Below are 54,559 nucleotides of genomic sequence, written 5' to 3' on the forward strand. Positions count from 1 at the left end.
TCGAGGCCGTCGCCGGGGCCGGGCCCGGGGCGGGGGTGCGGGAGGCGGTCGGGGCGCTCGCGCGGCGGGTCGGGGGCGGGGGTGCCGCGACCGCGACCGACGCCCTCGGCGGTACCCAGCTCGCCGCGTACGCCGTCGGCGGGGGCCGCGTGCTCGCGCTGGCCACGCCCTCCCGCACCCCGGGCGACCACACGATCGCCTCCGCCGCGGCGGTGCTGCTGAGCCTGCTCACCACGCACCGCCCGGCGAGGGCGGGCGCGGAGGCGGCCCTGACCCGGCTGCTGCTCGACGGCTCCCCGGCGGCGGCCCTGCCCCCGGGCCCCTGGTACGCCGTGCACGCCCGGGGCGCCGGGGACCCGGGGGCCCTCGCGGCCGCGCTGGGCACCGTACTGCTGGACCCGCGCGGGCCGGCCGTACGGCTGCTCACCGACCGGGAGCCCACGGCGCAGCCGGGCTGGCGGCTCGGGGTGAGCGCGGCGGCCGCGCCCGGGGCCCTGACCGCCGCCGACGCGCAGGCCGGCCGGGCCCTGGAGCGCGCCGAGGCGGCCCGTACCCCCCTGGCCCGGCACACGGACCCCGGCCTCGCGGGTCTGGTCGGCGAGGCGGAGGCCCGGGCCCACGCCGAGGCCCTGCTCGGGCCGCTGCCCCCGGCCCTGCGGGACACCCTGCGCGGCTGGCTGGCCCACCACGGCAGCTGGGACCGCAGCGCGGCCGCGCTGGGCGTCCACCGCAACACCGTCCGCCAGCGCGTCGCCCGCTGCGCCGAGCTCCTGGACCGGGACCTCGACGACCCGGACACCCGGATGGAGCTGTGGTTCGCCCTGCGCCGGCTGCCCTAGTTCGGGTTGGTGGTCACCTCGGTCACGGGTTGGTGGTCACCTCGAAGCCCGCGCCGAAGACGTCGGCGGGGTCCGCGGTGTCGCGGGCGCGCAGGTCGGCCAGGATGTTCGCCGAGCTGGTGTAGAGGTACGGGGGGATCCCGAGGGCGATCGCCTTGGTGATGCCCGCCCAGGGCCCCTCGGCCTTGAACCCGTTGGCCTCGGAGGGGTACGCGGACCCCGGGGTGTGCCAGATCGTGGGCCCGCCCGAGTCACCGGCCTTGTGCTTGGGGTGCGCCTGGTAGACGCCCCGGTCGTTGTTGGTGATCCGGCCGTACCAGACGCCCAGCTGGCCGGAGACCACGAGCTCGTTGTTGTTGAACCAGGCCGCGCCGAGCAGGCGTTCGTTGTTCAGCGCGGGGCTGAGGGCGTTGGGGCTGGCCGTCCCGCCGGGGACCTCCAGCACCCCGGTCTGCTTCAGGTGCGGTCCCTGCGAGGACAGCGTCACGCTCGGCACGAGCTCGATGACCATGTAGTCCTTGGTCAGGTGCCCGGTCATGGACCCTTCCGGGTCCTTGAACCAGCGGACGTACCCGATGGGCCCGTAGCCGAGGTCCTGCCGGTGGTAGACGGGGGCGATGTTCTCGGGGATCTCGCGGTCGGCGTACTTCCCCGTGGGGTCGGAGAGGCAGTGCCCGGCCGATATCGCGATCTTCCGCCCGTAGTCGTCGTTGCCCACGGCGCCGATGGTGCAGAAGGCCTCGGGCCGTGCGGGGTCGAAGGCGATCTGCATCGCGTTGTGGACGCGCTTCTCCTGGGGTTCCTGCGCGGCGGCGCGGGCCGTGCCCGCGCCGAGGGTCACGGTGACCGCCACGGCCGCCGCGAGACTCGACAGCCTCCTGAACATGCCTGACATGCCCGTTTCCTGTTCTGTCGGGGACGAGGACCGGAGGGACGAGTCAAGCCGTGGCGCGGTGGCGGCAGAAGGGGGTATCCGGCCAGTCGCCATTGGCCACGCCGAAGAGTTCCCGGCGAGTGACCCATGACGCTGCCCACGCCCTGGACAGCCGGAGTGACCGCCGGGTAACTTAGCTATGAGCAAGCGCTTAGACATGGCCTGGCCGAACTAGGGATCGAGGAGGCGGCTCGTGCGCCGTACCGTATTCAACGAGGACCACGAAGCTTTCCGCGAGACCATCCGCGCCTTCATCGAGGCCGAGGTCGTCCCCGTCTACGACGAGTGGTTCCAGGCCGGCCAGGCCCCGCGCGACTTCTACTACAAGCTCGGCGAGCTGGGCGTCTTCGGCATCAACGTGCCCGAGGAGTTCGGCGGCGCCGGCCTGGACACCCACAAGTTCGAGGCCGTCCTCTACGAGGAGACCTCGCGCGCCGGCGTGAACTTCGGCGGCTCCGGCGTGCACGTGCTGCTGGCGCTCCCCTACATCAAGATGCTCGCCACCGACGAGCAGAAGAAGCGCTACCTCCCGAAGTTCGTCTCCGGCGAGGAGATGTGGGCCCTGGCGATGACCGAGCCGGGCACCGGCTCCGACGTCGCGGGCATGAAGACCACCGCCAAGCTCTCCGAGGACGGCACGCACTACGTCCTCAACGGCTCCAAGACCTTCATCACCGGCGGCGTCCACGCCGACCGTGTGATCGTCTGCGCCCGCACCTCCGCCCCGGGCGAGCAGGACCGCCGCTTCGGCATCTCCCTCTTCGCCGTGGACACCAAGTCCGAGGGCTACTCCATCGGCCGCAAGCTGGACAAGCTGGGCCTGCGCACCTCCGACACCGCCGAGCTGGCGTTCGTCGACGTGAAGGTCCCGGTCGAGGACCTCATGGGCGAGGAGAACAAGGGCTTCTACTACCTCGGCGCGAACCTGCCCTCCGAGCGCTGGGGCATCGCCTTCGGCGCGTACGCGCAGGCCAAGGCCGCCGTCCGGTTCGCCCAGCAGTACGTGACCGACCGCACCGTCTTCGGCAAGCCGGTCGCGCACTTCCAGAACACCAAGTTCGAACTGGCCTCCTGCCAGGCCGAGGTGGACGCGGCCGAGGCCGTCGCCGACCGCGCCCTGGAGGCCCTGGACGCCGGTGAGCTCACCGCCGCCGAGGCCGCCTCCGCGAAGCTGTTCTGCACCGAGGTCGCGCACCGCGTCATCGACAAGTGCCTCCAGCTGCACGGCGGCTACGGCTACATGAACGAGTACCCGATCGCCCGCCTCTACGCCGACAACCGCGTGAACCGCATCTACGGCGGCACCAGCGAGGTCATGAAGTCCATCATCGCGAAGTCCATGGGTCTCTGAGTTCCGCGAGGCGCTTACCCTTCCCCCATGAACGAGGCCCTGACGACGCTCCTCGATCTGCTCGACCTGGAGCAGATCGAGGAGAACATCTTCCGCGGTACCAGCCGTTCGGCGCTGGTACCGCGGGTCTTCGGCGGTCAGGTCGCGGCGCAGGCGCTGGTCGCGGCCGGGCGGACCGTCCCGGCCGACCGGACCGCGCACTCGCTGCACTCGTACTTCCTGCGCGCCGGGGACGCCGGCGCGCCCATCGTGTACTCGGTGGACCGCATCCGCGACGGCCGCTCCTTCACCACCCGCCGGGTCGTCGCCGTCCAGCACGGGCAGCCGATCTTCCACCTCTCCGCGTCCTTCCAGACGTACGAGGAGGGCCTGGACCACCAGAGCGCCATGCCCTGCGCGCCCGACCCGGAGACCCTGCCGACCGCCGCCGAGTCCCTGCCCGCGTACCGGGAGATCTTCCGGGACCCGGGCACCGTCGAGCGGCTGCTCGACGCGCGGGCCGCGGTGGACCTGAGGTACGCCACGACCCCGCCGTGGGGCAGCGTGGGCGAGCCGGTGGAGCCGCGTACGCAGGTGTGGTTCCGTACGGCCGGCAAGCTGGAGAGCGACGATCCGCTGCTGCACACCTGCCTGGCCACCTACGTCTCCGACATGACCCTGCTGGACTCGGTGCTGCTCGCGCACGGCCGCGGCGGCTGGGCCGTGGGCGATGTGGTGGGGGCCTCCCTGGACCACGCGATGTGGTTCCACCGGCCCTTCCGCGCCGACGAATGGCTCCTCTACGACCAGGAGTCCCCCTCGGCCTCCGCCGGCCGGGGCCTGGGCCAGGCCCGCATCTGGACCCAGGACGGGCGCCTCGCCGTCACGGTGATCCAGGAGGGCGTGGTCCGCGTCCCCCGCGCGTAGGGGTAGGCGCATGTTCTTCTTCCTGCTGCTCGTCCTGCCCCTGGCCCTTCCCGTCGCGGCCCTCGCCGCCCTGGCCCGGCTCGTGGCGCACGTCGTGGCCACGCTGCGACGGCGCTCCGCCCGGCACCTGCTGGGCCCCGGCACCCTGCTCCTGGCGGCCCTCGCCCTGGCCTGCGTCGCCGGTACGGCCTACAGCTGGGGCTTCGCGTCCGGGACGTACGTCCTCGACCCCGAGGAGGTGTGCGGGATCGCCTGGGGGGAGCACCCGGCCCGGGGCGTCCACTGGGAGTCGTACCTGCCGCTCTCCGCGCACTGCGCCTCGTACCCGGGCGCGCCCGACGCGACCCAGCTGATCCCCGCCTGGGCGAACCCCGTCACCGCGACGGCCTCCGCGGCGGCGCTGGCACTCGCCCTGGCGGCCCCCTTCGCGGCCCGGCTGCGCCGCGCGGGTGTCGCTGAGCCTCCTGCCTGAGGGTCGGACATACCGTCACATCATGTCCGGAGAATCCGAAAGCGTCGGTACGGTCGTCGTCGCCACCGTCACCAACCTCGGCATCGCCGCGGCGAAGGCGGTCGGCGGGATCGTCAGCGGGTCGAGCGCGATGCTGTCCGAGGCCGCGCACTCGGTCGCCGACACGGTGACCGAACTCCTGCTGCTGACCTCCCTCAAGCGCAGCACCAAGCCGGCCGACGAGGCGCATCCGCTGGGGTACGGGCCCGAGCGGTACGTCTGGGCGCTGCTCGCCTCCGTGGCGACCTTCGTGGGCGGCGCCGTCTTCGCGGTCTACGACGGCGTCCACACCCTGGTCCACGGGGAGGAGCCGGGCGACCCGACGCTCTCGTACGTGATCCTCGCGGTCGCCTTCCTGCTGGAGGGCTACTCCCTGCTGGTGGCGTGGCGGCAGATGAAGGCGGAGGCGGCGCGGATGCGGGCCCCGCTGGCGCTGTACGTGAAGCACACCCCGGACACCGCGGTGAAGGCCGTGCTGCTGGAGAACTTCGCCGCGCTGATCGGTCTGGCGCTGGCGGCGGGCGGCCTGCTGGGGGCGCAGCTGAGCGGGTCGGGGGTCTACGACGGGGTGGCCTCGCTGCTGATCGGGCTGCTGCTGGTGTGGGTGGCGTGGGAGCTGGGGCGCTCGAACGCGCAATACCTGATCGGGCGCTCGCTGCCGGCCGGGATGCGGCAGGAGGTGCGTGAGGAGCTGCTGTCGGTGCTGCACATCGAGGGGGTGCTGGAGCTGACCACCCTGGTGCAGGGGCCGCACGAGGTGCTGATCGCGGCCAAGGTGGACTTCCACGACCTGGCTTCGGCCCGGCAGGTGGAGACGGCCTGCGAGGTGGCCGAGGCGCAGCTGCGGGAGCGGTTCCCGGCGGTGCGGCGGGTGTACCTGGACCCGACGCCCTCCCCCGCCCCCGGCGGCGGTCCGGTCAGCCCCGGGGCCCCGGCTTCGCCTTGAGCTTGGCCCAGACGGCTTCGAGGGCGGCGATGTCCGCGTCGTCGAGGCGGTCGTCGAAGACCTCGGCGAGGGCTTCGCGGCGGGTGGCGTCGGCCTCCTCGAAGGCGCGGCGGCCCGCTCCGGTGAGGGCGATGCGGACCGATCGGGCGTCCGTCGGGGACGGGATCCGTTCGATGAGGCCGCGGGCCTGGAGGGAGTCGGCGACCCGGGAGACCTGACTGCGGCTGAGCAGGGTCATGGCCCCGAGCTCGGAGGAGGCGACGGGTTCCTGCTGGCCGTAGAGCCACAGCATGACCTCGAACCAGGACAGCGGCAGGTCGTGGCGGCGGGCGAGGGCCTGGTCGACGCGGGCGCTGAGGGTGTTCCCGGCCCAGACGAGCCCGTAGAAGGCGTGGTCGCGGGGGGTGAGTGCACCCAGGGTGAGGTCGTTGTGCGCCATGGGAGCAGGGTACCCGGGAGACCGGAACAGTTGCGTGCACACGCACACGAAGTTAATGTGTGTGTGCACGCACCAATCTAGCCCGTGCGCTCTCCCCCTCCTCCTTCACGTCCGGAGTCCCTCATGAACCGCACCACCACCCCCGAGGTCGTCCTCGTCACCGGCACCTCCTCCGGCATCGGCCTGGCCGTCGCGGTCGCCGCCGCCCGGTCCGGTCGGCACACCGTCGCCACCCTGCGCGACCCCGCGCGCGCCGACGCGCTGCTGGCGGCCGCCGCCGAGGCCGGGGTCTCGGACCTGGTCCAGGTGAAGCGGCTGGACGTGACCGACTCCGGCTCCGTGGCCGCCTGCGTGGCGGAGGTCGTCGCCGAGCACGGCCGGCTCGACGCGGTGGTGAACAACGCGGGCGCCGGCTTCGTGGGCACCGTCGAGCAGATGGGCATGGAACCGGTCCGGGCCGCGATGGAGGTCAACTACTTCGGGGTCGTCGAGGTCACCCGGGCGGCCCTCCCCCACCTGCGTGCCTCGGGCGGCCGGGTGATCACGGTCACCAGCGTCGGCGGGGTGGTCGGCCAGCCCTTCAACGAGGCCTACTGCGCGGCCAAGTTCGCCGTCGAGGGCTTCATGGATCCCTCGCACCGGTCGCCGCCACCGCCGGGGTCCAGGTGAGTCTCGTCGAACCGGGCGCCGTGGCGAGCGAGTTCGTCACCAGCCAGAACCTCGACATCCCGGCCCTGGTCGCCGCCTCCGGCCCGTACGCCCCCGCACTGGAGGCCTACGTGGCCCGGACGCTGAAGTCCCTCGCGGGCGCGCAGACGGCCGCCGAGGCGGCCGCACCGGTGGTGGCCCTGCTGGACGCCGAGCGGATGCCGCTGCGGGTGCAGACCTCGGACTGGGCGCGGGAGTTCGTCGCCGCGAAGCTGGCCGACGGCGACGGCTCGGCGGTGCTGGAGCTGACCGGCGGCTGGCTCCGGTAGGCCGCACCGCCGCCCCGGGCACCCACAGCACCCCCCGGCACCCCCGGTACCCCCGGTACCCCCGGTACCCGTCGTCAGGGCAGCAGGCCGGCCGCCGAGAGGAGGTAGGACACCATCGGGTCGTAGAAGCGCGGGTCGCGGACGTGGTCGTCCAGCGGGACCGCCACCTGGAGGGTGCCCTCCGCCTCGGCGAGGAAGAGCGCCGGGTCGTTGCAGTCCGCGTACCCGACGGCGTCCAGGCCGCGCTGGGCCGCGCACCCCGCCCAGCCGTGGTCGGCGACGACCAGCTCCGGCAGGGGCCGGCCCTCGGCCGCGAGGCCGTCGAGGATCGCCGCCATCGGCTCCGGCGAATGGGTGTGCCACAGGGTCGCGCCCCGCTCCAGGACGGCCACGTCGGCGAACTGCCACACCGAGCCCTCGTCGGCGGTCAGCCCGCGCGGGATGACCACGATCTCGCAGCCCGTGGCCCGCAGCGCGGCGGCGGTGGCCCGGTGGACGTCGAGCAGGCCGCCCGGGTGGCCGGTGGCGAACAGCACGCTCTGGCGGTCCAGGGCCGCCTTGTGCAGCCGCGCGGCGACCCGGTCCAGGGCGTCGACGGTCAGTTCCGGGTCGATGGTGTCCTGGCCGAAGCGGTGTTCGGCGTCGTCGACGACCCCGCAGCGCTCGGCCATCACGGCCAGCACGTCCTGTTCGTCGGCCCAGCGGTCGCCGAGCTCGAGGCCCAGCCAGTAGTGCCGGTCTCCGTTGGCGAGCTTGCGGTAGTGGCTGAGGTTGTTCTCTCGCGGGGTCGCCACCTGTCCCGCGATCCGGGTGCGGACCAGGTGGTCGATGAGTTCGGCGCGACTGGGTACGGGCGTCTCTATCGGCTTCGGCATGCGGCCATTCTGCCGCCGCCCGCCCGGAGCCGTCCGTTCCGCATCGCGCGGGGGAACGGCGTGCCCGGCGGGGCGGCGTCGCCTCAGCCCGACAGGGCCCCGAAGGCCCCGTTCGCGAGCCGCCGCAGGAGCGACTCCGTCGCCTCCCGGCCGAGCGCGGCCAGGTGCGGCGTGGAGTTCAGCAGACCGAAGACCGCGTGCACGCAGACCCGTACCTCCGCCTCCCCCACCTGGGGGTGCAGCTCCCGTACGACGTCCACCCACAGCTCCACGTACTGGCGCTGGAGCTGGCGCACGAGCTTGCGGTCGGCCTCGCGCAGCCGGTCCAGCTCGCGGTCGTGGAGGATGATCAGCGCCCGGTCGTCGAGCGCGAAGTCGATGTGGCCCTCGACCAGGGAGGCGAGGACCTCCTCCGGCTTCCCGGCCGCCTCCTCCACCCGCCGCCGGCCGCCCGTCAGCAGCCGCTCGCTGATCCCGACGAGCAGCTCGGCGAGCATGGCGTCCTTGCCCGCGAAGTGCCGGTACAGGCCGGGGCCGCTGATGCCGACCGCGGCCCCTATCTCGTCCACGCCGACGCCGTGGAATCCGCGCTCCGCGAAGAGACGAGCGGCCTCACTGAGGATCTGCTCGCGACGGGTCGGGGCGGCCGCTCTGGTGCTCATGGGAATCCATTCTAGACAGGGCCGTTAGCGGTCGTTAACCTGGACCCCGCACGCGTTAACGCTCATTAACAAAGCATGCACCGAGCAAGGGAGCTCGACCGATGCAGCAGGCACCAGTGCTGACGAGCGCCGCGGACCCGGCGTCCGAGGCCTGGCGGACCAATGAGGCCGCCCACCGAGAGCTGGCCGAGGGCCTGCGCGCCCGGCTGGAGGCGGCCCGGCTCGGTGGCGGGGAGAAGGCCCGCGCCCGCCACACCGCCCGGGGCAAGCTCCTCCCCCGCGACCGCGTGGACGCCCTCCTCGACCCCGGATCCCCCTTCCTGGAGCTGGCCCCGCTGGCCGCCGAGGGCATGTACGGGGGCGCGGCCCCCGCCGCCGGGGTCATCGCGGGCATCGGCCGGGTCAGCGGCCGCGAGTGCGTGATCGTCGCCAACGACGCCACCGTCAAGGGCGGCACGTACTACCCGATGACCGTCAAGAAGCACCTGCGCGCCCAGGAGGTGGCTCTGGAGAATCGTCTCCCCTGCCTCTACCTGGTCGACTCCGGCGGCGCCTTCCTGCCCATGCAGGACGAGGTCTTCCCCGACCGGGACCACTTCGGCCGCATCTTCTACAACCAGGCCCGCATGTCCGGCGCCGGGATCCCGCAGATCGCCGCCGTCCTCGGCTCCTGCACGGCGGGCGGCGCGTACGTCCCGGCGATGAGCGACGAGGCCGTCATCGTGCGCGGCCAGGGCACGATCTTCCTGGGCGGCCCGCCGCTGGTGAAGGCCGCCACCGGCGAGGTGGTCACCGCCGAGGAGCTGGGCGGCGGCGAGGTCCACTCCCGGGTCTCCGGGGTGACCGACCACCTCGCGGAGGACGACGCGCACGCGCTGCGGATCGTACGGAACATCGTGGCGACCCTGCCCGACCGCGGGGCCCTGCCCTGGTCGGTCGAGGCTCCCGAGGAGCCGAAGGTGGACCCGTACGGCCTGTACGGCGCGGTCCCCGTCGACTCGCGCACCCCCTACGACGCCCGCGAGATCATCGCCCGGGTCGTGGACGGCTCCCGCTTCCAGGAGTTCAAGGCGGAGTACGGGCAGACCCTGGTCACCGGCTTCGCCCGGATCCACGGCCACCCCGTCGGGATCATCGCGAACAACGGCATCCTCTTCTCCGAGTCCGCGCAGAAGGGCGCCCACTTCATCGAGCTGTGCGACCAGCGCGGCATCCCGCTGCTCTTCCTCCAGAACATCTCCGGCTTCATGGTCGGCCGGGACTACGAGGCCGGCGGCATCGCCAAGCACGGCGCCAAGATGGTCACGGCGGTGGCCTGCGCGCGGGTCCCGAAGCTGACCGTGGTCGTCGGCGGCTCCTACGGCGCGGGCAACTACTCGATGTGCGGCCGGGCCTACTCGCCGCGCTTCCTGTGGATGTGGCCCAACGCCAAGATCTCCGTCATGGGCGGCGAGCAGGCCGCCTCGGTCCTGGCCACCGTCAAGCGGGACCAGATCGAGGGCGCGGGCCAGGAATGGCCCGTCGAGGACGAGGAGGCCTTCAAGGCCCCCGTCCGCGCCCAGTACGAGGAACAGGGCAACGCCTACTACGCCACCGCGCGGCTGTGGGACGACGGGGTCATCGACCCCATGGAGACCCGGCAGGTGCTGGGACTGGCCCTGACCGCGTGCGCGAACGCCCCGCTGGGCGAGCCGCGCTTCGGCATCTTCCGCATGTGACGTGAGGACCTCTTCGATGTTCAGCACTGTTCTGGTCGCCAACCGGGGCGAGATCGCGGTACGGGTCATCCGCACGCTGCGGCAGCTCGGCATCCGCTCCGTGGCCGTCTTCAGCGACGCGGACGCCGACGCACGGCACGTACGGGAGGCCGACACGGCCGTCCGGATCGGCCCGGCGGCCGCCGCCGAGAGCTACCTGTCGGTGGAACGGCTGCTGGACGCGGCCCGCCGCACCGGCGCCGAGGCCGTCCACCCGGGCTACGGCTTCCTCGCCGAGAACGCGGCCTTCGCCCAGGCCTGCGCGGACGCCGGGCTGGCCTTCATCGGGCCGCCCGCCGCCGCGATCTCCCTGATGGGCGACAAGATCCGGGCCAAGGAGACCGTCAAGGCGGCGGGCGTGCCCGTGGTCCCCGGCTCCTCCGGCAGCGGCCTCACCGACGCCGAACTGGCTGCCGCGGCCGACGGGATCGGCATGCCGGTACTGCTCAAGCCCTCGGCGGGCGGCGGCGGCAAGGGCATGCGGCTGGTCCGGGACGCGGCGGTACTGGCCGAGGAGATCGCGGCCGCCCGCCGGGAGGCCAAGTCCTCCTTCGGCGACGACACCCTGCTCGTCGAGCGGTGGATCGACCGGCCCCGGCACATCGAGATCCAGGTACTGGCCGACGCGCACGGCAACGTGGTGCACCTGGGCGAGCGCGAGTGCTCCCTCCAGCGGCGCCACCAGAAGGTGATCGAGGAGGCCCCCTCGGTCCTGCTCGACGAGAAGACGCGGGCCGCGATGGGCGCGGCGGCCGTGGACGCGGCCCGCTCCTGCGGGTACGTGGGCGCGGGCACCGTGGAGTTCATCGTGCCGGGCGGGGACCCGTCCTCGTACTACTTCATGGAGATGAACACCCGCCTCCAGGTCGAGCACCCGGTGACGGAGCTGATCACCGGCCTGGACCTGGTGGAGCAGCAGCTCCGGGTGGCGGCCGGCGAGGCCCTGCCCGTCACCCAGGACGCTGTCCGGCTGACGGGCCACGCGATCGAGGCCCGGGTGTGCGCGGAGGACCCGGCGCGGGGGTTCCTGCCGTCCGGCGGTACGGTCCTGGCGCTGTCCGAGCCGTCGGGCGGGGCGGTGCGTACGGACTCAGGGCTGACGGCCGGGGTTCCGGTGGGGTCGACGTACGACCCGATGCTGTCGAAGGTCATCGTCCACGGGCCGGACCGCGCCAGTGCGCTGCGCTTGCTGCGGGGGGCGCTGGCGGACACGGTGATCCTGGGCGTCCAGACGAACGCGGGGTTCCTGCGGCGGCTCCTGGCCCACCCGGACGTGGTGTCGGGCGACCTGGACACGGGGCTCGTCGAGCGCGACCTCCCGTCCCTCCTCCCGGACGGCGTCCCGCCGGAGGTGTACGCGGCGGCCGCGCTGCTTGCCCTCCCCCACCCCGCCCCTTCCCGAAACCCTGCCGGGGGCTCGGAACAGCAGGGCTGGGTCGACCCCTTCGGGGCCCGCACCGGCTGGCGCCTGGGCGGCACGCCCGCCTGGACGGCCCACCACTTCCGCCTCCCGGGCCAGGACCCGGTCACCGTCCGGACCCGCCCGTCGGGTTCCGACACCGAGGTGCTCCTCGCACCCGCACCCGAGGGCGACGCCGGGCCAAACCCAGCCGCACCGGCCGGCACAAACCCAGCCTCGCCGGCGATTGAGGCGCGGGGTCCGGGGCAGAGCCCCAGCGCACCGGCCCGGGGCCGGATCGTGGCCCGCGCCACCGACCACCTCACCGTCGAGCTGGACGGCGTCACGCACACCTTCAGCCACGTCACCTCCCCGGACGGGGTCTGGCTCGGCCGCGACGGCGACTCCTGGCACGTGCAGACGTACGACCCCGTCGAGGCGAACCTCAGCGGCGCCGGAAGGTCCGGCGCGGACACCCTGGCGGCCCCGATGCCCGGCACCGTCACCGTCGTCAAGGTGGCCGTCGGCGACCGGGTGGCGGCCGGTCAGAGCCTGCTCGTCGTCGAGGCGATGAAGATGGAGCACGTCATCTCCGCCCCGCACGCCGGCACCGTCACCGAACTCGACGTCACGCCCGGCACGACCGTGGCCATGGACCAGGTCCTGGCCGTCGTGACCCCCGAGGCGAAGGAGGAGGACGCATGAGCGGCGGCCTGCCCATGACCGTCCCGGCCCCCGGGCTGCCCGCCCGGGTGCGGATCCACGAGGTCGGTGCCCGCGACGGGCTGCAGAACGAGAAGACGGCCGTCCCCACCGCGGTCAAGGCGGAGTTCGTCCACCGCCTGGCCGCCGCCGGTCTGACGACCATCGAGGCGACCAGCTTCGTGCACCCCAAGTGGGTGCCCCAGCTCGCGGACGCCGAGGAGCTGTTCCCGCTGCTCGGCGACGTCACGGCGGCGCTGCCCGTGCTCGTCCCCAACGAGCGCGGCCTCGACCGCGCGCTCGCTCTCGGGGCCACCCGGATCGCGGTGTTCGGTTCGGCGACGGAGACCTTCGCCTCGCGCAACCTCAACCGGACCGTCGCCGAGTCGCTCGCCATGTTCGAGCCCGTCGTGGCCCGCGCCAAGCAGGAGGACGCGCACGTCCGCGGCTACCTCTCCATGTGCTTCGGCGACCCCTGGGAGGGCCCGGTCCCGGTCCACCAGGTGGTCCGGGTCGCCAAGGCCCTGCTCGACCTCGGCTGCGACGAGCTCAGCCTCGGCGACACCATCGGCGTCGCCACGCCGGGGCACGTCCAGGCCCTGCTGAGCGCCCTCAACGAGGAGGGGGTGGCGACCGACCGGATCGGCGTGCACTTCCACGACACCTACGGCCAGGCCCTCTCCAACACCCTCGCCGCGCTCCAGCACGGCGTGACCACGGTCGACGCCTCCGCCGGCGGCCTCGGCGGCTGCCCGTACGCCAAGAGCGCCACCGGCAACCTCGCCACCGAGGACCTGGTGTGGATGCTCGACGGCCTCGGCATCGAGACCGGGGTCGACCTGGCCGCCCTCACCGCCACGAGCGTGTGGATGGCCGAACAGCTGGGGCGACCCAGCCCCTCCCGTACCGTCCGCGCCCTCTCCCACAAGGAGTAACGAAGACCATGGCCCTCGACCACCGGCTCACCCCCGAGCACGAGGAACTCCGCCGCACCGTAGAGGCGTTCGCGCACGACGTGGTCGCGCCGAAGATCGGCGACCTGTACGAGCGGCACGAGTTCCCGTACGAGATCGTCCGCGAGATGGGCCGCATGGGCCTGTTCGGCCTGCCCTTCCCGGAGGAGTACGGCGGCATGGGCGGCGACTACCTCGCCCTCGGCATCGCCCTGGAGGAGCTGGCCCGCGTCGACTCCTCGGTCGCGATCACCCTGGAGGCGGGCGTCTCGCTGGGCGCCATGCCGATCTTCCTCTTCGGTACCGAGGAGCAGAAGCGGGAGTGGCTGCCGAAGATGTGCGCGGGCGAGGTGCTGGGCGCCTTCGGCCTGACCGAGCCGGACGGCGGTTCGGACGCGGGCGGCACCCGCACCACGGCCGTCAAGGACGGCGACGAGTGGGTGATCAACGGCTCGAAGTGCTTCATCACCAACTCCGGTACGGACATCACCGGGCTGGTCACCGTCACCGCCGTGACGGGCCGCAAGGCGGACGGCCGCCCGGAGATCTCCTCGATCATCGTCCCGTCCGGCACCCCCGGCTTCACGGTGGCCGCCCCGTACTCGAAGGTCGGCTGGAACTCCTCGGACACCCGCGAGCTGTCCTTCCAGGACGTACGCGTCCCGCTCGCCAACCTGGTGGGCCAGGAGGGCCGCGGCTACGCGCAGTTCCTGCGGATCCTCGACGAGGGCCGCATCGCCATCTCGGCGCTGGCCACCGGCCTCGCGCAGGGCTGCGTGGACGAGTCGGTGAAGTACGCGAAGGAGCGCAAGGCCTTCGGCCGGCCGATCGGCGACAACCAGGCCATCCAGTTCAAGCTGGCGGACATGGAGATGCGCGCCCACATGGCGCGGGTCGGCTGGCGCGACGCCGCCTCGCGGCTGGTGGCCGGGGAGCCGTTCAAGAAGGAGGCGGCCATCGCGAAGCTGTACTCCTCGACGGTGGCCGTGGACAACGCCCGTGAGGCCACGCAGATCCACGGCGGGTACGGGTTCATGAACGAGTACCCGGTGGCCCGGATGTGGCGGGACTCCAAGATCCTGGAGATCGGTGAGGGCACCAGCGAGGTGCAGCGCATGCTGATCGCCCGTGAGCTGGGCTTCGCCGGCTGACGGCGGGCGCCCTCGCGCGGGGCGCGGGGAAGGGCACTGAGTAAGGGGACCCGAAAAACAAAGGGTCCCCTTACTGCTTTTGGCCAAGGTTAGGCTAACCTTCCCCCGAACGGCCGCACCCCCGACGGTCGCCCCGTACGTACGAAAGCGGACTTCGCCATGCCCAAGCCCAGAAGCTCCTTCCTCACCCGCCGCGGCCTGATCGCCACCGGCGGCGCCCTCGGCCTCGTCGCGGCCCTCACGGCCTGCGGTGGCGCCGACAAGGCGAAGGACGGTGCGGACGACAAGGGCTCCACCGCCGCCTCGGGCCCCTGGACGTTCAAGGACGACCTGGGCAAGGACGTCACCGCCAAGTCGACGCCGAAGAACATCGTCGCCTTCACCGGCACCGCGGCCGCGCTGTCCGACTACGGCGTCCAGGTCAAGGGCGTCTTCGGCCCGACCAAGCTGGCCGACGGCAAGCCGGACCCGCAGGCGGGCACGATGGACATCTCCAAGGTGGAGATCCTCGGCAACGCCTACGACGAGTTCAACGTCGAGAAGTACGCGGCCCTGAAGCCCGAGCTGCTGGTCACCAACACCTGGGACGGCACGTACTGGTACGTGCCCGAGGCCTCCAAGGACAAGATCCTCAAGCTGGCCCCGGCCGCCGCCGTCGGTGTGGGCGGCGACGTCTCCATGGACAAGGCCCTGAGCCGCACGGCGGACCTCGCCAAGTCCCTGGGCGCCGACCTGAACGCCAAGAAGGCCGTCGACGCGAAGGCCCGCTTCGAGGCGGCTTCCGCCAAGCTCCGCGAGGCCACCAAGGCCAACCCGGGCGTCAAGGTGCTCGTCGGCTCCGGCGCCGACCAGCTGTTCTACGTCTCCACCCCCAAGACCTCGGCCGACCTGAAGTACTTCGAGTCCCTGGGCGTCGAGTTCGTCTCCCCGGAGCAGGACAAGCTGGATGCGGGCGGCTTCTTCGAGTCCCTCAGCTGGGAGAACGCCGGCAAGTACAAGGCCGACGTCATCCTGCTCGACAACCGCAGCGCCACCCTGCAGCCGGAGGCCCTGAAGGCGAAGCCCACCTGGGCCGAGCTGCCCGCGGTCAAGGCCGGCCAGGTCGCCCCGCGCGTGACCGAGCCGATCTTCTCGTACGAGAAGTGCGCGCAGATCCTGGAAGACCTCGCGAAGACCATCCAGAACGCCAAGAAGGTCAGCTGACCCTCGGCGCCCCACCGCGCCGCACCTGAATCCCTGGGGGGACTCTCCGCATGACCACCGCCGCATCCGACACCCCGGCCGCCGTGCACTTCAAGTTCTTCACGCTCGAAGTGCTGCGCACCCGCCGGCTCGGCCACTCCTTCCTGCGGGTCACCTTCGGCGGGGAGTCCCTGGCGGACTTCCGCTCGGGCGGCTTCGACCAGAGCCTGTCGCTCTTCCTGCCGCCGCCGCACCAGGAGCACACCGAGCTGCCCTCCACCGAGGAGGACACCTGGTTCGGGGCCTGGCGCGCGATGCCGGAGCAGGAGCGCCCGGTGATGCGCTCGTACACGGTGCGCGAGCAGCGGCGCACGGAGGCGGGCGCGGACGAGGTCGACATCGACTTCGTCCTGCACGGGGACTCCTCCCCCGCGTCCCGCTGGGCGGGCAAGGCCGTGACCGGGCGCCGCATCATGGCGATCGGTCCGGCCGTCGCGGAGAACAAGTCCGTGCGCTTCCAGCCGCCGGCCGCCACCGACGCGGTGCTGATGTACGCGGACGAGACGGCGCTGCCGGCCGCCGCGGCCATCCTGGAGCGGCTCGCCGACGGCACCCCGGTGAAGGCCTGGTTCGAGGTCCCGCACGCGGACGACCGCATCGACCTGGCGGCGCCCGCCGGCGCGGACATCACCTGGATCGTGCGCGAGCCGGGCGCGGGTCCGGCCCGGGCCGAGCGGGTCGTGGCCGAGGTGCGCGCGGCGGAGCTGCCGGCGGACGGGACCCCGTACGCGTGGCTCGCGGGTGAGGCGGGCACCATTCGCGCGGTACGCCGCCACCTGGTGCAGGAACGTTCCATCGACCGGCGCGCGGTGCGCTTCACCGGCTACTGGCGGCTCGGCGCCAGCGAGGAGCAGCTCCTCGCCGAGGCGTACGCGGGCAAGGGCCCCAGCGAGGACCCCGCGTCCGAGCTGTAGAAGCCAACTCACGTATCCCGTACGGCACTTGAGGCAGGGCCCCGACTCCGGTCGGGGCCCTCTCCATTTGGCCGAAAGCTTAGGTTAGGCTAACCTAAGCATCGCACCCCACCCCCCATGCCCACCCCCTGCCCGGAGGAAAGTTGATGCGTTCGCATCTGCTGAACGAGACGACCGCGGACCTCTACCGGCGTTCCGTCACCGAGGGCGTCGACCGCGTCGCCGCCAAACTCGCGACCACGGAACGGCCCCACACCGGCATATCCGTCGACGAACTCGCTCCGGTCATCGACGGGATCGACCTCGACAAGCCGCTGGGCGACGCCTCCGCCGCCCTCGACGAACTGGAGAACGTCTACCTGCGCGACGCGGTGTACTTCCACCACCCGCGCTACCTGGGCCACCTCAACTGCCCGGTCGTCATCCCCGCGGTCGTCGGCGAGGCCGTCCTCTCCGCCGTCAACTCCTCCCTCGACACCTGGGACCAGTCCATCGGCGGCACGCTCATCGAGCGCCGCCTGATCGACTGGACCGCCCGGCGCATCGGCCTCGGCCCGGCCGCGGACGGCATCTTCACCTCCGGCGGCAGCCAGTCGAACTTCCACGCGCTGCTCCTGGCCCGCGACGAGGCCTGCCGGATCGTGATGAAGCGGGCGCTGGGCGAGGGCGTCGAGCTCACCAAGGCCGAGCTCCTGCCGAAGCTGCGCATCTTCACCTCCGAGGCCAGCCACTTCAGCGTGCAGAAGTCCGCCGCCATGCTGGGCCTGGGCTACGAGGCCGTGATCTCCGTCCCGGTCGACCGCAACCGCCGCATGGACACCTCGGTGCTCGCGCTGGAGCTGGAGAACTGCGCCGCCGAGGGCCTCTTCCCGATGGCCGTCGTCGCCACCGCCGGCACCACCGACTTCGGGTCCATCGACCCGCTCCCCGAGATCGCCCGCCTGGCCGCCGAGCACTCCGCGTGGATGCACGTGGACGCCGCCTACGGCTGCGGACTGCTGATCTCGCCCACCCGCCGGCACCTCCTCGACGGCATCGAGCTGGCCGACTCGGTCACGGTCGACTACCACAAGTCCTTCTTCCAGCCCGTGAGCTCCAGCGCCATGCTGGTCCGGGACCGGGACACCCTCAAGCACGCCACGTACCACGCGGACTACCTGAACCCGCGCCGGATGGCCGAGGAGCGGATCCCGAACCAGGTCGACAAGTCCATCCAGACCACGCGCCGCTTCGACGCCCTCAAGCTCTGGATGACCCTGCGCGTCATGGGCGCCGACGGCCTCGGCTCGCTCTTCGACGAGGTCGTCGACCTGGCCGCCGCCGGCTACGAGGTCATCGCCTCCGACCCGCGCTTCGAGGTCGTCGTCGAACCGCAGATCTCCACCCTGGTCTTCCGCTACGTCCCCACCGCCGACGCCGCGCGCGCCGACCTCCTCGACGAGGCCCAGCTGCACGCCCGCAAGGCCCTGTTCGCCTCCGGTGAGGCCGTCGTGGCCGGCACCAAGGTGGACGGGAAGCAGTACCTGAAGTTCACCCTCCTCAACCCGCAGACCACGACGGACGACATCGCAGCCGTCCTCGACCTTCTTGCCGCACACGCCGAGCAGTTCCTGGGAGAGTCCCTTGCCGTCCACCGTTAAGCCCCACGACTTCATCGGAATCGGTCTGGGCCCGTTCAACCTGGGACTCGCCTGCCTGACCGCACCGATCGACGAACTCGACGGCCTCTTCATCGAGTCGAAGCCGCACTTCGAGTGGCACGCCGGGATGTTCCTGGACGGCGCGCACCTGCAGACGCCGTTCATGTCGGACCTGGTCACCCTCGCCGACCCGACCTCTCCCTTCTCCTTCCTGAACTACCTGAAGGACAAGGACCGGCTGTACTCCTTCTACATCCGGGAGAACTTCTACCCGCTGCGGGCCGAGTACAACGACTACTGCCGCTGGGCCGCCGACCGGCTCGACAACGTCCGGTGGTCGACCTCCGTCACCGAGGTCACCTACGACGAGGCCGCCGGGCTCTACGAGGTCCACACCGACGGGGGCGAGACCCACCTCGCCCGCCGCCTGGTCCTGGGCACGGGCACCCCGCCCTTCGTCCCCGGGTCCTGCGCGAACCTCGGCGGCGACTTCCTGCACAACTCCTCGTACATGCAGAACAAGGCGGAGCTGCAGAAGAAGAAGTCGATCACCCTGGTCGGCTCCGGCCAGAGCGCGGCCGAGATCTACTACGACCTCCTCGCGGAGATCGACACGTACGGCTACCAGCTCAACTGGGTCACCCGCTCCCCGCGCTTCTTCCCCCTCGAGTACACGAAGCTGACGCTGGAGATGACCTCCCCCGAGTACGTGGACTACTTCCACGCGCTCCCGGAGGAGACCCGGTACCGCCTGGAGACCCAGCAGAAGAACCTCTTCAAGGGCATCGACGGCGACCTGATCAACGCCATCTTCGACCTGCTCTACCAGAAGAAGATCAGCATGCCGGGCGCCGTCCCGACCACCCTGCTGACCAACACCTCGCTGAACAGCACGGCGTACGACACCACCACGGGCAGCTACACCCTGGGGCTGCGCCAGGAGGAGCAGGAGCGGGACTTCTCCCTCACCTCCGAGGGCCTGGTCCTGGCCACCGGCTACAAGTACGTGGTGCCCGAGTTCCTGAACCCGGTGCGCTCCCGTCTGAACTTCGACGGCCACGGCCGGCTCGACGCCGCCCGCAACTACGCCGTGGACACCACCGGCCGCGCCGTCTTCCTGCAGAACGGCACGACCCACAACCACTCCCTCACCTCGCCCGACCTGGGCATGGCCGCGTACCGCAACGCGTACATCATCAGTGAGCTGCTCGGCCGCGAGTACTACAAGGTCGAGAAGTCCATCGCGTTCCAGCAGTTCGCAGCCCCGGAAGGCACGCACGCATGAGCACCACCACCGACATCCTCTTCACCCGCGAGGACGCCGCCCTCGGCGCCTTCGAGATCCGCCCGCTGGACCCGCACGCCGACGCCGAGCTGCTGCACGGCTGGGTCACCCACCCCAAGGCCGCGTTCTGGATGATGCAGGACGCCACCCTCGCGGTCGTGGAGAGCGAGTACGCGAAGATCGTCGCGGCCGAGCACCACCAGGCCTTCATCGGCCTCCACGAGGGCCGCCCCGCCTTCCTCATGGAGAGCTACGACCCGGCGCACCTGGAACTGGTCGGCCTGTACGAGGCCCAGCCCGGCGACGTCGGCATGCACTTCCTCGTCGCCCCCACCGAGACCCCGGTCAGCGGCTTCACCCGCGCCGTGATCACCACGGTGATGGCCGCCCTCTTCGCCGACCCCGCGAACCTGCGCGTCGTCGTCGAGCCGGACGTCCGCAACACCGCCGTCCACGCCCTGAACGAGGCCGTCGGCTTCGTCCCCGACGGCCCGGTCCGCAAGCCCGAGAAGGAAGCCCTCCTCAGCTTCTGCACCCGCGCCCAGTTCGAAGCCGCCACCGGCATCACCCAGGAGGTCTCGATATGAGCCTGGCCGACGCCGTCTCCCACCTCTCCCCCGAGCTGTGGGCCCGCGCCAACCGCGCCCTGGTCCGCAAGGCCCTCGCGGAGTTCTCCCACGAGCGCCTGCTCACCCCGAAGCCCCTCGGGGACTCCCGGTACGCGGTCCTCAGCGACGACGCCACCGTCGAGTACCGCTTCACGGCCGTGCTGCACGCCCTGGACCACTGGGTGGTGGACGAGTCCTCGATCACCCGCCACCAGGACGGCGCCGAGCTCCCGCTGGACGCCCTCGACTTCCACATCGAGCTGCGCGAGGCCCTCGGCCTGAGCCCGGAGGTCCTGCCGGTCTACCTGGAGGAGATCTCCTCCACCCTGGCGGGCACCGGCTTCAAGTACACGAAGCCGCAGATCCCCTCGTCGGTCCTCGCGAAGTCCTCGTTCCAGGACATCGAGACCGGCATGACCGAGGGCCACCCCTGCTTCGTGGCCAACAACGGCCGCCTCGGCTTCGGCGTGCACGAGTACCTCTCGTACGCCCCGGAGACGGCGAGCCCGGTCCACCTGGTGTGGGTCGCGGCCCGCAAGGACGTCTCCACCTTCACGGCCGGCGCGGGCCTGGACCACGACTCCTTCATCCGCGAGGAGCTGGGCGAGGAAGCCCTCACCCTCTTCGCGGCGAAAATGGAGTCCCTCGGCCTGAACCTGGCGGACTACCACCTCCTGCCCGTCCACCCCTGGCAGTGGTGGAACAAGACCACGGTCACCTTCGCCGCCGAGATCGCCAACCGCCGCCTGGTCCTGCTGGGCGAGGGCTCGGACGCCTACCTCGCGCAGCAGTCGATCCGTACCTTCTTCAACACCACCACCCCCACGAAGCACTACGTGAAGACCGCGATCTCGGTCCTCAACATGGGCTTCATGCGCGGCCTGTCGGCGGCGTACATGGAGGCCACCCCGGCCATCAACGACTGGCTGCACCAGCTGATCGAGGGCGACCCGGTCCTCCGGTCGGTCGACTTCTCGATCATCCGCGAGCGCGCGGCGATCGGCTACCACCACCGCCAGTACGAGCGCGCGACGGACCGCTACTCCCCGTACCGCAAGATGCTGGCCGCCCTGTGGCGCGAGTCCCCGGTGAACTCCCTGCGCGACGGGGAGCGCCTGGCCACCATGGCGTCCCTCCTCCACGTGGACGAGGACGGCAAGTCCTTCGTCGGCGCCCTGATCGCCGAATCGGGCCTGACCCCGGCGGAGTGGCTCAAGCCCTACCTCCGCGCCTACCTCCTCCCGCTCCTGCACTGCTTCTACCAGTACGACCTGGCGTACATGCCGCACGGCGAGAACACGATCCTGGTCATCGAGGGCGGTGTCGTTCAGCGGGCGATCTTCAAGGACATCGCCGAGGAGATCGTCGTCATGGACGTCGACACGGTCCTGCCGCCGGCGGTGGAGCGGATCAAGGCCGACATCCCCGAGGACATGAAGCTGCTGTCCGTCTTCACGGACGTCTTCGACTGCTTCTTCCGCTTCCTGGGCTCGATCCTGGCGGCGGAGGGCATCTGCGAGGAGGACACCTTCTGGAAGGCCGTGGCCGACTGCGCCCACGACTACCAGGACTCGATGCCGGCCCTCGCGGACCGCTTCGCCCGCTACGACCTCTTCGCGGACGAATTCCAGCTGTCCTGCCTGAACCGCCTCCAGCTGCGCAACAACAAGCAGATGGTCGACCTCGCCGACCCGGCGGCGGCCCTCCAGCTGATCGGCACCCTCAAGAACCCCGTCGCGCCCTTCGCGCGGCGGTGAACAAGGGGGCGGCGGAGGCTTTCGATACGGTCCCTCGAAGCCCCCGCCGCCCCCACCCGCACGCGTGGCGTGTCCCCGGAGCCCTGACTGGCCCTCTCCGCGGACACGCCTCGCGCGTTCATCAGTCGGCCGCGAGCGCCCGCTGGAAGTCGGTGACGATCCGCCGGTACCCGGTGTGCCGGGTCGCCCGTGCGTGCCGCAGGGCCCACACGGCGGGCCCGTCGTCGTCATCGGCCGGCCCCGACCCGGCGAGGCACGAGGTGCACTCGACCTCGTAGATGGGCTCGCTGCCCGTGCGGTCGGGGGTCAGCAGCCAGGCGCCGCTCACTCCCCCTTCACGGACAGCTCGGCCCACACCCGCTTCCCGGGCCCGACCCGCCCCCCGACGTCCCACCGATCGGCGAGCGCCGCCACCAGGTACAGCCCGCGCCCACCGTCGCCGTCCCGGTCGGCCGCTCCCATGACGGGCCGGGCGGAATTGACGTCATGCACCTCAACCCGCACACCGTTCACGAGCCGCACGTAGCGTGTCTCGATCTCCCGGTCCCTGGGCGCGGCGGCGTGCCGCACGGCATTGGTCACCAGCTCCGAGGCCACCACCAGCGCGTCGTCTTCCAGCGCGGACAACCCCCACCCGGCCAGCGCCTTCCGCAACTCCGCCCGCGCGAGCGGCACACACCCGGCCTCCCGCCGCCACCGCCGCACCACTTCCTCGCATTCACTCACCGAGCCACCGCCCGCCCGTGAACAACCCCGATAAAATGCACCACGTTGACGCTCCTTTGGTAAGCGTTGGCCACGCCCCCGGACTGTTCGCGCAGTCGCGGGGGTCTTCGTTTGAAGACATGCGCCGATCACTCAAGGTCGCCTTGCGCCACGTTGAGTGATGACCCTCACAGACTCCTCCGCTCTCACGCGGTTCGCAAGCGACTCTTTGGAACAAGTGCCATGATCTTTTACGACGGGTAACCTCGGGTGCCACAAGTCCAGTTGGGGAGGACATCAGTGTCCGAGAGCAGGCCAACCGTTCGACGCCGTCGGCTCGCAGCGCTCCTGGTCAAGTTCCGCGAGGAAGCCGGCAAGACGACCGACGAGGCAGCCGAGCGCATCGGCTGCCACCGGACGAAGATCAACCGAATCGAGAACGCACGGCTGGGCATCTCGCTCGGCGAACTGCGTGATCTGCTCACGTTCTACGACGTCAGGAGCGACGCCCAGATCGATGAGATGGTCGCCCTCGCCCGGCGGGGCCGAGCACCGGGGTGGGTCCAGCGGGCGAGTCTGGCGCGGCCGTCATACTCCGACTTCATCGGTTACGAGGAGACGTCCCACTACATCCGGTCGTTCCAGTCGACTCTGGTCGCGGGACTGCTGCAAACCCCCGACTACGCCCGCGCCGTGATCAACGCCGCCCAGGCCGGGCTGACCCCCGACGAGGTCGACGCGCTGGTCACCGCCCGGATGGAGAGGCAGAACGTCCTCCAGCGAGCAAAGCCACCGCGGCTCAGCGTCATTCAGTGCGAGGCCGCACTGCGCGTCGCGGTAGGCGGGCCGACCGCCATGGCCCACCAGCTCGACCACTTGGCCAAGATGGCGCAGCATCCGACCATCGAACTTCAGGTGATCCCCAACCGTGCTGGTGCGCATGCCGGGCTGTTCGGCTCTTTCGTCCTTTTCGGCTTCCCCAACCCGGAGTTCTCGGACGTCGTATGCGTCGAACACCGAACGGGCACGCTCTATATGGAGAGGCCGGAAGAAACCGCAGACTATACGCTGATCTTCGATTCGCTCCGAACGATCGCGCTGAGCCCCGACGACAGCCTGGAACTGATCGCCAGCGTGCGTCGGGAGCTGTAGCCGCAGGCTGGAGAGGACACGACTCGATGGACACCCCCGCGCCGCACGACGTCACTTGGCACAAGAGCAGCTACAGCGGCTCCGGCGGTGATTGCGTCGAGGTGGCGGAGGTCGCCGACGGGGGGCGGGCCGTGCGGGACAGCAAGGACACCGCCCTCCCCGGAATCCGCTGCGCGGCCCCCGCCTGGGGGGTCTTCGTCGACGGGCTCAAGGCCTGAGCTTCCAGAGCCAGCAGCCCGTCTGGATGTTGGGGCTGTTCCTGTCGTAGGTGGCGCCTGCCACGGTCCTGCCGTCGCGGCTCAGCGCCACCGCGTCGGTGAGCCTGCCGGTGAGGGTGGCGCGGCGGCGGCCCGTGGCCGGGTCCCACAGCCGGACGCCGCCCACGCCGGCGGTGGCGAGCGTCGTGCCGTCGGCGCTGAAGGCCACCGAGTACGTGGCATCACCGGTGAGGGTGAGCGTGGTGCGGCCGGTGGCCGGGTCCCACAGCCCGACGCCGCCGGTGCCGCCCGTGGCGACCGTCCTCCCGTCGGGGCTGAACGCCACGGAGGAGGTGTTCTCCTGGGTGAAGGTCACCGTGGTGCGGCCGGTTCCCACCTCCCACAGCCAGCACCCGGGTCCCTTGCCGCTGCTGCCGGGCTCGGCTCCGCCCGCGAGGGTCTTCCCGTCCGGGCCGAAGGCCAGCGCCATCACGTGCTGCCCTTCCCGGAGCAGGCCTGCGGTGTGGCGGCCGGTGGCCGTGTCCCACAGCCGGACGCCGCCCTCGCCGCCGGTGGCGAGGATCCTGCCGTCCGGGCTGAACGCCACGGAGTGGGTGACGCCCTCCTTGGAGAGGCTCGTGGTGACGACGCCGGTCGCCGCGTCCCGTAGCTGGGCGCCGAAGTACCCTCCCGTGGCGAGGGTCCTGCCGTCGGAACTCAGCGCCATGGCGTTGATGTCGCCGCCTGGAATGCTGCCGACCGCTTTGCCGCTGGCTACGTCCCACATCCGGGGCTGGTACCTCCCGACGGCGGCGAGCCTGGTGCCGTCGCCGCTGAAGCCCACGACGTGGGTGGTGTCCCCGGTGAGCCTGGACTCGACCGGATCGTGGGACTCCGGCCAGTACGCCACCGCCGCCGCCGTGGCCCCGCCCACCGCCGCGAGGCCGCCGAGGAGGAGGACGCGGCGGCGGATACCGCTACGGGGCTGTGGAGGGTCCGGCGGCCGTGGCCGCTCTGGGGCTCGTACGGCCCCTGCCCGCACGGCCCCTGCCCGCACGGTCGGCGGCCGGGTCTGGGTCGGCAGCCCGGCCAGGGCCGCCGCCAGGATGCCGGCGGGGTCGGGCCGGTCGGCGGGGGTCTTGGCCAGGCAGGCGCCGATCAGTTCCCGCAGGGCGCCGGTCACCTCGCCGAGCTGGGGCGGTTCGTGGAGGATCCGGTGCGAGATCGCCGGGATGGTCGCGGCGGCGAAAGGGCTCCGGCCGGTGGCGGCGTAGGCCAGGACGCAGCCCAGCGAGAAGACGTCACTGGCCGGCCCGGCCTGCTCCGCCCGTATCTGTTCGGGCGACATGAACGAGAACGTCCCGACGACCACGCCCGTGGACGTGACGGCGCCGGCGTCCGCGACCTGGGCGATCCCGAAGTCGATGATGCGCGGCCCGTCCTCCGCCATGATCACGTTTCCGGGTTTCAGGTCCCGGTGGACGAGCCCACAGGCGTGGATCGCGGCCAGCCCCTCGGCCAGCCCGGCCGCCAGTGCCGAGACCCCCGCCGCGTCGAGGGGCCCCCGCCCCGTCACCGCCTCGTGCAGGGACGGGCCGTCGACGAACGCGGTCACCAGCCACGGGCGCGCGGCCCCGGTGTCGGCGTCGACGACCTGCGCGGTGTGGAACCCGCCCACCCTCCGGGCGGCCTCCACCTCCAGGGCGAAGCGCCTGCGGAACTGCGGATCCCGCGCGTACTCGGACCGGATCAGCTTGACGGCGACCTCGCGGCCCCCCGGGGAACGGGCGAGGAACACCTCGCCCATCCCGCCCTCCCCCAGACGCCCCTCGAGCCGGTAGGGCCCGATCCGTCCCGGATCGCTCGACCGTAAGGAATCCATCCACCGAGTATGGCCTCGCCGGGCGCCGCCGCAGCCCGGCTTTCTAGAAACATCTTCTAGTCGTCACTGCCCCCACGGCACCTCCGGGGCCCGGAAGTACGTGGTGTCCTGCGCGTCCAGGCGGGGCCCCTGGGCCGCGAGGCGGGCGCGGTACGACTCCCAGCCGAGGGCGGTCGCCGGGGACCAGCCCAGTTCGGCGAGGCCGAGGACCCGGGGGAAGGCCATCAGTTCCCAGTCGCCCCGGGTCGCGATGGTCTCCGTCCACAGCGGGGCCTCGACCCCGAGGACCGCGGACTCCGGGAGGCCGGTCAGGTAGCTGCCGGGGTCCCAGGAGTAGGACCGCCGCACCGGGACGTACCCCGCCCACGCCAGGCCCGGCTTCGTCGCCTTGTCGTACTTCATGTCCAGGTAGGCGCGGTCGGCCGGGGAGAGGATCACTGGGTGGCCGGACTTCCCCGCCGCCACGACCGCCGCCTTCTCGGCGGCGCCGGTCCCGTCGTGGCCCCAGTACTGGAGCACCGCGCCAGGCGCCGGGCGGGCGTTGGCGAGCTGGTGCCAGGCCACGACGGTCTTGCCGTGCCGGGCCACGATCTGCTGGGCCCGGTCCATGAAGGCCGCGTAGTCCGCCGCCGGGGTGGAGTGCGCCTCGTCGCCGCCGATGTGGAGGTACTTGCCCGGGGTCAGCTCGGCGAGCTCCCCGAGGACCTCGTCGAGGAACTCGTAGGTCCGCTCCTTGCCCACGCACAGCGAGCTGAAGCCGACCTTGATGCCGGTGTAGCGGTCGCGCACCTTGCCGTCGCAGTTCAGCTCGGCGTAGGAGGCCTGCGCCGCGTTGACGTGACCGGGCATGTCGATCTCGGGGACCACGTCCACGTACCGCTCGGCGGCGTACGCCACCAGCTCCCGGTACTCCTCCTTCGTCCAGTGGCCGCCCGGGCCGCCGCCGACCTCGCTGCCGCCGCCGTGCTCCGCGAGCCGGGGCCAGGAGTCGATCACCAGGCGCCAGCCCTGGTCGTCGGTGAGGTGCAGGTGCAGGGTGTTGATCTTGTACTGGGCGAGCTGGTCCACGTACCGCTTGACCTGCTCCACCGGGAAGAAGTGCCGCGCGACGTCGATCATCGCCCCCCGGTACGCGAAGCGCGGCGTGTCCGTGACCGTCCCGCCCGGCACGCTCCCCGTCCCCCGCACCGGCAGCAGCTGGCGCAGGGTCTGGCCCGCGTGGAAGAGCCCGGCCGGGGTGCGCGCGGTCAGGGTGACCCCGGAGGCGTCGGTGCGCAGCCGGTAGCCCTCCGCGCCCAGGTCCCCGGCGCCCTCGTCGAGCAGCAGCCGGATCCCGTCCCCGTCCTGCCCGTCGACCACCGGCAGCGGCAGCCCGCTGGGCCCGCGCAGCTGTTCCGCGAGGAGCTCGCCGACCTGGCGGACCTCCTCGGGCGCGTGTCTGCCCGTACGGACGACCGTGCCGGCGCCGAAGAGGTAGCCGGGGCCTTCGGCCCGTACGGAGGCGGGCGCGGGCAGGAGCCATTCGTAGGGGCCGAGGGCGGCGGGGCGCGGCCCACCGCCCTTGGAATCGTCGCCGCGGGCCGGGGTGCAGGAGACGGCCAGGCCCAGTGCGAGGAGGGTGCCGAGCGCGCGTCGCAGGACTCTCATGCGCCCAGGTATAGGCCAACCGGCGCCCCATCGGGGAGGGGAGGGGCGGTGGGAGAATCGCGGGATGGCGGAAATCATCCAGAAGGACGGTACGTGGACCTTCGACGGGGACACGGTGCGCATCGTGCCGGGCCGCGACAAGGGGGTGGGGCTGCTGCGTCAGCAGCTCGGTGAAGTGGCCGTGCCCCTGCGGGCGATCGCGGGGGTCAGCCACGAACCGGGGCGCAAGGCAGGCCGGTTGCGGCTGCGGCTGCGCGACGGGGCGGATCCGCTCCTCCAGGTGACGGGCGGGCGGCTGCCGGAGGCCTCGGACCCGTACCGGCTGACGGTGGAGAACGACCGGACCGGGGTCGCGGAGTACTTCGTGGACGCGGTCCGCAACGCGCTGCTGCTGGACCAGGTGGACCCCGGCCCCTCGGACGCGTACCTGCTGCCGGGCCCCGCGGTGCCGCTCTCGGTGAGCGCGGGCGACGGGACGGCGGCCTTCGACGGGGACCGGATCACGCTGAACTGGAGCTGGACGGCGGAGGACGCCAAGACCTCCGGCGGGCCCCGTTCCTTCCGCCTCGCCGAGCTGAGCGCGGTGGAGTGGTACCCGGCGCGGGGGCTGGAGAACGGCTGGCTGCGCTTCTCCCTGACGAACGCCCGCCAGCCCGGCCCGCCCAAGTACGACCCGTACACGGTGGAGCTCTTCGGCCTGAAGAAGGATCCGCTGATGGCGCTGGTCGCGGCGGCCCTGGCGGTGCGGATGCCGCACCCGGCGGCGCCCGTACCCGCCGCGCTCCCCCTCGCCGCTTCCGGTCCGGCCCTGGCGGGCGAGGCCGCGGACCACGACACCCTGCTGCGGCGGCTGCGCGAGGTGGGTGAGCTGCATCAGGCGGGGATCCTCACGGCGGAGGAGTTCAGCGCGGCGAAGGCGGCGATTTTGGGCCGCTTCTGACCGCCCTCGACCGGAATTTCCCATTCCTCTGGTCCAGACCAGCATGATCCTGCCCGATTCCGGGCAGGATCTTTGCGTTCATGGCTTCCGGCCGTCAGTATCTACAGGTGCTCGATCGCCGCCCGTCGCATGACGACCTCGTCGACCACCTGGTGCGCAGCACCGCGCTCCAGCGCGGAGAGGCCGCCCGGGTGGTGCTGGACGTGCTCGCGTACTTCGACGAGACGACCGAGGAATTCGTCCGCCGCCGCCACCGCGAGCTGCAGTCGGGCGGAGCGGTCAACGCGGAGATCTTCGAGCGGATCGCGGCCGAGCTGCCGCACCGCGCCGTGGCGCCCCCGGAGCTCTCGCTCCGGCAGCTGCGCCGCATCGTCTACGGCTGATCCGCCGGCCGGGCCGCCCGACGGCCGGCCGGTCAGGGCACACGAACCGAACTTCAGGAGGGGCAAGACCGTATGTGCGGAATTGTGGGTTACATCGGCAAGCGCGACGTGGCACCGCTGCTGCTGGAAGGTCTCCAGCGGCTGGAGTACCGCGGCTACGACTCGGCGGGCATCGTCGTCAACAGCCCGAAGTCGGCGGCGCTGAAGGTCGTCAAGGCCAAGGGCCGGGTCCGCGAGCTGGAGTCCCGCGTCCCCAAGCGCTTCGCCGGCACCACCGGTATCGCCCACACCCGCTGGGCCACCCACGGCGCCCCGAGCGACATCAATTCGCACCCGCACCTGGACGCCGACAACAAGGTCGCCGTCGTCCACAACGGCATCGTCGACAACGCCTCCGAGCTGCGCGCCAAGCTGGAGTCCGAGGGCGTCGTCTTCGTCTCGGAGACCGACACCGAGGTCATCGTCCACCTGATCGCCCGCTCCCAGGCCGACTCCCTGGAGGAGAAGGTCCGCGAGGCCGTCAAGGCGATCGAGGGCACCTACGGCATCGCCGTCATGCACGCCGACTTCGCCGACCGCATCGTCGTCGCCCGCAACGGCTCCCCGGTCGTCCTCGGCATCGGCGAGAAGGAGATGTTCGTCGCCTCGGACGTCGCCGCGCTCGTCGCCCACACCCGCCAGGTCGTCACCCTCGACGACGGCGAGATGGCCACCCTGAAGGCCGACGACTTCCGCACCTACACCACCAGCGGTGCCACCACCACGGCCACGCCGGAGACCGTCGAGTGGGAGGCCGCCTCCTACGACATGGGCGGCCACGACACCTACATGCACAAGGAGATCTCCGAGCAGCCCGACGCGGTCGACCGCGTGCTGCGCGGCCGGATCGACGACCGCTTCAACACCGTGCACCTGGGCGGCCTGAACCTGGACCCGCGCGAGGCGCGCGGCATCCGCCGGGTCAAGATCCTGGGCTGCGGCACCTCGTACCACGCGGGTCTGATCGGCGCCGGCCTCATCGAGAGCATGGCCCGCATCCCCGCGGACGCCGAGCCGGCCTCCGAGTTCCGCTACCGCAACCCGGTCGTGGACCCCGACACCCTGTACATCGCCGTCTCCCAGTCCGGTGAGACGTACGACGTGCTCGCGGCCGTCCAGGAGCTCAAGCGCAAGGGCGCCCGCGTCCTCGGCGTGGTCAACGTGGTCGGTTCCGCCATCGCCCGCGAGGCCGACGGCGGCGTGTACGTGCACGCCGGCCCGGAGGTCTGCGTGGTCTCCACCAAGTGCTTCACCAACACGGTCGTGGCCTTCGCGCTGCTCGCCGTGCACCTCGGCCGGATCCGGGACCTGTCCGTCACCGACGGCAAGCGGATCATCGAGGGCCTGCGCAAGCTGCCCTCGCAGATCCAGGAGATCCTGGAGGGCGAGGACGAGATCAAGAAGCTCGCCGCCGAGTACGCCGAGGCCAAGTCGATGATGTTCATCGGCCGGGTCCGCGGCTACCCCGTGGCCCTGGAGGCCTCCCTCAAGCTGAAGGAGATCTCCTACATCCACGCCGAGGCCTACCCGGCCTCCGAGCTCAAGCACGGCCCGCTCGCCCTCATCGAGCCGGCGATGCCGACGGTCGCGATCGTCCCCGACGACGACCTGCTGGAGAAGAACCGCGCGGCGCTGGAGGAGATCAAGGCCCGCAGCGGCCGGATCCTGGCCGTCGCCCACCGCGAGCAGGAGAAGGCCGACCACACCATCCTCGTGCCCAAGAACGAGGACGAGCTGGACCCGATCCTGATGGGCATCCCGCTCCAGCTGCTGGCGTACCACACCGCCCTGGCCCTGGGCCGGGACATCGACAAGCCGCGCAACCTGGCGAAGTCCGTCACGGTCGAGTAGGCACCGCCTCCACGAGGCACGAAGGCCCCCGGGGGACGATCCCCGGGGGCCTTCGCGGTTTCGCTCTTCGCCGTTTCGCTCCTCGCCCTGCCCTCAGCCCGCGGCGACCGCGCCGCGGCCCGAGGCCTTGCCGAAGGCCATCGGCCAGTGGGCCAGGGACGCGGTGGCCCCGTACCAGGCCAGCAGGCCGGACACGGCCGCGACCCAGCCGCCCGCCTTGGCGAGCCCGGCGCTGTCCGCGAACGCGGCTATCGCCAGGAGGACCAGGGAGAGCGTCAGCAGGGCGTACACGCCCTGGCCGAACACACCGCTCGCGGCGGCGACCGTGAGGGTCAGCGCGAGCATCGCGAAGAGGACGAGAAACGTTCCGGCTGCTTCCTCGGAGGAGGAGCCGCCCGCGCCCTTGGCCCAGGTGAACCAGAAGACGCCGAGGCCCGCGAACGCGGTGCCGTTGAACCCGTTGCCGCCGCGGTACTCCATGAGCCCGAGGAGGAAGAGGGCCGCGCCGCCGACGTACATGGCGAGCGAGACGGAGTTGGCGGCGGTGACACCGTCGAGGATGCCGGTGTGGCCGATTCCGAACGCGAGAAGGGTGAGACCCAGGGCGATGTTCCCCAGGGTCGAAGTCGAGGCCGTGCTTCCCGCAGAGACACCATTGTCCACGGCGGGCTCCCTTCGATCTGCAGTTGTGTGCTGCGTCCCAGCAGCATTTATCTACCCTTTACAAGGGGGTTCACAACCGCACAATCGACATACAGTGGGTTACGGAATGACAACAACGGGTCGCTGCGCCCGCTTCGCCAGCCGCCCCGCCACCGAGCCGAAGATCCGGCCCACGATCCCGTGCGTGGAGCCCACCACGATGGCGTCCGCCGAGTACTCCCGGCCGACCTCCTCCAGCTCGTGGCAGATGTCCCCGCCCCGCTCGACCAGGATCCACGGCACCTCGGCGAGGTAGTCCGCGCAGGCCAGCTCCAGCCCGAGCACCTCGGTGCGGTGGTCCGGCACGTCGACGAAGACGGGGGGTTCGCAGCCGGCCCACACGGTGGTGGGCAGCCGGTTCGCGACATGGACGATGATCAGACCGGAGCCGGAGCGCCGGGCCATCCCGATCGCGTAGGCGAGGGCTCTCTCACTGGAAGTGGAGCCGTCGAAGCCCACCACGACCCCGTGCCGGAAGGCCGGGTCGCAGGGGAGGCGTGTCTGTTCCACCGCGCGCAGGTCGCTCGATGCGGAATCGGCGAGGGGTTTGCGCTTGCGGTCCGCGGGTTCGGAGAATTCGTGACCGGCCATGGGTGTCTCGACGAAGAGTCCTCGGGGAGGCGACGGGGGCGATTTCGGCGACGCAGGTAGGTGACGCGGTGGACTTCGACGCAGGGTCCTCAACGACGCTGCGTGACGGGGCTCTGTCCGGGAAGCATCTTCCCAAGCCCTTACCCACCAGGGTACGGCGACACTCCTGTCCTGCACAGGGCATGCCGCCCTTGGAGAGCGTCCCAGGGAGCATGCCGGAGTGGCGGCGCCTTGGCAATGTCCGCTGCCCCCTACAGCCAGTGACGAAGCGGGTGTGCGCCACCCGTGCGCGCAGTGACCGAGCCCCGCACCGGGGCGTTGGACACGAGTCCGACCGTCCAGGAAGAGCCCGCAGGGAGTACGCCGTGCCCGGCCATCCGGTTCACCCCGTCCAGCCCGTCCAGCCCGCTCCGCCGACGCAGCCCGTCCCGCCGTCCCCTTCCTCCCGCCCTCCCTCCCGCCCCTCCTCCCTTCACCCGTCCGTGCAACACTCCGGGCGCGCCCATGACGACCCCGCGGGTGACGTGGTGCGCTGGGCCGCCTTCAGCTGCCTGCTCGTGCCCGTGGTGCTGGTCGTCTACGGGACCTCCTACGGCGGGGCCGCCGTGGCCACCCTGGGGCTGGCCGCCGTCACGGCCGCCTGCCGGGTGCTGCTGCGGTACTCGGAGAAGTCGGAGCGGGCCGCCGCCCGGGTGTTCGCGGAGGACGCCCTTCCGGGCGGGCACCGCGGCCGGCATTCCCGCAGCGGGTCCGGTTCGCACCGCGGATGCCACGGCTCCGGCGGGATCTCCCCTCACGACTGACCGGTTCGCACGTACACACCCGGTTGTTTTCAGCCAACTTCCGGACGAGGGTCCCCCCTTGCCGGAATGTCCCCCCAACCCCCCTACCACCAGCGACGACAGGCGCCAGGGGGTGTCACGACCCCATGGGTACTGGCCATGGCCGGACGGCAAGCTTCCCACCCGGGTAGCGGAGTGGAACGCTTCCTGATCGAATGCTTTTCGCCAAGTTGCCAAGTCGACATAGCGCTGCGTGCTGAACTTGTCACGCCGACACCACGGGACGCAGTAGATTCGATCATGTATTTACGGCGGGGGATCCACGTGCAAGGCCGAGGGGAAACGTGCAGGTGCGACCAGACCAAGGAGTCGCGACACCCAAGGGGGGCTTAGCGCCATGAGCCAGGATTCCACCGCCGTCGTCGCGGACGCGGGCCGGAAGCTCGCGGGGCGTCGCCGCAGGGAGATCGTCGCGGTGCTGCTGTTCAGCGGCGGACCGATCTTCGAGAGTTCCATTCCGCTGTCCGTGTTCGGCATCGACCGGCAGGACGCGGGAGTTCCACGCTATCGACTGCTCGTGTGCGCCGGGGAGGACGGTCCGCTGCGGACCACCGGCGGACTCGAACTGACCGCGCCGTACGGGTTGGAGGCGATCGCCCGGGCAGGCACGGTCGTCGTTCCGGCCTGGCGGTCCATCACTTCACCGCCGCCTCCGGAGGCGCTCGACGCACTGCGTCTGGCGCACGAGGAGGGGGCCCGGATCGTCGGCCTGTGCACGGGAGCCTTCGTGCTCGCCGCCGCCGGGCTGCTCGACGGCCGGCCCGCGACGACGCACTGGATGTACGCGCCGACGCTGGCCAAGCGGTACCCGTCCGTCCACGTCGATCCGCGCGAGCTGTTCGTCGACGACGGCGACGTGCTGACGTCCGCGGGCACCGCGGCCGGAATCGACCTGTGCCTGCACATCGTGCGCACGGACCACGGCAGCGAGGCGGCCGGGGCACTGGCCCGCCGGCTCGTCGTCCCGCCGCGTCGCACGGGTGGCCAGGAGAGGTACCTCGACCGGTCGCTGCCCGAGGAGATCGGCGCCGACCCGCTCGCCGAGGTCGTCGCCTGGGCACTGGAACACCTCCACGAGCAGTTCGACGTGGAGACGCTGGCCGCCCGCGCCTACATGAGCAGGCGCACCTTCGACCGGCGGTTCCGTTCGCTGACCGGCAGCGCGCCGCTCCAGTGGCTGATCACCCAGCGGGTGCTCCAGGCACAGCGGCTGCTGGAGACCTCCGACTATTCGGTGGACGAGGTCGCCGGGCGCTGCGGGTTCCGTTCGCCCGTCGCCCTGCGCGGTCACTTCCGTCGGCAGCTGGGGTCCTCCCCGGCCGCCTACCGTTCCGCCTACCGGGCACGGCGGCCGCAGGCCGACGTGTCCCCCGTCTCGGAGCTCTCGGGTTCGCCGGTCCCGCACCAGCGCACCCCGCAGCCCCAGCGGGCGGCGGCGGCCCTGGCCGCCTCCGGCCCGAGCGTGACGGAGCTGTACGCACCGGGACGGGTCCTGCGCGAGCACGCGTAGCGACCGGACCGGGCATCGCCTGACGAGGGTCCCCCACATCGGCCACATCGGCCGGGCACCAATGTGGGGGACCTTCGGCATAAGGTGGGGCGCATGAACGATCGCATGGTGTGGATCGACTGCGAGATGACCGGGCTCTCGTTGACGGACGACGCACTTATCGAGGTGGCCGCACTGGTCACCGACTCGGAGCTCAACGTGCTCGGCGAAGGCGTGGACATCGTGATCCGCCCGCCGGACGCGGCCCTGGAGACCATGCCGGACGTGGTGCGCGAGATGCACACCGCCTCCGGCCTGCTCGACGAGCTGGCCGCCGGCACCACCCTGGCCGACGCCGAGGCACAGGTCCTCGCGTACGTGCGGGAACACGTCAAGGAGCCGCGCAAGGCCCCGCTCTGCGGCAACTCGGTCGGCACCGACCGCGGGTTCCTGCTGCGGGACATGGGCGCGCTGGAGAGCTACCTGCACTACCGCATCGTGGACGTGTCCTCGGTGAAGGAGCTGGCGCGCCGCTGGTACCCGCGGGCCTACTTCAACAGCCCGCCGAAGAACGGCAACCACCGGGCGCTCGCGGACATCAAGGAGTCCATCGCGGAGCTGCGCTACTACCGCGAGGCGATCTTCGTCCCGCAGCCCGGACCCGACTCGGACACCGCACGGTCCATCGCCTCCAAGCACGTCGTGGCCGGCGAGTAGCACCCACCGGAGCGGGGCGCGGGAATGCGGGGAGCGAGCACCCCTCCGGACCCTGTACCCTTTTCTTCGGCCGGTCGTTCTGCGACCGGACATGGTGGGTGTAGCTCAGTTGGTAGAGCACCTGGTTGTGGTCCAGGTGGCCGCGGGTTCAAGTCCCGTCACTCACCCTGTGGGAAGGCCCCGGTACGCGAAAGCGGACCGGGGCCTTCCGCTTTTTTGACGAGACGGCCGACGAGACGGCCGGCGCTACAACCTACGAGGACTCGCGGACGATCAGCTCCGTCGGCAGGAGCACCGCCGCTTCCCGGGGCCCGCCGCCACCGCCGTGCTCTCCCGGTATTCGCTCCCCCTGTATGCGCTCCAGCAGCAGCCGCGCCATGGTCCGGCCCAGCTCCACGCCCGGCCGGCGCACGCTGGTCAGCGGCGGGTCCAGGTGCCGGGCGAGGGGTGAGTCGCCGAAGCCGACCAGGGCCACGTCCCCGGGGACCCGCAGGCCGGCCGCGCGCAGCTCCCGCCGGGCACCGACCGCCATCAGGTCGCAGCCGGCGAAGACGGCGTCCGGCCGGGGGCCGCGCGCGAGGAGCTCGCGCATGGCCCGGCGCCCTCCCGCCTCGGTGCAGTCGCCGACGGATATCCGGGGCTCACCCACACGCCGCCCGGCGGTGTCCAGGGCCCGCCGGTACCCCTCGAGGCGGCGCCGGGCCCCGTACACCTCGGGCGGGCCGGTCATCGCCGCTATCGCGCGGCGGCCCCGCCCGAGGAGGTGGCGTACGGCCGCGGCCGCACCCCCCAGATCGTCGAAGTCGACGCTGGGCAGCGGCTCCTCGACCGAGCGGCGTCCGCCGATCACCACCGGGACCCCCAGCCCGGCCACCAGCTCCGGCAGCGGGTCGCCGACGCGGGCGGACACCAGCAGCACCCCGTCCACCCGGCGCCCCGACAGCTGCCCGGCCAGCCGGCCGCGCTCCCGGTCGTCGCCCGCGAGGGTGAGCACGAGCTGCACATCGGCCTCGGCCAGGGCGGCGCCGGCCCCGCGCACCACCTCGGAGAAAGCCGGTTCGAAGAAGAGCCGGCCCCCGGGCTCGGGGACGACCAGGGCTATCGCACCGGCCCGGTCCCCGGCCAGCGCGCGGGCGGCCTGGTGGGGCACGTACCCCAGCTCGGCGACGGCGGCCTCGACGGCCTCCCTGGCCCGCTCGCTGACCCGCGGCGAGCCGTTGACCACGCGGGAGGCGGTGCCCCGGCCGACCCCGGCCCGGATCGCGACCTCCTCCAGGGTCGGCCGTACCCCACCGCGCCCGTGACCGCGCCCGTGACCTGGGCCCTGACCGTGACCGTTCATGGCTGCCTCCCGTCCGCCGAATCTACCGCTGTGGACCGGCTCGCCCTCCGGACTCCGGAATTCCTGCTCAGGTCCGGATGGTGCCGGTAAGGTGAGTCGGCGACTCCCTGACACAGATTCTGCGCTCCGCACTCTCTGCGTCACACAGACAAATCTCAGGCTTGGAGAGGCCGATGTCAACGGACTCCACCCGTTCGGGTGAATGGAGCCGCGCCGAGCTGCTGGCGCGCATCGTGACCGGAAGCCGACGGCAGCACGCCGACTTCACGCTCCTCAGCCAGGCCGTGGCCGATCAGGTGGGCCTGCACCCCACCGACCTCCAGTGCGTCGCGCTTCTCGGCATGGAGCCCGGCCCCGTGGCCACCGGCGACATCGGCCGCCTGACCGGCCTGACCTCCGGCTCCGCCACCCGGCTCGTCGACCGGCTCGTCAAGGCCGGGATCGTGGAGCGGCAGGCCGACCCGCACGACCGCCGCCGCTCGCTCGTCGTCCTCGCGGCCTCCGCCCGCGAGCGCTTCGCCGCCGCCTGGGACGCACCCGGCCGGGCCTTCGGAGCCGTGCTGGAGCGCTACTCCGACGCCGAGCTCGCCGTCATCGCCGACTACCTCCAGCGCGCCGCCGAGGTCGGCCGCGACCAGGCCGAGCGGCTGAACTCCGAAGCCTCCGGCTGACGGGCGCGCCGCCGCCCCGCCGCCCCGCGGACAGGGGCTTCCGAGGCGGGCGTTCCGCGTCTAACGTCCCGGGCAACGGGCAACGACGCGCGCCGGAGACACGGGAGGGTCGGCGTGCGACTGGAGGTTGCCCCGTGTCCCGTCCGTCCCGTCCGTCCCGTCCCACAGTCGGATCCCCCGCCCCGTCCGGTGTCCGCGGCGTCCTCGCCCTCGGCGGAGCCGCACTGCCCCTGTTCGCGTTCCTCGCACGGCTGCCCGCCGCGCTCTGCCCCATCGGCACCCTGCTGCTCGTCAACCAGCGCGACGGCATCGGCGACGCCGGCACCCTCGCCGCCGCGCTCTGGCTCGGCCAGGCCCTCGGCGGCCCGGTCATCGGCAGGCTCGCCGACCGGCGCGGGCACCGGCCGGTGCTGCTCGGGGCCTGCGCGGCGAACGCCGTCGCGCTGGCCGCGCTGGTCACCGCGATCCTCGGCGGGCTGCCACTGGCCGCCGACGCGGGGCTCGCCGTGGCGGCCGGGCTGACCGTCCCGCAGGTCGGGCCGCTGGCCCGGGCCCGCTGGGCGCGGCTGGCCGGCCCGGACAAGGCCCTGCTGGGCTCCGCCCTGTCCTTCGACACCACCCTCGACGAGGTCGGGTTCGTGGTGGGGCCCGCGCTGGCCGGGATCCTCGCGGTGACCGTGCACCCGGCCTCGGCGCTGGTCCTGGCGGCCGTCCTGATCCTGGTGTTCGGGACCCTGTTCGCCCTCCACCCGAGCGCGCCCGGGCCGGTCGCGGCGCCGGGCGCGCGGGCAGGCGTACGGGGAGACGTACGGGCAGGCGTGCCGGGCGGCGTGCGGCTGTGGTCGCCGGGGCTGGCCCTGCTGTTCGCGCTGGCCGTGCTCCAGGGGGCCGCGTGGTCCGGGGCGAACACGGGGGTCAACGCGCTGGCCGAGTCCGTGGGCGAGCCGGGCGCGGCCGGGCTGGTGTGGGCGGCCATGGCGGTGACCAGCTCGCTCGCCGGGTTCCTGACCGCGGCCCGGCCGGGCCCGGCCGACCTGAGCGTGCGGCTGCGCCGGACGATCGCCGCGCAGGCGGTGCTGACCCTGCCGCTGCTGGCCGTGTCGGGGCTGTGGGGCGCGGCGTGGGCCGTCGCCGGGATCGGGCTGGCCGTGGCCCCGCACCTCATCGCGCTGTTCGGGCTGGTGGAACGCACCGGTCCGGCGGAGCGGATGGGCGAGGCCATGACCGTGCTGGGCAGCGGCCTGATCGTCGGTCAGGCCCTGGCCGCGGCGGCGGCCGGGCCGCTGGCCGCCGCCTACGGGTACCGGGCCGCCTTCGCCGTCTCGTGCGGGGCGGTCGCCGTCTCGGCGGTGCTGGCGGCCGCGGCGGTGACCGGCGGCGGGATCCGCTTCGGCCGGCCCGGGGCCCCGGGGGCCTAGACCGGGACCGGGACCGGGGCCGGGGCCGGGGCCCGGCGGGGTGTCAGGACGAGGACTTCATCGCGGCCAGGCCCTTCGCCAGGTCCTCCGCGTTCATCACCGGTCCGACCTCGAGCTCGGCGTTGAACTGGAGGAAGAGGTCCTCCATCAGGGCCGGCATCTGCGAGCTTTCCTGGAGGTCGAAGACGATCCAGCAGGACCGCACGCCCTCGTGCAGCCCGAAGTAGGCCGCCTCCGGCTTGACCTTGTCCATCAGGTTCTTGATCGCCTGGGGCAGGGCGCCGGTCTTGATGCCCTCGTTGGTGGCGGCGGTGTCCATGTGGGCCCTGAGCATGACTCTCATGCGCGGCTCCTTCCGTCACCCCCACCCTCGGCGCGGTGCGGGGGCGCGGCAACATCTGCGCCCCCGTCCGGGCGGCGGGGTGCCCGGTACCTCAGGCTCCCTGGATGTGGAAGTTGAACTCCGAGTGCCCCAGGGCGCCCATCAGCCGGAGCCAGATCGGCAGGAGCATCTCCGTGCCCCGGGCCGTCTCGATGCCGCCGAGGTCGAGGATCGCGCGGTCCGGCCAGCCGAAGGAGGTCAGCAGGGCGTGCACCTGCTTCTTGGCTTCCGCGTCCTCGCCGGACAGGAAGACGGTGTGGTCCCCGGCGACCCTGGACGGGTCGACCATGATCTGGCAGTTCATGGTGTTGAGGGTCTTGACCACCCGCAGCTGCGGGAAGGTCCGCTGGATCAGCTCGCCCAGGCTGTCGTCGTCGACGGGGTCGAGCCGGGGCGGGAAGCCGTGCGAGAAGTCCAGCGGGTTCGCGACGTCGATCAGGATCTTGCCGTCGAGGTGCGCGGCTTCGGCCGCCGTCAGGGCGTCGATGCTGACCTGCCCGCCGGTGGCGTTGATCAGGGTCCCGCCCTCCCGCGCGGCCTCCCGGAAGGTGGTGAGGTGGGCCGTCGGGTGGGCCTGGCGCCACTCGGCGTACTCGGCGCGGGCGAGGGTGGCCTCGGGGTCGCGGGTGCCGGTGACCACCTCGTGGCCCAGCTCCAGGAGCCGGGCGCCGATCGTCCGGCCGACGACTCCGGTGCCGAGGATTGCGTAGCGCATGGGGATGTCCAATCAGGGAACCAGCGAGGGGGACGGCACGGGCCGTGAGCGGCACGACCGCCCCAACTCGCGCAGCCCGTACGGTATTCCACGCGTCCGGACCGGCAGGAGCGTCAGTCCAGGATCCGGACGTCGTAGAAGAACCGGTACCGGTCCGGGTCGTCCGGCAGGAACCAGTGGAGGCCCTCCTCCAGGAAGACCGCCACCAGGTTGACCGCGATGACCGCCCCCAGGAAGCCCAGGGCGAACAGCCCCGCCGTGCGGTACGCGCCCGGGTTCGCGGCCGGGATGGCCCGGTCGGCGGTCGAGTGCGCGAAGGCGAGGACGATGCCGATGGCGACGACCGAGGCGGTGAAGAGGATCCACGCCCACACGTACAGGTGCAGTCCGAAGGCCTCGCTGCCGTAGCCCTTGTCGCCGGGCAGGATGTGCAGCATCGTCTGCCGCCACGCCGCGAAGGAACCCGCCGTCACCGCCACCAGGGCCAGGCCCCAGCCCATCATGTAGTCCCGGCCGGTCACGGCGCCGAAGGTGAGCGCGGTGCGGATGACGTGGCCCGCCCCGATCGCCGCGAGCAGCATGAACATCCGCTGCACGATGCAGAGCGGGCAGGGGTACTCCCACAGCCCGAACTGGTAGAAGAGGCCACCGCAGACGACGCCCGTCCAGCCGATGACGAAGAGGCAGGCGAACCAGTACTGGACCCGCCCCAGCAGCCCGCCCTCCAGCGGGGTCTCCGGGACGAGGCTGCTCATCGCGGCCACGGTCAGTAGCTCAGGGTGAGGGCGAGGCTGCTGGTGATGTGGTGCGCCATCAGCAGGATGACGGCGATCAGCATGACCCACCAGGCGCCGAGCACCACCGTCCGGGACGTCTCCCGGTACATGGCGATCAGGGTGGCGAGGAGCCCGCCGAAGATGAGGGTGTCCATGAGGCGGACCGTACCGACCTGCGGTCTTGGCTCCCGCGCGGCACGCCCCAGGGGTACGTCAGTTGCCCCGGCGCTTACGCCGGCCACGCCGCACGCCCGCTCCGCGACCGTCGCCCCGGGCCCGGTCGTCCAGGGCGATCCACATCCGTACCTCGGTCCCGCCGAGGACCGAGCGGCCCAGCCGTACGTCACCGCCCGTGGATTCCGCGACCCGCCGGACGATGTCCAGGCCGAGGCCCGTCGAGCCGTCCCTGCCTCCGTCGTTGCCGCGCCGCAGGGCCGCGTCCGGGTCGGCGATGCCGGGGCCGGCGTCGGAGACGAGGACGATGACGGCGTCCCCGGCGTCGTGCACGTCGACCGCGAAGGGGGTGGCTTCGGGGGTGTGCCGGAAGACGTTGCCGAGCAGGGCGTCGAGGGCCGCGGCGAGCTCGGGCCGGGCCACGGGGATGCGTACGGTGCGGTCCACGCCCGCGAGCCGGACCTCGCGGCCCTCGTCCTCGGCCAGCGCCGACCAGAAGGCCATCCGGTCGCGGATCACCTCGGAGGCGTCGCAGCCCGCGCCGGCGCCGGCGCCGGGCCCGCCCGGCCCCTGGACGGCGGGGCGCTGCTCGCGCGCGGTACGGATGATCGTGTCGACCTCCCGTTCCAGCTGCTCCACCGCCGCCCGGGTGTGCTCGGCGGCCGGGCCGTCGCCGAGGGAGGCGGCGTTGAGCCGCAGCACGGTCAGGGGGGTGCGGAGCCGGTGCGAGAGGTCGGCGGCCAGTTCGCGTTCGTTGGCGAGGAGTTCCACGACCTGGTCGGCCATCGAGTTGAACGCGACGGCCGCCGAGCGGAGTTCCTTCGGCCCGTCCTCGGGGACCCGCGCCCCGAGCCGCCCCTCGCCCAGCTGGTGCGCGGCGTCCGCGAGGCGTTCGGCGGGCCGTACGAGGCGGGCGCCGAGCCGGTCGGCGACGGCCACGGAGCCCACGACGAGAGCGAGGCCGACGCCGGCGAGGACCAGCCAGGCGGTGGTGACGCCGTTGCTGACCTCGCTCTCCGGCACCTGGATCTCGATCACCGCGATGTCGCCGGAGCCGAGGGCCACGGGCTGGAGCAGCGCCGATCCCCCGCCGGGCACGTCGGCGGTGGTCGCGCGGCCGAGCCGGCGGGTCTCCTCGACGGCGTGCGCGCCCGCCCAGCCCTCGCCGATGTCCACCGGGTCGGCGCTGCCGATGGCGGGGACGTGGACGGCCATCCGCCGGGCGGCGCCCATCTGCGTGGACTCCACGGCCTTGCGCAGCTGGACCGGGTCGGTGGTGATGGAGAGGGTGGGTCCCATGGTGGCGGCCTGCCGTTCGGCGTTGGAGAACGCCCGGTCGCTGGCCATCTCCCGCACCACCAGCCCCAGCGGTACCGCGAAGGCCAGGACCACCATGGTGGTGACCGCGAGGCACACCTTGACCAGGGCCCATCTCACGCCGCTCTCCTCACTGCGGCGGCTCCAGCTTGACGCCGACCCCGCGCAGCGTGTGCAGGTAGCGGGGGCTGGCGGCGGTCTCGCCGAGCTTGCGGCGCAGCCAGGAGAGGTGGACGTCGATGGTCTGGTCGTCCCCGTAGGACTGCTGCCAGACCTCCGCGAGCAGGTCGCGCCGGGCCACGACCACCCCGGGGCGGCCCGCGAGGAAGGCCAGCAGGTCGAACTCGCGCCGGGTGAGGTCGAGTACGGCCCCGTCCAGCTCGGCCTGGCGGCGCAGCGGGTCGATGGCGAGCCCGCCGACGCGCAGGACGCGGGAGGGCGGCTCGGCGGCGGCGGCCTGGGAGCGGCGCAGGACGGCGGCCATCCGGGCGGAGAGGTGCTCCACCGAGAAGGGTTTGGTCAGGTAGTCGTCGGCGCCGTCGTTGAGCAGCCGGACGATCTCGGCCTCGTCGTCGCGGGCGGTGGCGATGATGACCGGTACGTCGGTGATGCCGCGCAGCATCTTCAGCGCCTCGGAGCCGTCGAGGTCGGGCAGGCCGAGGTCGAGGATGACCACGTCGAAGCGGTGGTGGGCGACCTCGCGCAGCGCCTCCAGGGCCGTGCCGACGCTCCGCACGGTGTGGGAGGCCTCGGTCAGGTGCCGGATCAGGGCGGAACGTACGAACTGGTCGTCCTCGACCACGAGCACACTAGCCATGGCCGCACGGTAGTCCATTCGGGGGAGCCGGGGAGGTGCCGGGCCACCTCTGTGACGGGTGGTGCAGTATGTGCCCTGATGCGACGAGGACTTGTACATGCCATGGCCTGGCTGCTGGCGACCGCGGCCGCCGTGACCCTGTCGTGGTGGGGCGTGCACACCGTCATGTCCGGGACGGCCTACGATCCCCCGCTCGCCGTTCCGCTGGCCACGCGGCCGCTGTCCTCCTCGACCCAGCGCGCGGATCCGCCGCCGCCCCCGTCCCCCACGCCCTCGGCCGTGCCGTCGCCGACGCCCTCCCCGTCCGCGTCCCCGTCCGCCTCCCCGTCGGGCTCCGCCCCGGCGGGGAAGCCGAAGTCCTCGCCTCCGGCCGGCGCGCGCCCGGCTCCGGCACCGGCACCGGAGCCGGGCGGCGGCGAGGTGAAGGGGTACACGGTCACGGGCGGCCGGGTCGTCCTCGACCTCGGCGCCGCCTCGGCGGAGCTGGTCTCGGCGACCCCGGCGGCGGGCTGGCGCATGCAGGTGTGGAAGCAGGACGTGTGGATCCGGGTCACCTTCACCCGCGACGGGCGGGAGTCGTCGGTGTTCTGCACCTGGCACGACACCGCGCCGCGCGTGGAGTTCGACGAACGCTGAACCAGCGCCCGGGTCAGCGGAAGACGGATTCGGGCGGCTGCGGCGAGGCCACCGCCGAGGCGTCCGCCACCGGGGCCGCGCCGCCCGCGAAGTCGGCCAGGGCGCGGCCGTGCTCGACCCGCCCGGGGTGCGGGTCGCTCGCCACGCGGCGGGTGAACTCCGCGACGGGCAGCTCCCGGTCGGCGGCGACGAGCACCGCGTTGCCGAAACGTTTCCCCCGCCACACCACGGGGTCCGCCGCGAGCGCCAGCTCCGTGAACCGGGAGGCGGCGGTGGCGATCTGGCCCCGCAGGTGCGCCAGCGGCGGGCCGTCCGCGAGGTTGGCCACGTACCACCCGGTGGGCGCCAGGGCGCGGCGTACGTCGTCCAGGAACTCGGCGCTGGTCAGGTGGGCCGGGGTGCGGGCCCCGCTGAACACGTCCGCGATGACCAGGTCGGCCCAGCCGTCGGGGACCTTGGCGAGCCCGGCCCGCGCGTCCACGGCCCGTACGCGGATCCGCGCCTGGGGGTCCAGCGGCAGGTGCTGCCGTACGAAGGCCACCAGGGCCCCGTCGATCTCCACCACCTGCTGCGTGGAGCGGGGGCGCGCGGCGGCGGTGTAGCGGGCCAGGGTGAAGGCGCCGCCGCCCAGGTGCACCACGTTCAGCGGCTGCCGGGCGGGCGCGATCAGGTCGATGAGGTGGCCGATCCGCCGCTGGTACGCGAAGTCCAGGTGGGCGGGGTCGTCGAGGTCCACGTGGGACTGCGGGGCCCCGTCGATCAGCAGGGTCCAGGCGTGCGGGCGCTCGCGGTCCGGGGCCAGCTCGGCCGTGCCGCCGCCGACCTGCCCGCTCACCGGCTCGGCGCCGCCCCGGCGGGCGGAGGCGTCCCGGTCGTCCCTGTTGCGCTTGCTCTTCCCAGCCACAGCACCATTATGGCTGGTCAGCGCCTCAGCGGCAGTTGTCCGCCGCCTCGATGAGCCGGGCGGCCTCACCGAGCGCGGCGCGCAGCACCTCGGGGTCGGTCACCGGCCCCACGGCCTCGGGCGGCAGGAGCCAGCCGGTGACGCCCGCGGTGGGCGAGGCGGCGTCGCCGAAGCGCATGCCGCGCCCGTTGGTCTGCGTACACGCGCTGCCCGGCAGGTCCCAGGCGTCGGCGGTGCCGGGCGGGACGATGAAGCCGAGGGTGTCGCCCGAGCCGTCGTGCAGCACGGGGCCGACCCCGTAGGCGGCGTGACCGGCGCCGCGGCGGATGATGTCGACCGCCTCCAGGCCCTGCCGGGCGGGCACGGTGACCAGGTCGGGGGCCGGTAGCGGGGCCGGGGCCGCGCCGGGCTCGGGCGCGGTGTTCGTTCCAGTGCTGTCCATGCCGGCCTCCACCAAGGGGAACCCCTCCTCGATCCGTATCCGCATGGGTTCAACGCACGGAGGCGTCAACAGGTGCGGCGGCAAGACGCCGCAAAGGATGGCAGTTCATGGCGGATCGCGGGTGAGATATCCGTTTTGTAGCCAAACACCGCATGGAGTGCCCTCCGCTGGCGGTACGTTCATGCGCGCCGGGGCCCTGCTACCGGGGCCGGTTCCGACCGGGATCACCTGAGCTGAGATTGTCCAGAGAGGCCACGTCCATGGCGGCGTCCCCCCACTCACCCAACTCCTCCTTCCGGCGGCTGCGCGGGCAACACTCCCCGGCCGAGTTCGCGGCCGTGGTGCGCAGGGCGGCACGGGAGATCGGCGAAACGGTTTCCTGCGACGCGCGGTACATCGGCCGGGTCGAGTCGGGCGAGATCCGCTGCCCCAACTACGCCTACGAGCGGGTCTTCCTGCACATGTTCCCCGGTCGCACCCTGACCGACCTCGGGTTCTCCCCGCGCGAGGCGGTGCGCGGGCGGTCCGCGCAGCGCGCCCTGCCCGCGCCGCCTGCCTTCGCCTTCACCCACCTCGTCCAGCGTTCCAAGGAGAGCGACGTGCTGCGTCGCGCGTTCATGGCGGGCGGCTCCGCGACCGTGGCGGCCGCGACGCTCAGCCTCACCCTGCTCGGCGACACCCGCCGGCTCCCGTCCCGGGCCGGCGAGGCCGAGGCCGCCGCCGTCGAGGACGCCGTGCGCCAGATCCGGCTGCTGGACGACCGGCACGGCGCCGACGCCCTGTACCGGCGGGCCGCGCAGCCCCTGAAGACCGCCTACGCCCTGCTCGACGCGGGAGGCACCCGGCAGTCCACCGAGGACCGGCTGCACGCGGGGGCCGGGGAGCTCGCCGTCTCGGTGGGCTGGCTGGCGCACGATTCGGGCCGCTACGAGGACGCCCGCTCGCACTACTCGGAGGCCCTGGCCACCGCCCGGGTCTCGGGGGACGCGGGCCTGGAGGCGCACGCCTTCAGCAACATGGCCTTCCTGGCCCGGGACTGCGGGCGTCCGCGCGAGTCGGTACGGGCGGCCCAGGCGGGCCAGCGCGCGGCGCGCCCGCTGGGCTCGCCCCGGCTGCTGGCGCTGCTGGCGCTGCGGGAGGCGGGCGGCTGGTCGGGGCTGGGCGACCGCGGCTCCTGCGAGGAGGCCCTCGGGCGGGCGCACACGGAGTTCTCGCGCGGGGAGTCGGGCGCCGACCCGGAGTGGATGTCCTTCTTCGGCGAGGCCGAGCTGGAGTCGCTGGAGTCCCGGTGCTGGGCGGCCCTCGGGGAGCACGCCCGCGCGGCCCGGCACGCCCGCCGCGCGGCCGACCTCCAGGACCCGCACTTCGCGCGGAACGTCGCCCTGTACACGGCCGAGCTCGCCGAGGACCTGGCCCGCGCGGGGGCGCCCGACGAGGCCGCCTGGGCGGGGGGCCGGGTGCTGGACCTGCTCACCGAGGTCCGGTCGACCCGGATCCGGTCGATGCTCGGGCAGACGGCCCGCGTCCTGGTCCCGCACCAGCGCTCCCCGCGCGTGGGCGCCTTCCTGACCCGCCACGCCCAGGCCTGAGCCGGGGCACGGCGGCCCCGCCTCGCTCTCGTCCGGCCCGCTGAACAGCAGGAACGGTCCGGAGCTCGCCAGTTCCAGACCGGCGAGTCGGGTCAGCCGTCCAGGTGGCCCGTGTCGTTCCAGCGCTCCAGCGCGGGGGCCCCGTAGGCCCAGCCCAGGACCGACAGGGAGGTGGGGTCCAGGCGGATGCGGGCGCCGAAGGAGGCCTCGAAGCCGAGCCAGCGGGCGGCGAGGGTGCGCAGGATGTGGCCGTGTGCGAAGACCAGGACGTCGCGCTCCGCCGAACGGGCCCAGGTGACCACCTCGTCCGCGCGCGCCGCGACATCGGCGACGGACTCGCCGCCGGGGACCCCGTCGCGCCAGATCAGCCAGCCCGGCCGGACCGCCTGGATCTCGGCGGGGGTCATGCCCTCGTAGTCGCCGTAGTCCCACTCCATGAGGCTGTCCCAGGGGTCGGCCTGCGCCCCGAAGCCGGCCAGGTCGCAGCTCTCGCTCGCCCGGACCAGGGGGCTGGTGCGCACCTCCAGGCCGCGCAGGCTCGCCCAGGGGTCGCGGGCGAGGCGCTCACCGAGCTGCTTCGCGCCCTGGCGGCCCTCCTCCAGCAGGGGTACGTCCGTGCGTCCGGTGTGCTTGCCGAGCTTCGACCATGCCGTCTGGCCGTGGCGGGCGAGGAGGATGCGGGGGGCCATTGATGTTTCTCCCGGTCCGTAGGGGTTCGCGTGCCTGTCAGGCGAGGGGGTCCGTCCGTCCATCATCCACGAGGTGAACGGAAGGTGACCTGAGTCCGGCTGCCGGGCCGCCCCGCCGTGGGACCGGCCGGCAGCGGCCCGCCCGACGGCGGCCGGACCCGTCCCAAGACCTCTGATTACGCCGTAAGTCCACGATTGTCAGTGGCGGATGGGACACTTCCGCCCGTGAGCTCCTACCCGCCCAGCGGCCCGCCCCCGACGACGACACTGCGGCAGCGGCTCGCCGACCTGCGCGGCCCCGCCGTGCCGCCCCGACCGCTCGACGCCCGGGCCCTCGCCGCGCTCGCCGCCAACCCCGGCTGCGGCAGACGCGCCCTCCTCGACGGCGCCGGCGTGGACAAGACCGCGCTGGCGACGGCCCTGGGCTCGCCCGCCTCCTTCGGGCAGTCGCAGTTCGCGATCGTGCGCGGCAACTCCTTCGAGGCGAAGGTCAAGGGCGACGGCGGAGCCGAGCTGCTGCGCCTCACGCACGCACGCCTCGACGCGCGGGCCGAGCCGCCCGGGCCGGACGCCCGGGTGCCCGACCTCACCGCCGCCGGGCCCGAGGGCCGGGCCGCCCGGACGGCGCTGGCCCTGCGCGAGGCCACCGCCGCGCGGGCGTGGACGCTGCTCGACCATCCGATGCTGGCCCTGGAGGTGGCGGGCACCCCCGCCTACCTGGAGCCCGACGCCGTCGTGGTGCACCCCGACGGCCGCTGGACCGTGGTGGAGATCAAATCGTTCCCGATGATCGACGGGGCCGCCGACGCCGCGAAGGTGGGGGCCGCCGCGCGGCAGGCCGCCGTGTACGTGCTGGCCCTGGAGCGGACCGCCCGCAAGCTGGAGGGGGCCGAGGTCGGCCACCAGGTGCTGCTCGTCTGCCCGAAGGACTTCTCCAACCTGCCCGCCGCCGCACCGGTCGACGTCCGCCGCGAACGGGCCGTGACCCTGCGCCAGCTGGAGCGGCTGACCCGGGTCGAGGAGCTGGCCGCCGCGCTGCCCGAGGGGCTGACCTTCGATCCGGCCCGGCCCGCCGAGGAGCTGACCGCCGCCGTCTCCGCCGTCACCGCCGCCTACGCCCCCGAGTGCCTGGCCGCCTGCGAGCTGGCCTTCCACTGCCGGGAGCGGTCCCGCGACGCCGGGGACCCCGCCGCGCTGGGCCGGTCCCTGCGCGGCGAGCTGGGCGGGCTGACCACCGTCGAGGCCGCCCTCGCCGCCGCCGCCGGAGCGGGCCCCGCCGACGATCCCACCGCGGCCGCGCTGCGCCACGCGGCCCGGCTGCGCGCCGAGGCCCTGGAGCGGGCCGCCGCCCATCCCCCGTACGACGGCCCGGAGAACCCCGCATGTCCCTGCTGAACACCCTGGCCCGGCTGGAGGCGGTCCGCGCGGGCCGCGCCCAGCCCCTCGCCACCGTCCGGCACCGCCACATCGGCGAACGCCCGCTGGTCCTCGTACCGCTGACCACGGCGGGCGAGGCCGGGGCGCCGCTCGGCGCGATGGTGGGCACCGACCGGGACGATCCCCGGATCCTGGTCATACCGCAGCCGCGCGACCGGGACCTGCGCTGGCGATTCCTGGCCGACCTGGCCGCGCAGGTCATGCCGTACGTCGAGGCGTACGCGGACGTCGTCGAGCCGGCCGAGCGCACCGAGACCGATCCGGAGACCGGCAAGAAGGTCAAGGTCGAGGCGGAGCTGTGCGTGGACGCCCCGCAGATCGTCGTGCCGAGCCGGGCGGGCGTGGAGTACGTACGGCTCCTCGGCCGGTCGATGCGGTTCCGGCGGACCGCCGAGGAGGACCCGGAGAACCCGTACCCGGTGCCCACTCAGGTCCCGCTGCTGGGCCGCTGGTTCACGCACCTCGCCGAACGCTCCCGGGTGCCCGGGTCCTCGATGCTGGTGTCGGCCACGGAACTGCTGGGGCGGCACTGGGCGACCGGCCAGAGCAACCTGGAGGACCAGCACCTCGGCTCCCTGCTGGCCTGGACGCGTCCGCCCGAGGGGGTGTCCGGCGCCGAGTGGGCGCTGCGCGCCGAGCTGGGCCGGGACGCCGACGGGCAGCTGCTGGTGCCGCCGGCCGGTCCGGCCACCGACCCGGCCTTCGACAACAAGCTGCTGGCCCCGGCCATCGCCCGCTTCGACGCGGCCCGGGCGGCGGCGGCCGAAGCGGGCGGGAGTGCCCGGGAGGAGGCCCTGCGGGCGGCCGGGGCGGAGGTCCGGCGGCTGGTCCTGACGCAGATGCGCACCGCCTGGGAGCAGACCTGGGAGGCCCTGGAGCTGCTGCGGTCCCTGCCCGCCGGCGAGCGCACCGAGGAGCGCTGGACCCGCGACCGCTGGTCCTTCACCGGCCACCGGGACCGGGTCCGGGCCGGCGAGCCCCCGCAGCCGCGCCGCGACGACGCCGTGACCGCCGCCCAGAAGCTGGCGACGCGGGAGACCGAGCAGGTACGGCTGGACGCGCAGGAGGCGCTGGACGACCCGCTCGTCATGGCGGGCCGGCGCCTTACGGGCGAGGCCTTCGCCGGTGAGGTCACCGAGGTGGTGATGGAGTGGACGGAGGCGAAGCGGCCCCGGCCGCGCCCGCTGGTGACGGTGGCCACCGACGACCGGCCGCAGCTCGCGGAGGGCGGCGGCGGGAAGGTGTTCCGCTCGCTGGAGGGCCGCCAGCAGGCCTTCGAGTTCGTCGGCGCGGAGGAGGACGGGCAGCTGGTGCTGCGCGTCCTCGACAAGATGGGCGCGGGCCGGGAGCCCGTCCCCGGCTCGGTCCCGGAGAAGGGCGACCGGGTGTGCTGGACCCTGTTCGAGCACGACGCGCGCGGCGGCCCGAAGCTGCCGGACCCGGAGAACACCCCGTGGACGCACGGCGGGCCGCCGGGAGCGGCGTCCGCCCTCGCCCCGACCGACGCCGTGACCGACGAGGACATCCTGTGACCGCCTTCGACCCGGGCGCGGCCGCCGCCCAGGCGACCGCCGCCATCCTGCACGACACCCTGCACGGCACCGAGCGGGGCGTCGTGGTGGACTCCCCGCCCGGGGCCGGGAAGTCCACGCTCGTGGTGCGCGCGGCCCGGGAGCTGGCCGCCGCCGGGCGCCGGCTGATGGTGGTCGCGCAGACCAACGCGCAGGTCGACGACCTGGTGCTGCGGCTCGCCGACAAGGATCCCGGGCTGAAGGTCGGCCGGCTGCACAGCAGCGACGGCGACGCCTACGACCCGGCCCTGCGCGGGCTGCCGTCGGTGACGCTGTCGGCGAAGCCCGGGGACCTCGCGGAGCTGCCGGTCACCATCTCCACGGCCGCGAAGTGGGCGTACGTGAAGGACACGGAGCCCTGGGAGCACGCGATCGTCGACGAGGCGTACCAGATGCGCTCCGACGCGCTGCTGGCCGTGGCCGGGCTGTTCGAACGGGCGCTGTTCGTGGGCGACCCGGGGCAGCTGGACCCGTTCAGCGTGGTCGGGGCCGAGCAGTGGGCGGGCCTGTCCTACGACCCGTCCGCCTCCGCGGTGTCCACGCTCCTCGCGCACAACCCGCAGCTGCCGCAGCACCGGCTGCCGGTGTCGTGGCGGCTCCCGGCGACGGCCGCGCCGCTGGTCTCGCGCGCCTTCTACCCGTACAGCCGGTTCCGCAGCGGTACGGGTCCGGGCGAGCGGAGGCTCTCGTACGGGGTGGTGGGCGACGGCTCGGGCCCCGACCGGGTGCTGGACGAGGCCGCCGAGTCGGGCTGGGGCCTGCTGGAGCTGCCCGCGCGGCACACGCCGCGTACGGATCCGGAGGCGGTGCGGGCGGTGGCGCTGGTGGTGCGGCGGGCGCTGGACCGGGGCGCGGTGACCTCCGACGAGCAGTCCCCGGCCCCGGCTCCGCTGACGGCGTCCCGGATCGCGGTCGGCACGGCCCACCGGGACCAGGCCGCGGCCGTCCGCTCGGCACTGGCCTCGCTCGGCGTCACGGGGGTCACCGTGGACACCGCGAACCGGCTCCAGGGCCGCGAGTACGACCTCACGGTGGTCCTGCACCCGCTGTCCGGCCGCCCCGACGCGACGGCCTTCCACCTGGAGACGGGCCGGCTGTGCGTCCTGACCTCCCGGCACCGGCACGCCTGCGTGGTGGTGGCCCGGGCGGGCATAGCGGAACTGCTGGACGACCATCCGTCGACGGAGCCGGTGCAGTTGGGAGTGACGGTGAAGTTCCCGGACGGCTGGGAGGCGAACCACTCGGTCCTGGCGCACCTGGCGGAACACCGCGTGCCCTACCGGCCCTGAACCGGCTGGTCAGGACAGGCTGGGCCGCGTCCGGCGCAGGGCGGAGCGGCCCGCGTAGCGTGCCGCGTCGCCGAGCTCCTCCTCGATTCGGATCAGTTGGTTGTACTTGGCCGTGCGGTCGGAGCGGGAGAGGGAGCCGGTCTTGATCTGGCCGCAGCCGGTCGCCACCGCGAGGTCCGCGATGGTGGTGTCCTCCGTCTCGCCCGAGCGGTGCGACATGACGGCGGTCCAGCCCGCCCCGTGGGCCGTGGCGACGGCCGCCAGGGCCTCGGTCAGGGTGCCGATCTGGTTGACCTTGATCAGGACCGAGTTGCCGGCGCCGGTGCGGATGCCTTCGCGCAGCAGGGTTTCGCTGGTGCAGAACAGGTCGTCGCCGGTGAGCTGGCAGCGGTCGCCGACGCGGGCGGTCAGCTCGCGCCAGCCGTCCCAGCGGAGCGCGGCCGCAGGGTCGGCTGGCTCGCGCAGGCCATCGAGGCCGAACTCACGGACGAGGAGCGGACGCTGCTAGCCCGCAGCGCCGCCCTGCTGGAGCGGCTCGCCGCGCGCTAGGCCCTCTCTTACGTCCGGCTCTTACGGGTGGCCCCGAAGTGCTGCCGGAGCGTTTCGCCGAGCTCCGCCATGACCTCCAGCTGATGCGGGGTCAGGATGTCGATCAGGTGCCGCCGTACGGATTCCACGTGCAGCGGGGCCGCCGCGGTGATGGCGTCGACGCCGGACCCGGTGAGCACCACCTCCGCCCCGCGGCCGTCGCTGGCCACCTCCTCGCGGCGTACGAGGCGGCGCTGTTCCATCCGGGTGAGCTGGTGGGACAGCCGGCTGCGGGACCACTGCATGAGCACCGCGAGGGCGCTGATGCGCATGCGGTGGCCCTCGGTGGAGCCGAGGACGGACAGGACGTCGTAGTCGGCTTCCGAGAGCGCGCTGTCCTGGTTCAGGTCGCGGGCGATCTCGGCGTTGACGAGGGGGAACATCCGCCGCCAGGCGTACCAGGCGTCCTGCTCCGATTCGGTGAGCCAGCGGGGGTGGGCGGGCTCGGGCACTTCGGTCATGGGGCCACCCTAGCGATATCGGTGACACGTCACCTACCTAGTTGACATATCACGCACCGCCGGTTTCCCTTGGTGACACGTCAACAACCAGACTGCGAGCACAGCACACCGCACCTCCACCCAACGGGAGTTCACACCATGACCCGCCTGCACGTCGTCTCCGCCGCCACCCGCCCCACCTCCTCCGGCCGCCCGCTCGCCCGTTGGGTCACCGACCTGGCGCGGGCGCACGGCGGCTTCGAGGTCACCCCGGTGGACCTCGCGGAGATCGCGCTGCCCATGCTGGACGAGCCCGAGTACGCCTCCAGCGGGATCTACGCCCACCAGCACACCAAGGACTGGAGCGCGCTCGTCGACTCCGCCGACGCCTTCGTCTTCGTCCTGCCGATGTACAACGGCGGCTTCACCGCCCCGTTCAAGAACGCCATCGACTTCCTCTACCGCGAGTGGGACGGCAAGCCCGTCGGCCTCGTCAGCTACAGCGCGGGCCCCACGGGCGGCGCCCCCGCCGCCGAGATGCTGCTGCCGGTGCTCACCCGGGTCGGCATGCTCCCCGCCGCGCGCTCGGTGGCGGTCCCCGGCGTGAACGCCCTGATCGGCCCCGACGGCTTCGAGGCCCCGGAGGGTCTCGCGGACCGGCTGGGCGGGGTGCTCGACGACGTCGCCGCGCTGGCCCAGCAGCCCGTCACGGTCTGACTCCCGGCACTCTTGCGCGACGCTGGACAATGGAGGGTGGCCCGGAAGCATTTCGCACGCGCAGCAGGAGGACACGCATGGCAGAGCCCGAGCGGACCGAGCGGAGGCTGCGGCCCGCGCCGCTGCTCTTCGAGCCCTCGGAGGCCGCCACGGACCCGGAGCACTTCTTCGACCTCGAGTCGATCGAGGACCCGCGCGAGCTGCTGCTCCGCGCCACCGAGCTGACCCTGGCCTTCCGGGCCGCACAGGACAGAGCGGTGGAGTTCCAGGCCCTGGCGGCGGCCCAGCTGGCGGACCCCCGGCGTTTCGACCGGCTCTCGCCGGAGGCCATCGCCGAGACCGCCGAGTGGACCGAGGACTACGCCCGCAAGATGATCGAGTTCGGCGAGGACCTCCAGCGCGGCACCGCCCCGGACCTCCAGTAACCCCCCGCACCCACCCCCCGGCCGGGGGGTGGCGGGGACCCGGGGCGGCCGGACGGGGCGGGTCCCCTGGCATATGCGGGGCGCAACATACCCCAACGGAAGCCGCCCTGTCCCGGTTTTCCGTAACTCCGAGGAACCGCGGCGCTACGCCCGGTAGACCTGGCATATGACGACCCCGACGACGACCGCCGCCTGTCCCGCCCTGGACGGCCTGGACGCGCGCACCGCGCCCGCCACCCACGTCACCTCCCAGGGTGCCGCCTGGCTGGCCTCCGCGTCCGCGCACCCGCGGAGCACCCTCGCCGCGTGGGAGGCCCGGCCCTCCTCCCCCGCCGTCCTGCCCTGCGGGACCGCCTTCGACGTCGTCAACGTCCCGCTCGTCCTGGGCCGCCGCATGCTCGACCTGCTCTGGGAGCAGGGGCCCGGCTCGGGCCCGGCCGCCGTCCACCGGGGCCGCATGCTGCTCTTCGCCGCCCCGGGCACGGCCCAGCGGCTGCCGGCGCTGCTGGCCTGGGAGGAGTGGGGCCCGGCCGCGCCGGCCCCGCTCTGCCACGGTCACGGCGACGCCGTCACCGTGCCCCCGCTGGCCGCCGGCCCCGGCCCGTCCCGCTGGCTGGTGGCCCCCGACACCCGGCTGCCGTGGCTGCCGGGGCCGGACTCCCTGCTCTGGGCGTTCCTGCACGCGGCGCGGGGTCCGGTATCGATTTTTCCTCTCGCGGATCAGGATGCTAATGTCTACGACGTCAGCAAGCGCCGCTAGCTCAGTTGGTTAGAGCAGCTGACTCTTAATCAGCGGGTCCGGGGTTCGAGTCCCTGGCGGCGCACAGACGGGAGAAGGCCCCCACTCTTCGGAGTGGGGGCCTTCTTCGTCGTGCCGTGGGGCTCACCTCGTGATCTTCACGGTGTACGCGCCGGACTGGGTGCGGTCCGCGACCTCGATCGTGATGCGCTCCCCCGGGACCGTGAAGGTCTCGCCGACCTCCAGCGGGGCGTCGGCCAGCGGCGGGTACACCGAGCGGTCCCAGCAGGCCTCCGTGCCCGGGTGGGCGTCCAGCACCTCGATGGGGCCGCCGCCCGAGGCCGCCTCGTTGCGGACCCGGTAGACCAGCACCCCTTCCGTGCAGGTGTCCCCGTCGTTGCCGGCGGAGCCCCGGGCCTCGACGGCGACGGCGCTGCCGGTGCCCGTACGGATCACCGCGAGCCGGGTGCCGCCCGTACCGCCGGGCGCGGGGGCC

At 72.8% G+C, this 54,559-nt stretch carries 55 protein-coding genes, 2 tRNA genes and 3 pseudogenes (2 of these 60 cut by a window edge); 37 read left to right on the top strand and 23 right to left on the bottom strand.

Annotation, left to right across the window (positions count from 1 at the left end):
* On the top strand, positions 1 to 839 hold the 3' portion of the coding sequence (locus OOK31_RS31220; RefSeq protein WP_267090728.1) for a PucR family transcriptional regulator. Its footprint begins 547 nt before the window's first position; 839 of the gene's 1,386 nt are visible here — the last part of the coding sequence; its start codon lies off the left edge, out of view; the stop codon is at positions 837 to 839.
* Positions 840 to 861: 22 nt separating this feature from the next.
* Here the strand turns inward: OOK31_RS31220 and OOK31_RS31225 are convergent, their stop codons facing one another.
* The gene (locus tag OOK31_RS31225) at positions 862 to 1,734 is read right to left on the bottom strand and encodes a hypothetical protein (RefSeq protein WP_267090729.1); all 873 of its coding nucleotides are present in this window, start codon (positions 1,732 to 1,734) and stop codon (positions 862 to 864) included.
* 232 nt (positions 1,735 to 1,966) lie between these two features.
* Here OOK31_RS31225 and OOK31_RS31230 point away from each other — a divergent pair, with 232 nt between their 5' ends.
* Genes OOK31_RS31230 through OOK31_RS31245 form a run of 4 tightly spaced genes read left to right on the top strand, consistent with a single transcriptional unit; the run spans position 1,967 to position 5,487 of the window.
* The gene (locus OOK31_RS31230) at positions 1,967 to 3,124 is read left to right on the top strand and encodes an acyl-CoA dehydrogenase family protein (RefSeq protein WP_267090730.1); all 1,158 of its coding nucleotides are present in this window, start codon (positions 1,967 to 1,969) and stop codon (positions 3,122 to 3,124) included.
* A gap of 27 nt (positions 3,125 to 3,151) precedes the next feature.
* Positions 3,152 to 4,030, top strand: a complete 879-nt coding sequence (gene tesB / locus OOK31_RS31235; RefSeq protein ID WP_267090731.1) for an acyl-CoA thioesterase II — start codon at positions 3,152 to 3,154, stop codon at positions 4,028 to 4,030.
* A gap of 10 nt (positions 4,031 to 4,040) precedes the next feature.
* On the top strand, positions 4,041 to 4,502 hold the full coding sequence (locus OOK31_RS31240; protein WP_267090732.1) for a hypothetical protein: 462 nt from the start codon (positions 4,041 to 4,043) through the stop codon (positions 4,500 to 4,502).
* A gap of 22 nt (positions 4,503 to 4,524) precedes the next feature.
* Positions 4,525 to 5,487: a cation diffusion facilitator family transporter gene (locus tag OOK31_RS31245; protein WP_267090733.1), complete on the top strand. Its 963-nt coding sequence runs from the start codon at positions 4,525 to 4,527 to the stop codon at positions 5,485 to 5,487.
* Here the strand turns inward: OOK31_RS31245 and OOK31_RS31250 are convergent.
* Complete coding sequence (locus OOK31_RS31250) at positions 5,459 to 5,926, bottom strand: MarR family winged helix-turn-helix transcriptional regulator (RefSeq protein ID WP_267090734.1); 468 nt, start codon at positions 5,924 to 5,926, stop codon at positions 5,459 to 5,461. The genes OOK31_RS31245 and OOK31_RS31250 overlap by 29 nt on opposite strands.
* A 123-nt stretch (positions 5,927 to 6,049) precedes the next feature.
* Between OOK31_RS31250 and OOK31_RS31255 the strand changes: the two are divergent.
* Positions 6,050 to 6,903: pseudogene (locus OOK31_RS31255) on the top strand (SDR family NAD(P)-dependent oxidoreductase).
* A gap of 74 nt (positions 6,904 to 6,977) precedes the next feature.
* On the opposite strand, the gene OOK31_RS31260 reads toward OOK31_RS31255, so the two are convergent.
* Positions 6,978 to 7,778, bottom strand: coding sequence for a phosphatase (locus OOK31_RS31260; protein WP_267090735.1), 801 nt, complete (start codon positions 7,776 to 7,778; stop codon positions 6,978 to 6,980).
* Positions 7,779 to 7,861: 83 nt separating this feature from the next.
* Positions 7,862 to 8,440 carry a TetR/AcrR family transcriptional regulator gene (locus OOK31_RS31265; RefSeq protein ID WP_267090736.1) on the bottom strand — a complete coding sequence of 193 codons (579 nt, stop codon included), beginning with the start codon at positions 8,438 to 8,440 and terminating at the stop codon, positions 7,862 to 7,864.
* 101 nt (positions 8,441 to 8,541) lie between these two features.
* Between OOK31_RS31265 and OOK31_RS31270 the strand changes: the two genes are divergently transcribed.
* From OOK31_RS31270 to OOK31_RS31315, 10 genes are all read left to right on the top strand, one after another.
* The gene (locus OOK31_RS31270; protein ID WP_267090737.1) at positions 8,542 to 10,158 is read left to right on the top strand and encodes a carboxyl transferase domain-containing protein; all 1,617 of its coding nucleotides are present in this window, start codon (positions 8,542 to 8,544) and stop codon (positions 10,156 to 10,158) included.
* A gap of 16 nt (positions 10,159 to 10,174) precedes the next feature.
* Complete coding sequence (locus OOK31_RS31275; protein WP_267090738.1) at positions 10,175 to 12,301, top strand: biotin carboxylase N-terminal domain-containing protein; 2,127 nt, start codon at positions 10,175 to 10,177, stop codon at positions 12,299 to 12,301.
* Entirely contained in the window at positions 12,298 to 13,233 is a 936-nt protein-coding gene (locus OOK31_RS31280) for a hydroxymethylglutaryl-CoA lyase (protein ID WP_267090739.1), read from the top strand. Before OOK31_RS31275 ends, OOK31_RS31280 begins: the two co-directional genes overlap by 4 nt.
* Before the next feature lie 8 nt (positions 13,234 to 13,241).
* On the top strand, positions 13,242 to 14,402 hold the full coding sequence (locus OOK31_RS31285; protein ID WP_267090740.1) for an acyl-CoA dehydrogenase family protein: 1,161 nt from the start codon (positions 13,242 to 13,244) through the stop codon (positions 14,400 to 14,402).
* Between the two features lie 159 nt (positions 14,403 to 14,561).
* Positions 14,562 to 15,605 carry an ABC transporter substrate-binding protein gene (locus OOK31_RS31290; RefSeq protein ID WP_267090741.1) on the top strand — a complete coding sequence of 348 codons (1,044 nt, stop codon included), beginning with the start codon at positions 14,562 to 14,564 and terminating at the stop codon, positions 15,603 to 15,605.
* Positions 15,606 to 15,655: 50 nt separating this feature from the next.
* On the top strand, positions 15,656 to 16,558 hold the full coding sequence (locus OOK31_RS31295; protein WP_267090742.1) for a siderophore-interacting protein: 903 nt from the start codon (positions 15,656 to 15,658) through the stop codon (positions 16,556 to 16,558).
* Between the two features lie 146 nt (positions 16,559 to 16,704).
* Positions 16,705 to 18,198: an aspartate aminotransferase family protein gene (locus OOK31_RS31300; protein ID WP_267090743.1), complete on the top strand. Its 1,494-nt coding sequence runs from the start codon at positions 16,705 to 16,707 to the stop codon at positions 18,196 to 18,198.
* A complete protein-coding gene (locus OOK31_RS31305) occupies positions 18,182 to 19,483 on the top strand; it encodes a lysine N(6)-hydroxylase/L-ornithine N(5)-oxygenase family protein (RefSeq protein ID WP_267090744.1) in 1,302 nt (433 codons plus the stop codon). The genes OOK31_RS31300 and OOK31_RS31305 overlap by 17 nt, the downstream gene beginning before the upstream one ends.
* Entirely contained in the window at positions 19,480 to 20,070 is a 591-nt protein-coding gene (locus OOK31_RS31310) for a GNAT family N-acetyltransferase (protein WP_267090745.1), read from the top strand. The genes OOK31_RS31305 and OOK31_RS31310 overlap by 4 nt, the downstream gene beginning before the upstream one ends.
* Positions 20,067 to 21,848 carry an IucA/IucC family siderophore biosynthesis protein gene (locus OOK31_RS31315; RefSeq protein WP_267090746.1) on the top strand — a complete coding sequence of 594 codons (1,782 nt, stop codon included), beginning with the start codon at positions 20,067 to 20,069 and terminating at the stop codon, positions 21,846 to 21,848. Before OOK31_RS31310 ends, OOK31_RS31315 begins: the two co-directional genes overlap by 4 nt.
* Before the next feature lie 121 nt (positions 21,849 to 21,969).
* On the opposite strand, the gene OOK31_RS31320 is transcribed toward OOK31_RS31315, so the two are convergent.
* Entirely contained in the window at positions 21,970 to 22,176 is a 207-nt protein-coding gene (locus OOK31_RS31320) for a hypothetical protein (RefSeq protein ID WP_267090747.1), read from the bottom strand.
* The gene (locus OOK31_RS31325) at positions 22,173 to 22,523 is read right to left on the bottom strand and encodes an ATP-binding protein (RefSeq protein WP_323188273.1); all 351 of its coding nucleotides are present in this window, start codon (positions 22,521 to 22,523) and stop codon (positions 22,173 to 22,175) included. Before OOK31_RS31325 ends, OOK31_RS31320 begins: the two co-directional genes overlap by 4 nt.
* A 330-nt stretch (positions 22,524 to 22,853) precedes the next feature.
* Between OOK31_RS31325 and OOK31_RS31330 the strand changes: the two genes are divergently transcribed.
* Together OOK31_RS31330 and OOK31_RS31335 are read left to right on the top strand one after the other, a co-directional pair.
* The gene (locus OOK31_RS31330) at positions 22,854 to 23,705 is read left to right on the top strand and encodes a helix-turn-helix transcriptional regulator (protein ID WP_267090748.1); all 852 of its coding nucleotides are present in this window, start codon (positions 22,854 to 22,856) and stop codon (positions 23,703 to 23,705) included.
* Positions 23,706 to 23,731: 26 nt separating this feature from the next.
* The gene (locus OOK31_RS31335; protein ID WP_267090749.1) at positions 23,732 to 23,923 is read left to right on the top strand and encodes a DUF397 domain-containing protein; all 192 of its coding nucleotides are present in this window, start codon (positions 23,732 to 23,734) and stop codon (positions 23,921 to 23,923) included.
* Here OOK31_RS31335 and OOK31_RS31340 read toward each other — a convergent pair.
* Both OOK31_RS31340 and OOK31_RS31345 read right to left on the bottom strand, forming a co-directional pair.
* The gene (locus OOK31_RS31340) at positions 23,913 to 25,784 is read right to left on the bottom strand and encodes a WD40 repeat domain-containing serine/threonine protein kinase (protein WP_267090750.1); all 1,872 of its coding nucleotides are present in this window, start codon (positions 25,782 to 25,784) and stop codon (positions 23,913 to 23,915) included. The genes OOK31_RS31335 and OOK31_RS31340 overlap by 11 nt on opposite strands.
* A gap of 63 nt (positions 25,785 to 25,847) precedes the next feature.
* Entirely contained in the window at positions 25,848 to 27,431 is a 1,584-nt protein-coding gene (locus OOK31_RS31345; RefSeq protein ID WP_267090751.1) for a beta-N-acetylhexosaminidase, read from the bottom strand.
* Between the two features lie 64 nt (positions 27,432 to 27,495).
* Between OOK31_RS31345 and OOK31_RS31350 the strand changes: the two genes are divergently transcribed.
* From OOK31_RS31350 to glmS, 3 genes are all read left to right on the top strand, one after another.
* Positions 27,496 to 28,371, top strand: a complete 876-nt coding sequence (locus OOK31_RS31350; protein ID WP_267090752.1) for a DUF4429 domain-containing protein — start codon at positions 27,496 to 27,498, stop codon at positions 28,369 to 28,371.
* Positions 28,372 to 28,478: 107 nt separating this feature from the next.
* Positions 28,479 to 28,754: a hypothetical protein gene (locus OOK31_RS31355; RefSeq protein ID WP_030008735.1), complete on the top strand. Its 276-nt coding sequence runs from the start codon at positions 28,479 to 28,481 to the stop codon at positions 28,752 to 28,754.
* Between the two features lie 72 nt (positions 28,755 to 28,826).
* Positions 28,827 to 30,644, top strand: a complete 1,818-nt coding sequence (gene glmS / locus OOK31_RS31360) for a glutamine--fructose-6-phosphate transaminase (isomerizing) (RefSeq protein ID WP_267090753.1) — start codon at positions 28,827 to 28,829, stop codon at positions 30,642 to 30,644.
* A gap of 93 nt (positions 30,645 to 30,737) precedes the next feature.
* On the opposite strand, the gene OOK31_RS31365 is transcribed toward glmS, so the two are convergent.
* Both OOK31_RS31365 and OOK31_RS31370 read right to left on the bottom strand, forming a co-directional pair.
* Positions 30,738 to 31,307 (bottom strand): acetate uptake transporter, encoded by a 570-nt coding sequence (locus OOK31_RS31365; protein WP_267090754.1) that lies wholly within the window; start codon positions 31,305 to 31,307, stop codon positions 30,738 to 30,740.
* 99 nt (positions 31,308 to 31,406) lie between these two features.
* The gene (locus OOK31_RS31370) at positions 31,407 to 31,937 is read right to left on the bottom strand and encodes a universal stress protein (RefSeq protein WP_267090755.1); all 531 of its coding nucleotides are present in this window, start codon (positions 31,935 to 31,937) and stop codon (positions 31,407 to 31,409) included.
* A 482-nt stretch (positions 31,938 to 32,419) separates the two neighbouring features.
* Here OOK31_RS31370 and OOK31_RS31375 point away from each other — a divergent pair, with 482 nt between their 5' ends.
* From OOK31_RS31375 to OOK31_RS31390, 4 genes are all read left to right on the top strand, one after another.
* Positions 32,420 to 32,740, top strand: a complete 321-nt coding sequence (locus tag OOK31_RS31375) for a hypothetical protein (protein WP_267090756.1) — start codon at positions 32,420 to 32,422, stop codon at positions 32,738 to 32,740.
* A gap of 376 nt (positions 32,741 to 33,116) precedes the next feature.
* Positions 33,117 to 34,289, top strand: a complete 1,173-nt coding sequence (locus OOK31_RS31380) for a helix-turn-helix domain-containing protein (protein ID WP_267090757.1) — start codon at positions 33,117 to 33,119, stop codon at positions 34,287 to 34,289.
* 93 nt (positions 34,290 to 34,382) lie between these two features.
* Complete coding sequence (gene orn, locus OOK31_RS31385) at positions 34,383 to 34,985, top strand: oligoribonuclease (RefSeq protein WP_267090758.1); 603 nt, start codon at positions 34,383 to 34,385, stop codon at positions 34,983 to 34,985.
* A 94-nt stretch (positions 34,986 to 35,079) separates the two neighbouring features.
* Positions 35,080 to 35,152: transfer RNA gene (locus OOK31_RS31390), tRNA-His, on the top strand.
* Positions 35,153 to 35,238: 86 nt separating this feature from the next.
* On the opposite strand, the gene OOK31_RS31395 is transcribed toward OOK31_RS31390, so the two are convergent.
* Positions 35,239 to 36,327, bottom strand: coding sequence for a LacI family DNA-binding transcriptional regulator (locus OOK31_RS31395; RefSeq protein WP_267090759.1), 1,089 nt, complete (start codon positions 36,325 to 36,327; stop codon positions 35,239 to 35,241).
* A 173-nt stretch (positions 36,328 to 36,500) separates the two neighbouring features.
* Between OOK31_RS31395 and OOK31_RS31400 the strand changes: the two genes are divergently transcribed.
* Positions 36,501 to 36,998, top strand: a complete 498-nt coding sequence (locus tag OOK31_RS31400; protein WP_267090760.1) for a MarR family winged helix-turn-helix transcriptional regulator — start codon at positions 36,501 to 36,503, stop codon at positions 36,996 to 36,998.
* 134 nt (positions 36,999 to 37,132) lie between these two features.
* A complete protein-coding gene (locus tag OOK31_RS31405; RefSeq protein WP_267090761.1) occupies positions 37,133 to 38,416 on the top strand; it encodes an MFS transporter in 1,284 nt (427 codons plus the stop codon).
* A gap of 43 nt (positions 38,417 to 38,459) precedes the next feature.
* Here the strand turns inward: OOK31_RS31405 and OOK31_RS31410 are convergent, their stop codons facing one another.
* The 6 genes from OOK31_RS31410 to OOK31_RS31435 form a co-directional block, all read right to left on the bottom strand.
* Entirely contained in the window at positions 38,460 to 38,759 is a 300-nt protein-coding gene (locus tag OOK31_RS31410; RefSeq protein WP_267090762.1) for a hypothetical protein, read from the bottom strand.
* A 91-nt stretch (positions 38,760 to 38,850) separates the two neighbouring features.
* A complete protein-coding gene (locus tag OOK31_RS31415; RefSeq protein ID WP_267090763.1) occupies positions 38,851 to 39,513 on the bottom strand; it encodes an NADPH-dependent F420 reductase in 663 nt (220 codons plus the stop codon).
* Positions 39,514 to 39,626: 113 nt separating this feature from the next.
* Entirely contained in the window at positions 39,627 to 40,268 is a 642-nt protein-coding gene (locus tag OOK31_RS31420; protein ID WP_267090764.1) for a disulfide bond formation protein B, read from the bottom strand.
* A gap of 11 nt (positions 40,269 to 40,279) precedes the next feature.
* Entirely contained in the window at positions 40,280 to 40,444 is a 165-nt protein-coding gene (locus OOK31_RS31425) for a DUF5993 family protein (protein ID WP_267090765.1), read from the bottom strand.
* Positions 40,445 to 40,502: 58 nt separating this feature from the next.
* Entirely contained in the window at positions 40,503 to 41,900 is a 1,398-nt protein-coding gene (locus tag OOK31_RS31430) for a HAMP domain-containing sensor histidine kinase (RefSeq protein ID WP_267090766.1), read from the bottom strand.
* A 10-nt stretch (positions 41,901 to 41,910) separates the two neighbouring features.
* Positions 41,911 to 42,597 (bottom strand): response regulator transcription factor, encoded by a 687-nt coding sequence (locus OOK31_RS31435; RefSeq protein ID WP_267090767.1) that lies wholly within the window; start codon positions 42,595 to 42,597, stop codon positions 41,911 to 41,913.
* A 78-nt stretch (positions 42,598 to 42,675) separates the two neighbouring features.
* Here OOK31_RS31435 and OOK31_RS31440 point away from each other — a divergent pair, with 78 nt between their 5' ends.
* Entirely contained in the window at positions 42,676 to 43,233 is a 558-nt protein-coding gene (locus tag OOK31_RS31440; RefSeq protein WP_267090768.1) for a hypothetical protein, read from the top strand.
* Between the two features lie 13 nt (positions 43,234 to 43,246).
* On the opposite strand, the gene OOK31_RS31445 is transcribed toward OOK31_RS31440, so the two are convergent.
* Complete coding sequence (locus OOK31_RS31445) at positions 43,247 to 44,068, bottom strand: spermidine synthase (protein WP_267090874.1); 822 nt, start codon at positions 44,066 to 44,068, stop codon at positions 43,247 to 43,249.
* 94 nt (positions 44,069 to 44,162) lie between these two features.
* Positions 44,163 to 44,579 carry a hypothetical protein gene (locus OOK31_RS31450; protein ID WP_267090769.1) on the bottom strand — a complete coding sequence of 139 codons (417 nt, stop codon included), beginning with the start codon at positions 44,577 to 44,579 and terminating at the stop codon, positions 44,163 to 44,165.
* Between the two features lie 260 nt (positions 44,580 to 44,839).
* Here OOK31_RS31450 and OOK31_RS31455 point away from each other — a divergent pair, with 260 nt between their 5' ends.
* The gene (locus OOK31_RS31455) at positions 44,840 to 46,168 is read left to right on the top strand and encodes a tetratricopeptide repeat protein (protein ID WP_267090770.1); all 1,329 of its coding nucleotides are present in this window, start codon (positions 44,840 to 44,842) and stop codon (positions 46,166 to 46,168) included.
* A gap of 92 nt (positions 46,169 to 46,260) precedes the next feature.
* Here OOK31_RS31455 and OOK31_RS31460 read toward each other — a convergent pair whose 3' ends face one another.
* A complete protein-coding gene (locus tag OOK31_RS31460; protein ID WP_267090771.1) occupies positions 46,261 to 46,857 on the bottom strand; it encodes a histidine phosphatase family protein in 597 nt (198 codons plus the stop codon).
* Between the two features lie 225 nt (positions 46,858 to 47,082).
* Here OOK31_RS31460 and OOK31_RS31465 point away from each other — a divergent pair, with 225 nt between their 5' ends.
* The 3 genes from OOK31_RS31465 to OOK31_RS31475 are packed head-to-tail and all read left to right on the top strand — an operon-like array spanning position 47,083 to position 51,154.
* A complete protein-coding gene (locus OOK31_RS31465) occupies positions 47,083 to 48,252 on the top strand; it encodes a hypothetical protein (protein WP_267090772.1) in 1,170 nt (389 codons plus the stop codon).
* The gene (locus tag OOK31_RS31470) at positions 48,240 to 49,826 is read left to right on the top strand and encodes a hypothetical protein (RefSeq protein ID WP_267090773.1); all 1,587 of its coding nucleotides are present in this window, start codon (positions 48,240 to 48,242) and stop codon (positions 49,824 to 49,826) included. Before OOK31_RS31465 ends, OOK31_RS31470 begins: the two co-directional genes overlap by 13 nt.
* The gene (locus tag OOK31_RS31475) at positions 49,823 to 51,154 is read left to right on the top strand and encodes an AAA domain-containing protein (protein ID WP_267090774.1); all 1,332 of its coding nucleotides are present in this window, start codon (positions 49,823 to 49,825) and stop codon (positions 51,152 to 51,154) included. Before OOK31_RS31470 ends, OOK31_RS31475 begins: the two co-directional genes overlap by 4 nt.
* 9 nt (positions 51,155 to 51,163) lie before the next feature.
* Here OOK31_RS31475 and eno read toward each other — a convergent pair.
* Positions 51,164 to 51,580 (bottom strand): annotated as a pseudogene (gene eno / locus OOK31_RS31480) (phosphopyruvate hydratase); the annotation flags it as partial.
* Here eno and OOK31_RS31485 point away from each other — a divergent pair.
* Positions 51,575 to 51,703, top strand: a pseudogene (locus OOK31_RS31485) (MarR family transcriptional regulator); the annotation flags it as partial. The pseudogenes eno and OOK31_RS31485 overlap by 6 nt on opposite strands.
* Before the next feature lie 8 nt (positions 51,704 to 51,711).
* On the opposite strand, the gene OOK31_RS31490 reads toward OOK31_RS31485, so the two are convergent.
* Entirely contained in the window at positions 51,712 to 52,203 is a 492-nt protein-coding gene (locus OOK31_RS31490) for a MarR family winged helix-turn-helix transcriptional regulator (protein ID WP_267090775.1), read from the bottom strand.
* A 138-nt stretch (positions 52,204 to 52,341) separates the two neighbouring features.
* Here OOK31_RS31490 and OOK31_RS31495 point away from each other — a divergent pair, with 138 nt between their 5' ends.
* From OOK31_RS31495 to OOK31_RS31510, 4 genes are all read left to right on the top strand, one after another.
* Entirely contained in the window at positions 52,342 to 52,899 is a 558-nt protein-coding gene (locus OOK31_RS31495) for an NADPH-dependent FMN reductase (RefSeq protein WP_267090776.1), read from the top strand.
* Between the two features lie 77 nt (positions 52,900 to 52,976).
* A complete protein-coding gene (locus OOK31_RS31500; RefSeq protein WP_267090777.1) occupies positions 52,977 to 53,324 on the top strand; it encodes a hypothetical protein in 348 nt (115 codons plus the stop codon).
* Positions 53,325 to 53,490: 166 nt separating this feature from the next.
* Complete coding sequence (locus tag OOK31_RS31505) at positions 53,491 to 54,084, top strand: bifunctional DNA primase/polymerase (RefSeq protein ID WP_267090778.1); 594 nt, start codon at positions 53,491 to 53,493, stop codon at positions 54,082 to 54,084.
* Positions 54,075 to 54,148, top strand: a tRNA-Lys gene (locus OOK31_RS31510). Before OOK31_RS31505 ends, OOK31_RS31510 begins: the two co-directional genes overlap by 10 nt.
* A gap of 59 nt (positions 54,149 to 54,207) precedes the next feature.
* On the opposite strand, the gene OOK31_RS31515 is transcribed toward OOK31_RS31510, so the two are convergent.
* Positions 54,208 to 54,559, bottom strand: the 3' portion of a protein-coding gene (locus OOK31_RS31515; RefSeq protein WP_267090779.1) for a M6 family metalloprotease domain-containing protein. Its footprint extends 884 nt past the window's final position; 352 of the gene's 1,236 nt are visible here — the last part of the coding sequence; its start codon lies off the right edge, out of view — the gene reads right to left on this strand; it ends in the stop codon at positions 54,208 to 54,210.

Origin of the sequence: Streptomyces sp. NBC_00249, assembly GCF_026342355.1 — a bacterium.
In the GTDB taxonomy this organism is placed as follows: domain Bacteria; phylum Actinomycetota; class Actinomycetes; order Streptomycetales; family Streptomycetaceae; genus Streptomyces.

What these genes read in the sequence shown, in the direction of transcription:
- OOK31_RS31280 (WP_267090739.1), top strand. Translation starts at nt 12,298, where the DNA reads ATGAGCGGCGGCCTGCCCATGACCGTCCCGGCCCCCGGGCTGCCCGCC.
- orn (WP_267090758.1), top strand. Translation starts at nt 34,383, where the DNA reads ATGAACGATCGCATGGTGTGGATCGACTGCGAGATGACCGGGCTCTCG.
- OOK31_RS31340 (WP_267090750.1), bottom strand. Translation starts at nt 25,784, where the DNA reads ATGGATTCCTTACGGTCGAGCGATCCGGGACGGATCGGGCCCTACCGG.
- OOK31_RS31505 (WP_267090778.1), top strand. Translation starts at nt 53,491, where the DNA reads ATGACGACCCCGACGACGACCGCCGCCTGTCCCGCCCTGGACGGCCTG.
- OOK31_RS31490 (WP_267090775.1), bottom strand. Translation starts at nt 52,203, where the DNA reads ATGACCGAAGTGCCCGAGCCCGCCCACCCCCGCTGGCTCACCGAATCG.
- OOK31_RS31245 (WP_267090733.1), top strand. Translation starts at nt 4,525, where the DNA reads ATGTCCGGAGAATCCGAAAGCGTCGGTACGGTCGTCGTCGCCACCGTC.
- OOK31_RS31455 (WP_267090770.1), top strand. Translation starts at nt 44,840, where the DNA reads ATGGCGGCGTCCCCCCACTCACCCAACTCCTCCTTCCGGCGGCTGCGC.
- OOK31_RS31300 (WP_267090743.1), top strand. Translation starts at nt 16,705, where the DNA reads ATGCGTTCGCATCTGCTGAACGAGACGACCGCGGACCTCTACCGGCGT.
- OOK31_RS31285 (WP_267090740.1), top strand. Translation starts at nt 13,242, where the DNA reads ATGGCCCTCGACCACCGGCTCACCCCCGAGCACGAGGAACTCCGCCGC.
- OOK31_RS31240 (WP_267090732.1), top strand. Translation starts at nt 4,041, where the DNA reads ATGTTCTTCTTCCTGCTGCTCGTCCTGCCCCTGGCCCTTCCCGTCGCG.
- OOK31_RS31380 (WP_267090757.1), top strand. Translation starts at nt 33,117, where the DNA reads ATGAGCCAGGATTCCACCGCCGTCGTCGCGGACGCGGGCCGGAAGCTC.
- glmS (WP_267090753.1), top strand. Translation starts at nt 28,827, where the DNA reads ATGTGCGGAATTGTGGGTTACATCGGCAAGCGCGACGTGGCACCGCTG.
- OOK31_RS31415 (WP_267090763.1), bottom strand. Translation starts at nt 39,513, where the DNA reads ATGCGCTACGCAATCCTCGGCACCGGAGTCGTCGGCCGGACGATCGGC.
- OOK31_RS31500 (WP_267090777.1), top strand. Translation starts at nt 52,977, where the DNA reads ATGGCAGAGCCCGAGCGGACCGAGCGGAGGCTGCGGCCCGCGCCGCTG.
- OOK31_RS31350 (WP_267090752.1), top strand. Translation starts at nt 27,496, where the DNA reads ATGGCGGAAATCATCCAGAAGGACGGTACGTGGACCTTCGACGGGGAC.
- OOK31_RS31470 (WP_267090773.1), top strand. Translation starts at nt 48,240, where the DNA reads ATGTCCCTGCTGAACACCCTGGCCCGGCTGGAGGCGGTCCGCGCGGGC.
- OOK31_RS31310 (WP_267090745.1), top strand. Translation starts at nt 19,480, where the DNA reads ATGAGCACCACCACCGACATCCTCTTCACCCGCGAGGACGCCGCCCTC.
- OOK31_RS31440 (WP_267090768.1), top strand. Translation starts at nt 42,676, where the DNA reads ATGCGACGAGGACTTGTACATGCCATGGCCTGGCTGCTGGCGACCGCG.
- OOK31_RS31290 (WP_267090741.1), top strand. Translation starts at nt 14,562, where the DNA reads ATGCCCAAGCCCAGAAGCTCCTTCCTCACCCGCCGCGGCCTGATCGCC.
- OOK31_RS31435 (WP_267090767.1), bottom strand. Translation starts at nt 42,597, where the DNA reads ATGGCTAGTGTGCTCGTGGTCGAGGACGACCAGTTCGTACGTTCCGCC.
- OOK31_RS31420 (WP_267090764.1), bottom strand. Translation starts at nt 40,268, where the DNA reads ATGAGCAGCCTCGTCCCGGAGACCCCGCTGGAGGGCGGGCTGCTGGGG.
- OOK31_RS31315 (WP_267090746.1), top strand. Translation starts at nt 20,067, where the DNA reads ATGAGCCTGGCCGACGCCGTCTCCCACCTCTCCCCCGAGCTGTGGGCC.
- OOK31_RS31275 (WP_267090738.1), top strand. Translation starts at nt 10,175, where the DNA reads ATGTTCAGCACTGTTCTGGTCGCCAACCGGGGCGAGATCGCGGTACGG.
- OOK31_RS31425 (WP_267090765.1), bottom strand. Translation starts at nt 40,444, where the DNA reads ATGGACACCCTCATCTTCGGCGGGCTCCTCGCCACCCTGATCGCCATG.
- OOK31_RS31460 (WP_267090771.1), bottom strand. Translation starts at nt 46,857, where the DNA reads ATGGCCCCCCGCATCCTCCTCGCCCGCCACGGCCAGACGGCATGGTCG.
- OOK31_RS31225 (WP_267090729.1), bottom strand. Translation starts at nt 1,734, where the DNA reads ATGTCAGGCATGTTCAGGAGGCTGTCGAGTCTCGCGGCGGCCGTGGCG.
- OOK31_RS31260 (WP_267090735.1), bottom strand. Translation starts at nt 7,778, where the DNA reads ATGCCGAAGCCGATAGAGACGCCCGTACCCAGTCGCGCCGAACTCATC.
- OOK31_RS31265 (WP_267090736.1), bottom strand. Translation starts at nt 8,440, where the DNA reads ATGAGCACCAGAGCGGCCGCCCCGACCCGTCGCGAGCAGATCCTCAGT.
- OOK31_RS31495 (WP_267090776.1), top strand. Translation starts at nt 52,342, where the DNA reads ATGACCCGCCTGCACGTCGTCTCCGCCGCCACCCGCCCCACCTCCTCC.
- OOK31_RS31270 (WP_267090737.1), top strand. Translation starts at nt 8,542, where the DNA reads ATGCAGCAGGCACCAGTGCTGACGAGCGCCGCGGACCCGGCGTCCGAG.
- OOK31_RS31370 (WP_267090755.1), bottom strand. Translation starts at nt 31,937, where the DNA reads ATGGCCGGTCACGAATTCTCCGAACCCGCGGACCGCAAGCGCAAACCC.
- OOK31_RS31250 (WP_267090734.1), bottom strand. Translation starts at nt 5,926, where the DNA reads ATGGCGCACAACGACCTCACCCTGGGTGCACTCACCCCCCGCGACCAC.
- OOK31_RS31295 (WP_267090742.1), top strand. Translation starts at nt 15,656, where the DNA reads ATGACCACCGCCGCATCCGACACCCCGGCCGCCGTGCACTTCAAGTTC.
- OOK31_RS31335 (WP_267090749.1), top strand. Translation starts at nt 23,732, where the DNA reads ATGGACACCCCCGCGCCGCACGACGTCACTTGGCACAAGAGCAGCTAC.
- OOK31_RS31410 (WP_267090762.1), bottom strand. Translation starts at nt 38,759, where the DNA reads ATGAGAGTCATGCTCAGGGCCCACATGGACACCGCCGCCACCAACGAG.
- OOK31_RS31395 (WP_267090759.1), bottom strand. Translation starts at nt 36,327, where the DNA reads ATGAACGGTCACGGTCAGGGCCCAGGTCACGGGCGCGGTCACGGGCGC.
- tesB (WP_267090731.1), top strand. Translation starts at nt 3,152, where the DNA reads ATGAACGAGGCCCTGACGACGCTCCTCGATCTGCTCGACCTGGAGCAG.
- OOK31_RS31400 (WP_267090760.1), top strand. Translation starts at nt 36,501, where the DNA reads ATGTCAACGGACTCCACCCGTTCGGGTGAATGGAGCCGCGCCGAGCTG.
- OOK31_RS31345 (WP_267090751.1), bottom strand. Translation starts at nt 27,431, where the DNA reads ATGAGAGTCCTGCGACGCGCGCTCGGCACCCTCCTCGCACTGGGCCTG.
- OOK31_RS31450 (WP_267090769.1), bottom strand. Translation starts at nt 44,579, where the DNA reads ATGGACAGCACTGGAACGAACACCGCGCCCGAGCCCGGCGCGGCCCCG.